38 protein-coding genes are annotated in these 41321 nt (G+C 27.8%); 31 read left to right on the forward strand and 7 right to left on the reverse strand.

What is annotated here, in order from left to right; translation table 11 throughout:
• Positions 1-64 precede the first annotated feature (64 nt).
• The 6 genes from QX51_RS05070 to QX51_RS05095 all read left to right on the forward strand — a co-directional run bounded on the left by QX51_RS05070 (position 65) and on the right by QX51_RS05095 (position 6749).
• Positions 65-547 (forward strand): deoxycytidylate deaminase, encoded by a 483-nt coding sequence (locus QX51_RS05070; protein WP_039678819.1) that lies wholly within the window; start codon positions 65-67, stop codon positions 545-547.
• A gap of 410 nt (positions 548-957) precedes the next feature.
• Complete coding sequence (gene nrdD, locus QX51_RS05075; RefSeq protein ID WP_039678820.1) at positions 958-3087, forward strand: anaerobic ribonucleoside-triphosphate reductase; 2130 nt, start codon at positions 958-960, stop codon at positions 3085-3087.
• Between the two features lie 62 nt (positions 3088-3149).
• Positions 3150-4001: a bifunctional 5,10-methylenetetrahydrofolate dehydrogenase/5,10-methenyltetrahydrofolate cyclohydrolase gene (locus QX51_RS05080; RefSeq protein ID WP_039678821.1), complete on the forward strand. Its 852-nt coding sequence runs from the start codon at positions 3150-3152 to the stop codon at positions 3999-4001.
• Positions 4001-4864, forward strand: coding sequence for an FAD-dependent thymidylate synthase (gene thyX / locus QX51_RS05085; protein WP_039678822.1), 864 nt, complete (start codon positions 4001-4003; stop codon positions 4862-4864). Before QX51_RS05080 ends, thyX begins: the two co-directional genes overlap by 1 nt.
• 50 nt (positions 4865-4914) lie before the next feature.
• Positions 4915-5424 (forward strand): anaerobic ribonucleoside-triphosphate reductase activating protein, encoded by a 510-nt coding sequence (gene nrdG, locus QX51_RS05090; protein WP_039678823.1) that lies wholly within the window; start codon positions 4915-4917, stop codon positions 5422-5424.
• 119 nt (positions 5425-5543) lie between these two features.
• Positions 5544-6749, forward strand: coding sequence for a patatin-like phospholipase family protein (locus tag QX51_RS05095; RefSeq protein WP_039678824.1), 1206 nt, complete (start codon positions 5544-5546; stop codon positions 6747-6749).
• Positions 6750-6786: 37 nt separating this feature from the next.
• Here the strand turns inward: QX51_RS05095 and QX51_RS05100 are convergent, their stop codons facing one another.
• Complete coding sequence (locus tag QX51_RS05100; RefSeq protein ID WP_039678825.1) at positions 6787-7761, reverse strand: tocopherol cyclase family protein; 975 nt, start codon at positions 7759-7761, stop codon at positions 6787-6789.
• 185 nt (positions 7762-7946) lie between these two features.
• On the opposite strand from QX51_RS05100, the gene QX51_RS05105 reads away from it, so the two are divergent.
• Together QX51_RS05105 and cls are read left to right on the forward strand one after the other, a co-directional pair.
• On the forward strand, positions 7947-9110 hold the full coding sequence (locus tag QX51_RS05105; protein WP_039678826.1) for a class I SAM-dependent methyltransferase: 1164 nt from the start codon (positions 7947-7949) through the stop codon (positions 9108-9110).
• 138 nt (positions 9111-9248) lie between these two features.
• Complete coding sequence (gene cls, locus QX51_RS05110) at positions 9249-10778, forward strand: cardiolipin synthase (protein ID WP_039678827.1); 1530 nt, start codon at positions 9249-9251, stop codon at positions 10776-10778.
• 158 nt (positions 10779-10936) lie between these two features.
• Here cls and QX51_RS05115 read toward each other — a convergent pair whose 3' ends face one another.
• Positions 10937-11308, reverse strand: coding sequence for a hypothetical protein (locus QX51_RS05115; protein WP_039678828.1), 372 nt, complete (start codon positions 11306-11308; stop codon positions 10937-10939).
• Positions 11309-11463: 155 nt separating this feature from the next.
• Here QX51_RS05115 and QX51_RS05120 point away from each other — a divergent pair, with 155 nt between their 5' ends.
• The 16 genes from QX51_RS05120 (at position 11464) to QX51_RS05185 (ending at position 27612) form a co-directional block, all read left to right on the forward strand.
• Entirely contained in the window at positions 11464-11679 is a 216-nt protein-coding gene (locus QX51_RS05120; protein ID WP_039678829.1) for an alpha/beta-type small acid-soluble spore protein, read from the forward strand.
• Positions 11680-11919: 240 nt separating this feature from the next.
• On the forward strand, positions 11920-12402 hold the full coding sequence (locus tag QX51_RS05125) for a hypothetical protein (RefSeq protein ID WP_039678830.1): 483 nt from the start codon (positions 11920-11922) through the stop codon (positions 12400-12402).
• Positions 12395-13045, forward strand: a complete 651-nt coding sequence (locus tag QX51_RS05130) for an accessory gene regulator ArgB-like protein (protein WP_039678831.1) — start codon at positions 12395-12397, stop codon at positions 13043-13045. The genes QX51_RS05125 and QX51_RS05130 overlap by 8 nt, the downstream gene beginning before the upstream one ends.
• A 56-nt stretch (positions 13046-13101) precedes the next feature.
• Positions 13102-13209 carry a cyclic lactone autoinducer peptide gene (locus QX51_RS19870; protein ID WP_074079429.1) on the forward strand — a complete coding sequence of 36 codons (108 nt, stop codon included), beginning with the start codon at positions 13102-13104 and terminating at the stop codon, positions 13207-13209.
• An 86-nt stretch (positions 13210-13295) separates the two neighbouring features.
• The gene (locus QX51_RS05135) at positions 13296-15017 is read left to right on the forward strand and encodes a bifunctional diguanylate cyclase/phosphohydrolase (protein ID WP_052232888.1); all 1722 of its coding nucleotides are present in this window, start codon (positions 13296-13298) and stop codon (positions 15015-15017) included.
• A gap of 130 nt (positions 15018-15147) precedes the next feature.
• On the forward strand, positions 15148-15909 hold the full coding sequence (locus tag QX51_RS05140) for a hypothetical protein (RefSeq protein ID WP_039678832.1): 762 nt from the start codon (positions 15148-15150) through the stop codon (positions 15907-15909).
• Between the two features lie 246 nt (positions 15910-16155).
• A complete protein-coding gene (locus QX51_RS05145; RefSeq protein ID WP_039678833.1) occupies positions 16156-18261 on the forward strand; it encodes a PTS sugar transporter subunit IIABC in 2106 nt (701 codons plus the stop codon).
• Positions 18262-18591: 330 nt separating this feature from the next.
• The gene (locus tag QX51_RS05150) at positions 18592-20268 is read left to right on the forward strand and encodes a formate--tetrahydrofolate ligase (RefSeq protein ID WP_039678834.1); all 1677 of its coding nucleotides are present in this window, start codon (positions 18592-18594) and stop codon (positions 20266-20268) included.
• A gap of 232 nt (positions 20269-20500) precedes the next feature.
• Entirely contained in the window at positions 20501-21970 is a 1470-nt protein-coding gene (locus tag QX51_RS05155; RefSeq protein WP_039678835.1) for a CapA family protein, read from the forward strand.
• Positions 21971-22195: 225 nt separating this feature from the next.
• The gene (locus tag QX51_RS05160; protein ID WP_039678836.1) at positions 22196-22441 is read left to right on the forward strand and encodes a hypothetical protein; all 246 of its coding nucleotides are present in this window, start codon (positions 22196-22198) and stop codon (positions 22439-22441) included.
• 105 nt (positions 22442-22546) lie between these two features.
• The gene (locus QX51_RS05165; protein ID WP_039678837.1) at positions 22547-22798 is read left to right on the forward strand and encodes a hypothetical protein; all 252 of its coding nucleotides are present in this window, start codon (positions 22547-22549) and stop codon (positions 22796-22798) included.
• A gap of 449 nt (positions 22799-23247) precedes the next feature.
• A complete protein-coding gene (locus QX51_RS19875; protein WP_082007796.1) occupies positions 23248-23370 on the forward strand; it encodes an LPXTG cell wall anchor domain-containing protein in 123 nt (40 codons plus the stop codon).
• A 172-nt stretch (positions 23371-23542) separates the two neighbouring features.
• Complete coding sequence (locus tag QX51_RS05170; RefSeq protein WP_039678838.1) at positions 23543-24232, forward strand: PspA/IM30 family protein; 690 nt, start codon at positions 23543-23545, stop codon at positions 24230-24232.
• A 74-nt stretch (positions 24233-24306) separates the two neighbouring features.
• A complete protein-coding gene (locus tag QX51_RS05175; protein ID WP_052232889.1) occupies positions 24307-25416 on the forward strand; it encodes a hypothetical protein in 1110 nt (369 codons plus the stop codon).
• 12 nt (positions 25417-25428) lie between these two features.
• Positions 25429-26394, forward strand: coding sequence for an SPFH domain-containing protein (locus QX51_RS05180; RefSeq protein WP_039678839.1), 966 nt, complete (start codon positions 25429-25431; stop codon positions 26392-26394).
• 249 nt (positions 26395-26643) lie between these two features.
• The gene (locus QX51_RS05185; protein WP_039678840.1) at positions 26644-27612 is read left to right on the forward strand and encodes a replication-relaxation family protein; all 969 of its coding nucleotides are present in this window, start codon (positions 26644-26646) and stop codon (positions 27610-27612) included.
• Between the two features lie 44 nt (positions 27613-27656).
• Here the strand turns inward: QX51_RS05185 and QX51_RS05190 are convergent, their stop codons facing one another.
• On the reverse strand, positions 27657-28556 hold the full coding sequence (locus QX51_RS05190) for a LysR substrate-binding domain-containing protein (protein WP_039678841.1): 900 nt from the start codon (positions 28554-28556) through the stop codon (positions 27657-27659).
• 313 nt (positions 28557-28869) lie between these two features.
• Complete coding sequence (locus QX51_RS05195) at positions 28870-29295, reverse strand: putative ABC transporter permease (protein ID WP_039678842.1); 426 nt, start codon at positions 29293-29295, stop codon at positions 28870-28872.
• A 151-nt stretch (positions 29296-29446) separates the two neighbouring features.
• Between QX51_RS05195 and QX51_RS05200 the strand changes: the two genes are divergently transcribed.
• From QX51_RS05200 to ilvA, 3 genes are all read left to right on the forward strand, one after another.
• Positions 29447-29617 (forward strand): (2Fe-2S)-binding protein, encoded by a 171-nt coding sequence (locus QX51_RS05200; RefSeq protein WP_039678843.1) that lies wholly within the window; start codon positions 29447-29449, stop codon positions 29615-29617.
• Positions 29618-29762: 145 nt separating this feature from the next.
• On the forward strand, positions 29763-30518 hold the full coding sequence (locus QX51_RS05205; protein ID WP_039678844.1) for a MerR family transcriptional regulator: 756 nt from the start codon (positions 29763-29765) through the stop codon (positions 30516-30518).
• A 332-nt stretch (positions 30519-30850) separates the two neighbouring features.
• Positions 30851-32068: a threonine ammonia-lyase gene (gene ilvA / locus QX51_RS05210; RefSeq protein WP_039678845.1), complete on the forward strand. Its 1218-nt coding sequence runs from the start codon at positions 30851-30853 to the stop codon at positions 32066-32068.
• Positions 32069-32144: 76 nt separating this feature from the next.
• Here ilvA and QX51_RS05215 read toward each other — a convergent pair whose 3' ends face one another.
• Positions 32145-32645, reverse strand: coding sequence for a thioredoxin family protein (locus QX51_RS05215; RefSeq protein ID WP_039678846.1), 501 nt, complete (start codon positions 32643-32645; stop codon positions 32145-32147).
• A 15-nt stretch (positions 32646-32660) separates the two neighbouring features.
• Complete coding sequence (locus QX51_RS05220) at positions 32661-33992, reverse strand: CoA-disulfide reductase (protein WP_039678848.1); 1332 nt, start codon at positions 33990-33992, stop codon at positions 32661-32663.
• 144 nt (positions 33993-34136) lie between these two features.
• On the opposite strand from QX51_RS05220, the gene QX51_RS05225 reads away from it, so the two are divergent.
• A complete protein-coding gene (locus tag QX51_RS05225; RefSeq protein WP_039678849.1) occupies positions 34137-35477 on the forward strand; it encodes a LysM peptidoglycan-binding domain-containing protein in 1341 nt (446 codons plus the stop codon).
• A gap of 67 nt (positions 35478-35544) precedes the next feature.
• On the opposite strand, the gene QX51_RS05230 is transcribed toward QX51_RS05225, so the two are convergent.
• Complete coding sequence (locus tag QX51_RS05230; RefSeq protein ID WP_039678850.1) at positions 35545-36270, reverse strand: hypothetical protein; 726 nt, start codon at positions 36268-36270, stop codon at positions 35545-35547.
• A gap of 228 nt (positions 36271-36498) precedes the next feature.
• On the opposite strand from QX51_RS05230, the gene QX51_RS19365 reads away from it, so the two are divergent.
• Genes QX51_RS19365 through QX51_RS05245 form a run of 3 tightly spaced genes read left to right on the forward strand, consistent with a single transcriptional unit; the run spans position 36499 to position 41151 of the window.
• Entirely contained in the window at positions 36499-36966 is a 468-nt protein-coding gene (locus QX51_RS19365; protein WP_052232890.1) for a MarR family winged helix-turn-helix transcriptional regulator, read from the forward strand.
• 29 nt (positions 36967-36995) lie between these two features.
• On the forward strand, positions 36996-39299 hold the full coding sequence (locus QX51_RS05240) for an ABC transporter ATP-binding protein (protein ID WP_039678851.1): 2304 nt from the start codon (positions 36996-36998) through the stop codon (positions 39297-39299).
• Positions 39292-41151: an ABC transporter ATP-binding protein gene (locus QX51_RS05245; RefSeq protein WP_039678852.1), complete on the forward strand. Its 1860-nt coding sequence runs from the start codon at positions 39292-39294 to the stop codon at positions 41149-41151. The genes QX51_RS05240 and QX51_RS05245 overlap by 8 nt, the downstream gene beginning before the upstream one ends.
• The last annotated feature ends 170 nt before the right edge of the window (positions 41152-41321 follow it).

Here is a 41321-nt window from a genome sequence, read left to right on the forward strand (position 1 = left end):
ATTTTATATTACAAAAAATATATAATACAAAATTAAGCGGATAATTATATAAAAGGAGAAAATAATGAAGAGAACAGATTACATATCATGGGATGAATATTTTATGGGGATATCTTTATTATCAGGAATGAGAAGTAAAGATCCATCAACACAAGTTGGTGCTTGCATAGTAGATAAAAATAATAGAATAGTATCGATTGGTTATAATGGTTTTGTTAATGGATGTAGTGATGAAGATTTTCCATGGGAAAGAGAAGGGGATTTTCTTCAAACTAAATACCCATATGTAGTTCATGCAGAACAAAATGCAATTTTAAATGCGAGAGGAAAGTCTTTAGAGGGGTGCAGTATTTATGTTAATTTATTCCCTTGTCATGATTGTGCTAGAAATATAATTCAATCTGGTATAAAAAAGGTATATTATTTAGATGATAAATATGCACAAACAGATTCAACAAAAGCATCTAAATATATGTTTGAAAAAGCAAAAGTGCAATGCATAAAATTAGAACCAAGTATAGAAAAAATAGAAATCGTATTTAAATAAAATTAATTAAAAGAAATATATTATGATGAATTTCATTTTATATTTCTTTTTTTGTGTGAAAATACAGTTAGAATTATTTGATTTTTAATTAATATGAAATAATGAATTTTTGTAAAATTATGTAAAAAATTATAAAAAAATTTCAATGTATTTGTACACCTTAATCTTAGGTTGGTGGCTAAAAATTTAAAAAGTATTGACAAAAATAAAGTTGGAAAATTAAAAATAAATCACTTGATTAAACACCATATGTAGTATAGAATATACAAGGTGATTACTATATATAGTGTTTTATTAAAAGGATAATGGGTATGAAACTTCTATAAAAGTCAATAGGTTTACATAAAAAGATTAAAAAATTAATTTATATAGATAAGAATAGATATCATTCTGATCAAAAGGAGATGCTTATGAAAACAGAGTTAAATATAATCAAAAGAGATGGAAAAGTTGTAAAATTCGATAAAAATAAGATTGAATATGCTATATTAAAAGCGATGAAATATGGTAGTGGAGTGTATATACCAGAAATAGCCAAAGAAATAGCTGAAGATATAGAAGCTATTTGTATGGAACGTGATACGAGTGCAACAGTTTATAAAGTAGAAGAAATGGTGTATACAAAGTTAATTGATTATAAGCAAAAACTGACAGCTAAAGCATATGAAGGATATAGAGCAGTACAATCATTTAAGAGAACGATAAATACAACAGACGATAGCATCCTAGGCTTGTTAGATAAAAGTAATGAAGATGTTTTAAATGAAAATTCAAATAAAAATGGTGTATTAGCTTCTACTCAAAGGGATTTAGTAGCAGGAGAGGTATCTAAAGATATGTCCAGAAGAAAGCTAATACCTGCCCATATAGTTCACGCACATGACGAAGGTGTTCTTCATTATCATGATATGGACTATGCAATGCAGCCGATACATAACTGTATGTTAATTAACTTAGAAGATATGTTAACTAATGGAACAGTTATTAATAATAAATTAGTAGAGTCTCCAAAATCTTTTGGAACAGCATGCACTATAGTTACTCAAATTATAGCCCAAATAGCAAGTGCTCAATACGGTGGAAATACAATAACAATAAAACATATAGCACCATTTTTAAGGGTATCGTACAATAAATATTTAAATAAATACAAACAAAAATACTCTCTTGAGATGGCTGAAGAACTAGCTGAAGAGAGGATGATGGAAGAATTAAAATCAGGTATACAAACTGTTAGATATCAGTTGTCAACTCTTCATACGAGTAATGGTCAGTCACCATTCTGTACTATATATTTAGAAATAGAAGAAGGTCATGAATATGAAAGAGAAATGGCATTAATTTGTGAAGAAATGATAGTACAAAGATTAGAGGGAATGAAAAACTATAAAGGTCAAGTAATAGGTGAAGAGTTCCCTAAATTAGTTTACTTATTAGATGAACACAACTGTTTAGAAGGTGGGAAATACGATTATATAACAAAACTTGCTGCAAAATGTAACACAAAACGATTAGTACCTGATTATCAAAGTGCAAAAATGATGAGAAAAAATTATGATGGAGAAACATTCCCTCCAATGGGTTGCAGATCACACTTAAGTAACTGGAAAGATGAAAATGGAAATTATAAATGGTACGGAAGATTCAATCAGGGGGTTATCTCTTTAAACTTAGTACAAGTTGCATTAACAGCAGAAAAAGATATGAATAAATTCTGGAATATATTAGATGAAAGATTAGATCTTTGTAAAGAAGCATTAATGGTTAGACATAATTTATTAAAAGGGACAACATCTGATATATCACCAATTCACTGGCAACATGGTGGAATAGCTAGGCTTGAAAAAGGTGAGAAAATTGATTCTTTACTAGATGGCGGGTATTCAACGCTTTCTCTAGGATATGTTGGTATATATGAAATGACTCAAGCAATGCTTGGGGTATCTCATACAACAAAAGAAGGTGAAAAGTTTGCCCTTCAAGTAATGAATTATTTAAGTGATAAATGTAGCGAGTGGAAAAAAGAAACTGGACTTGGATTTGGTCTTTATGGAACTCCAGGAGAAAGTTTAACTTCAAGATTCTGCAGAATAGATAAGCAAAAGTTTGGAGAAATAAAAAATGTAACAGATAGAATGTACTATACAAACTCATATCATGTTCATGTTTCTGAAGAAATAGATGCTTTCTCTAAATTAAAGTTTGAGAGCAAATTCCATGATATAAGTTTAGGCGGATGCATAAGTTATGTAGAGGTTCCAGATATGAGTAAAAACTTGCCAGCTGTTGAACAAATCATAAACTATATTTATCATAATATACAATACGCTGAAATAAATACTAAGCCAGATGTTTGCTTCGCATGTGATTATACTGGAGAAATAAAGTTAGATGATAATTTAGAATGGTATTGTCCAAACTGTGGAAATAAAGATAAAGATGAAATGCAAGTTATGAGAAGAACTTGTGGTTATATAGGATCAAATATGTGGGGTAAAGGTCGTACACAAGAAATTGGAGAAAGAGTATTACATTTATAGAGGAAAAGGTGCTTGTGCGCCTTTTCTATTGTACATAAAGATATTAAAAGGAAGGTAAGTAAATGACATTACTAGATGCTAGACAATTAGTAACAAAAAAAATAGCTGAATTAAAATACAGAGTAAATAAATTAAGTAAAAAACCTTCTCTAGTAATAATTAGAGTAGGAGAAGATTTTGCAAGTGGAAAATATGTATCAAATAAAATTAAAAAGTGTGAAGAAGTTGGAATAGATTCCAAAATAATTCATTTAGATGAAAATGTTAGTCAAGATGAAGTAGAAAAAATTATTATAGATTTAAATAAAGATAAAGGTGTAACAGGCGTTCTATTACAACTACCGATACCGAAGCATTTAGATGAAGATTACCTTACAAATCTTATTAAAGATGAAAAAGATGTGGATGGATTTACTGTAGGAAATATGGGTAAATTAGCACTTAATTTAGATGGAAATGTAGCATGTACTCCTAGGGGGATAATGACATTATTAAAAGAATTCGAAATAGATATTGAAGGTAAGGACATTCTTATAATAAATCGTTCTAGTATAGTTGGAAAGCCGTTGGCACAATTATTTTTGAGAGAAAATGCCACAGTGACTATAGCACATAGTAAAACTAAAAATTTAAAGGATAAGATTGCATCAGCGGATATAGTTGTCACAGCAGTAGGAAAAGCTAATTTCCTAAGAACAGAAGATTTTTCTAATAATACTACAATCATAGATGTATCAATTAACTTTAATGAAGAAGGAAAAATGTGTGGTGATGTGTGTAAAGAAGATTATCATGCTATAGTAAATGAAAAACAATGTAACTTGACTCCTGTACCAAATGGGGTAGGTCAAATGACTGTAATAGAATTAATTGAACAAACAATAGAAATTGCTGAAAAAGAGGAGAGTAAATAATGGAAACAAAATTAAGAGTAAAACTTATATCACACACAATGAATCCAGAGCTTGTTATAGCTACAGCAGGTAAGCTTTGTTATTCACCATCAAATATTGATGATTTAATGGAAAAGCAAACACCAGAAAGTATTGAAAGATTTGTAAATATGATTACTTCTATTGGTCATGGAAGCGTGCTAGAACATACTAGCTTTACTTTTGCTATAGAAGGAGTATCTAGAAGCTTAACACATCAATTAGTTAGACATAGAATAGCATCTTATAGCCAACAATCTCAAAGATATGTTAAAGAAACTCAGTTTGAATACGTAATTCCACAAGATATAAAAAATAATCCTATATTAGAGCAGAGCTACAAAAATCATATGGAAGATAGTCAAAGATTATATGACGATATAGTTGATAAATTAATATATGATTATGTTTATAATGAGGAAATGTACGGTAAATTAATAGATATTCAACTGAAAAAATGTAGTATAGATAAAGATGAATTTGAAGTATGGAAAGAAGAACATAAATCGTGTGAAAATTTCGTAGAATCATTAAGAACATCATATAAAAAGCTATGTTCAACTTTAGAAAAGAAAGCAATTGAAAATGCTAGATATATATTCCCAAATGCTTGTGAAACAAAAATAATATGTACAATGAATTTAAGAAGTTTAATAAACTTCTGTCATCATAGATGTTGTAGAAGAGCACAGGAAGAAATCAATAAATTAGCATGGGCCATGGTAGACGAAGTTGAAAAAGTAAGTACATTATTTGCTAAAACTCTTGGGGCAAGTTGTCAATTTGGACCATGTCCAGAAGGTACTATGTGCTGTATGATGCCTTATGAAAAAAAGAATAAATAAGGTTAAATTTTAGTTTTAAAAATTCCAAATACTAAAAGGAGCATAATAATATGAGAATAAATAGAATTAAAGATAATGATATAGCAAATGGATTTGGGATTACTATGTCTCTTTGGACCCAAGGTTGTCCTCACCATTGTAAAGGATGCTTTAATGGAGAGACTTGGAGCTTTACAGATGGAGAAGAGTTTACTGAAGATAAACTAAATTATATTATAGATAATATTGATAAACACAATATAAAAAGAGATTTATCCATATTAGGAGGAGAACCTCTTTGTCCCGAAAATATTGAGGGAGTTATTTATGTATGTAAGACATTTAAAGATAAATATCCAGATAAAAAAATATATTTGTGGACAGGTTATACTGTTGAAAACTTTAATGAAGCTCAAAAAGAAATTTTTAAATATGCAGATATTTTAGTAGATGGCAAGTTTGAAGAAGATAAAAAAAATATATCTCTTATATTAAGAGGATCATCAAATCAAAGGGTTATAAATACTAAAGAAACAATAAAAGAAAATCAAGTAATATTATTTGAGTTAGATAATAAATAATATAAAAAGGAGCTATTAAATAGCTTCTTTTTTTGAAATTAAATTACTTATAAATCTAACAAGTTGCTATAATATAAATTAAAGAAGAAAATTACTCTTAATGGGGGAGATGATAGCTTATGTTAGGGGTAGCTTTAGAAGGTGGTGGAGCAAGAGGCGCATTTCATATTGGAGCAATTAAAGCTTTATTAGAAGAAGGGTATGAAATAGATGGAATAGTGGGAACATCTATAGGTGCTTTTAATGCAGCTATGGTTGCTCAGGGCGACTTTGAAAAATGTTTTGATATGTGGAGTAATATTACACCACAACAACTATTTGATATAGAAGATAGGCATATGGCAAATGTAATAAATAGAAACCTTGATATAAAAACAATATCCTATTTTTCCGGCGAAGCAAAGAAGATAATTGCTAATAGAGGAATCGATACAGAAAATTTACGAAAAGTTGTAGATGAACTAGTTGATGAGGAAAAATTAAGAAATAGTAATATAGATTTTGGACTCGTTACTGTTGAATTAGGGCCTTTAAGTCCCATAGAAGTATTTAAAGAAGATATTCCAGAGGGAAAAATAAAAGACTATATAATGGCAAGTGCTAGATATCCAGGATTAAAAATGGAACCACTAGATGGCAAGGCGTATTTAGATGGAGGGCTTTATGATAATTGTCCAGTTAGTCTTTTAGCAAAAAAAAATTATGATAAGATAATAGCTATAAGATTAAACTCTAGTAGAAAATTGAAACATGTTGATGAAAATACTAATGTTGTTGAAATTCAACCCTCTATGGATTTGGGAGGAACATTTATTTTCACAAAAGATTTAGCTCACAGAAATATTAAACTTGGTTATTATGATGCAATTAAGGCTATAAGAAAGTTAAGGGGAAGAGAGTATTATATAGAACCAGTAGATGATGACCTAATTTTTAATAAGCTTTTAGAATTACCTGATGACTTAATTTTAGATATAGGAAGAAGTATGGGACTAGAAGATATTCCTGTCAAAAGAATGTTGTTTGAATTTATATTACCTAATATATCTAAGTATTTAACTTTAAATAAAGAAGATAATTATCAAGATATCATTATTGCCCTTTTGGAAAATATGGCAAAGGAAAGACAAATAGAGAAGTTTAAAATATATTCTTTGTTAGATTTTTTAAATCTAATAAAAGATAATGAAAAAGAAGGGAATTTTCATAATAAAATACAACTTAGTTTGAGAGGATTAAAAAGAAAAGCAATTGAAAATTTTACTCAAGTAAATGTTGATATTATAAATGAAAAATTATTATGTTTGTTAGATGAAGAAGAATAAAAAACAGATAAGTTTGTTTTTCAAACTTATCTGTTTTTTACTTGAAAAGTTCGGAAAAATTTCCTCCATATTCAATTCCAGCACTAAGACCAATATCTTCAAATATTTTTTTATTTAATTTAGTATCTTCTAGAAGAATATAAACTTGACCATTTATGGTTTCTTTTACAGTGGATTTCATTGAGCCTTTATTAGGAGCTTTTAAGACTAAGAAATCTTTTTGATTTGTAAAAGTCTTTAGGGTTAATTTTAGATTCTTTTTAGTTACAGTTAAGGAGATATCATCACCAAAATGCTGTATATTAATTTTACTATGATTAATTGTAGTAAAACTGTAGAAATCATTTTCTAAGGTAACACCTATAAGAAAACCAGTGAAGTTCTTTATTGGAAAAGGTATAGTTCCTATAGAACAACTTACAGAAGCTTTTCTACTTTTAAAAGAGTTACTTTGAATCCATAACCAAGATTTTGGGAAACTCTTGCCCCAATTTTTTTCGATATATATTTTTCCACCTGTAAAATCTATATTTACACCATTAATATTTAAATCTCCTACAATAGATCCGTTTAGAACACAGACTTGTGAATAGCATTCCATAAATTTTAAATAATTATAAAATCCCATACTACCAGGATTAATAATACTATCAGGCCATTTAACTAAGTTTTTAAATATTAGATTACCGTGGATATTTAAATTATTGTAAGCTATGGATAGATTCATACTTCTCAAAGTAAATATATTAGAATTAATACATACCCTAAATTTACTATTATTATATTTAAAATCATTTATATTATAAGATAGATAATTAAAATTAGACTCCTTTCCATTTATAACTTGTATAAAACAGTGATGATCAGATTTGTCATTACCATAAGAGACACCAGGAATTATAGCAAGTTTATAATCATTTTTTTTATCAACTATTTTGAAGTACCATCCTTCGAAGAAGTTTTTACTCTTATGTTTTCCATGATATAAATTGGGATTAAAATTTTCTTTCATAAAAAGTACCTCCTGCTTATATCATTATTAATATCAAAAATAAGAGAAAATATAACAAGAATAAGAAATATCATTACTATTTATATTAAAAAGTATTATAAGTATATAAAAAATTTAGTTATATAATAATACTTAATGGTATAATAAGTAATACAATTAAGAAAAATGAAAAATAGGTGATATGAATGGACGATACAATTAAAATAATAAATGAAATATGTAAAGATAATATAATAAAAGTAGTTATAAGTAATAAAAAAAATAAAGACATAAAATACAACAAGATAGTTTTTCAACTAAAAGAAAAAAATGATAAAGAATACTATCAAGTTGAAAAGTTTACAGATAAGCAAGTGTTTCATGAAAATATAGAGAAAAAAGATCTAAATGATAGAGTACTTGAATATATGAAAGAAAATTTCAAACAATTAAATGCTTGGTCAGGTAATACTAATTATGATGTTAAAATATCTAAAAAAGGAAAAGTATTTTTAAGTAAAAAGAAAAGTAATAACGAAAATATGGTTATCAAAGGACACAACAAAGAAAAGAATTACATTCTTAAAGAAGGCATGATTATTCAACCACTTATTGATTTAGGTATTTTCACAAAAGAAGGTAAAGTTGTAAACTCAAAATATGACAAGTACAAACAAATAAATAGATTTATAGAGATAATTGATGATGAAATTAAGAAAAATAATTATGAAGAACTTACTATATTAGATTTTGGATGTGGAAAATCATATTTAACTTTTGTTCTTTATTATTACTTTGTAGAAATTAAAAAAATAAATGTAAAAATGATAGGCTTGGATTTAAAAGAAGATGTAATAAAAAAATGTAATGAAATAGCTAAAAAATATAAGTTTGATAATTTACATTTTGAACTTGGGGACATAAACGGGTTCAAATATAATAATAAGGTAGATATGGTTATTACCTTACATGCATGTGATACGGCAACTGATTATGCATTATACAATGCAATAAAATGGAATGCAAAAATGATATTCTCAGTACCTTGTTGTCAACATGAATTCAACCATCAAATGAAGGCTGAAAACCTAGACATTTTAAATAAATATGGAATTATACAAGAAAGAGTAGCAGCTCTTATGACTGATTCGGTTAGAGGGAATTTATTAGAATGTGTTGGATACAAGACTCAACTATTAGAATTTATCGATATATCGCATTCTCCTAAAAATATATTAATAAGAGCATCGAAGTCTAATTTATCAAAAATTAAAAAAGAAAAATCTCTTCAACAAGTAAAAGCATTAATGAAAGAATTTAATTTTAATCCGACTTTATATAATTTATTAAAAAATGACAACTTAATTTAGGTATAAAAAACTCAAGGGCTAATGGTTCTTGAGTTTTATAAATACAATAGAAAGTAAATAGTTTGCTTAAAAACTTACTTATGCTATAATTTAAAAAATTATATTTTACTAATATATAATTTTGAAGGGAGAGAGTTAATGAAAATATTAAGGTTTTTATTTAGCAGAATGGTAGTTGTTGGGTTAATGATTGCTATTCAACTTGGTATATTTTTATTTTTATTGATAAAATTTAGCCACTATTCAGCAATTGCATCAATTATATGTACTATAATAAGTGCACTAGCAGTACTTTGGATTATAAATAAAAATGATAATCCAGCCTATAAACTAGCTTGGATTATACCTATACTAATATTTAATATTACAGGAGGATTATTATATCTTTTAATAGGAAATAAAAAACCATCTAAAGATATGAGACTTCGCTTAGAGAAAGTTCAAGAAATAACTAGTAAATACCTAAAACAAAATCAAAAAGTATTAGAAGAAGTTGAGAAAGAAAATAAAACAGTATTTGGACATGTAAACTATATAAATTGTGCATCAGGATTCCCTATGTATAAAAACACAGAAGTTAAATATTATAGTGTGGGAGAAGATAATTACGAGGATTTAATTAAAGAATTAAAAAAGGCAAAAAGATATATATTTATGGAATATTTCATAATAGAAGAAGGCAAGATGTGGAATGGTATTTTAGAAATATTAGAACAAAAAGCTAAAGAAGGACTAGATGTAAGGCTAATGTATGATGATATGGGGTGTATATCACTTCTTCCTTATGGATATGATAAGGTTTTAGAGAAAAAAGGTATAAAATGTATTGCTTTTAATCCTTTTAAACCTTTATTATCCCTTGTAATGAATAATAGAGACCATCGTAAGATTACAGTTATAGATGGACATACAGGATTTACAGGAGGGATAAATTTAGCTGATGAATATATTAATGAAAAAATAAGATTTGGACATTGGAAGGATACAGGGGTCATGTTAAAGGGAGAAGGTGTATGGAACTTAACCATGATGTTTTTAGAAATGTGGAATTCTAATAGACAAACTGACGAAGAATTTTCTATTTATAAGCCAGAAGTTCATCAATTAGAAACTACAATAAGTGATGGATTTGTACAACCTTATGGAGACTCACCGTTAGATGAAGAAGTAGTAGGAGAGAATGTGTATTTAAATATTATAAATAGTGCAAAAAACTATGTATATATTTTTACACCGTATTTGATTATTGACAATGAAATTATGACAGCTCTTTGTTTAGCAGCTAAAAAGGGAGTAGATGTAAAGATAGTAACTCCAGGAATACCGGATAAAAAGACGGTATTTAAACTTACAAGGTCTTATTATCCTCAATTAATAAGAGCTGGTGTGAAAATATATGAATATACTCCAGGGTTTATTCATGCTAAAGTATTTATCTGTGATGATGAGATTGCAACAGTGGGAACAATAAACATGGATTATAGAAGTTTATACTTACATTTTGAGTGTGGAGTGTATTTATATAAATGTAAATGTTTAAGTGATATTAAAAAAGATGCATTAGATACAATTTCAAAAAGTAGGGAATTTTCTGATCAAGATATAAAAGATGGTAGAAGATATGCCTTATGGCAGGCGATACTTAGAGTATTTGCACCACTTATGTAGCGGTATCAATTGACAAATAAAGTGAATTTATATTAAAGATAAGAAATTTATAAAAAGTTTTATCTAAATAAAAGGGGAATTATTAAACTAAAGTATAACTAATAAAATACTCTCAGTAATAAATAAAAATTTATTACTGAGAGTATTAATTTTTTACTCTAATTAGATACTGGTAAAGTGATTTTTCCATTTTTGATTAAAGTTAATAAGTAAATTGCTTCCTCGCGAGCATAAATATCGTAAATGGTATCAGTATCGTAATCAACAACCATTTTTAAAGCATCGAGAACTCTATTACCTTTAATTATTTTCAATAATGATTCAACCCTATTATAAATATCTAAGATATTTTCATCAATTAATATAGGATCATATCTATGTATATCATATGTAAATTCATTTTTAGCTTGTCGATTAGATAAAAAACTTAAATTATTTAGGAATGTTTCCATATATAAACCAACAAACCAAGGACTGGCACTTTCAAAATTTTCAACCAATTCATCATCACTAAGATGTAGATTATTCATATTAGCACCTCCATTATGTTATTAATTATAGGATTTGCTATAAATTAATATTTGCATACATGTAAATCATGGTAAAAACAAAGAACCATAATTTTCAAAATAATAGAGTTATGAATTGAGAAAAATAATACTAAAAAGTATAATTGGAGGTTTTTATGGCTAATAAAATTGTAAATCCAAATGCAAGAGAAGCTTTAAATCAAATGAAAATGGAAATTGCAAATGAATTAGGTATGGAAGTTAATACATCAGGAGGCAATAAAACCTCTTATGCTAATGGTAAACAAGGTGGAAATTTGGGTGGACTAATGAGTAAAACCCTAGTAAACATGGGAAAAGAGGAATTGATTAGACAGTATTATAACAAATAGGTTAAAAAGACTGCATAAGCAGTCTTTTTTTTATTGTAAATTAACTTATTTACAGCAATATACATGTTAATTATTGACTATTCAACATATTTCCCATAGAATAACAATATGTTGATAGAAGTCAAGATATAAAACTATATATGATAAATACAACATAAAAAAATTGAGAAAATTATGTAGAAATAAATTGTATTTGTGTTACAATTTTATTGTAATGTACTTAAAAGGAAGGAGAAATATATGTTACGTACATCATTAGGCTATACTTTAGTCAGAACATTTCCAGAATGTGCGATAGTTTTAGTTGTTGGATGTTACTTTTTAAATTTAAAAATTTCAAAAATAACCTTATTAAAAAAGACATTAATGCTAGGGGTAATTCAAACATGTATTAGGATGTTACCAATTAGCTTTGGAATACATACGATTATAGGAATGGCTCTTGTTTTATTTGTATTAGTAGATATGTCAAAAAATACTTTTATTAATTGTATAATGGCTTTGTGTAAAATATTTTTATGTTTAATACTTAGTGAAGTTATTTATATATCTTTAATTACAAATATATTGTCAATTCCTAGAGGTATTTTAGTAGATAATTACAGTGTAATGAGTGCAATTTATACATTGCCATCTCTTATTATATTTGCTATATTAGCGTTTATAATGGAGTTTATTAACAGAAGATTTCAAGAAGGGAATAGGGTTAACCATAATGAATAATATAACTGAAAATATTTCTGAAAAAATTGCTTTTAGTTTATGTGAATCCAAAGATAAATCAACTGATGAATTTGAAGTATTAAGATATGGTGTTTTTGCATTTTTACATGTACTTATTGCAATGATACTAACTATTATATTTGGTATTATAACTAACACTTTATTTCAAATAGCAATAATATCGTTAATGGCTGGATTAATGAAAAGGAATTCAGGAGGAATACACTGTTCAAGTCCAAATAGATGCGTAGTAACAGGAATAATAATATCTTATATATTTGCATTAATAGGTAAATTTTCAATAAATATTAAATTAGAAATATTATGTTTATTAATTATTATTATGTTAATTCATTCTTTTATAATAATATATACCAAATGTCCTGTACCTTCAGAAAATAAACCATTAAAAAAAGAATCCACAAGAAAAAAATTAAGGAAAAATTCATTTTGTATATATTCAATATGTTTGATACTATTTATAATTAATATTTTATTAAACTTATTGAATTATAAATATAATTTAAATTCATTGGTATTATGTATGATACTAGGTATATACATGCAGGCATTATCATTAACAGCGTTAGGAAGTAATTTTATATTATTTATAGATAAAATTTTATTAAAGTGTAAGATTTAATGTATGGTATTAACTAATTATGCGTTAATATAAAAACTCATAAAGGAGATGTGAAAATGGGAGCATTAGCAAATTTCTTTACTAAAGTTGCAAAGAATGCAAGTACATATTGTTTTGTAATATTCTTTGAACCTGAAGTTCCAAAATCTTTAAGAGAAGAGTAAAAGGTTAAAGGACCATAGGAGATTTTCTTATGGTTCTTTTGATGTGTTATATACATAATAATTTATTGAAATATGGGTGAAGATGCATGAATAAATTTGATTATGAAAGAAGATTGAAAATATTAGAAATTTTAATAGGATTAAAATTTTTATACATTATATTAGCAACTTTAAATATTATAAGTTATTACAATGTGGTTTTAGATATTAATGGAATCGTTATTATGATTGCTTCGGCTTGTTGCATAGCACCGTTTATGATATTTTGCTCAAAAATGATGTATGGAAACACAGAAAAAAGTTTCTTTAATATGCCCACAATTTATAATATAATAGAAACCCTTATATTATTAGTTCTATTTATTATTTTAATGTCAAAAACAGGTGGTTCGGGTAGCTCTTTTAAATATATTAGTACAATCATTGTTTTAATATCTTCTATACAATATAGAAAAGAAATTAGCTTTGCTATAACTATTGCAGTATCGCTTATAATACTGTCATTCAACTTTGTGAATTTTAATGGTACACAAATTTTTAGTTATATGGATACAGCTAAGCATTTTGAAGGCGATATAATATTAATAAGTTCTTTATTAATAACATCTTTTATTATTTCTTTATATATTAATATTGAAAATGATTATAATTTAAAATTAAAAGAACTAGCAGTAAAAGATGGGCTTACAGGTTTATTTAATCATAGAAGCTTTCAAGATATGCTAGACTCATATATAACTAATTCTCAAAAAGAAGATAAAGAAGTTTCTTTATTATTTATGGATATAGATAATTTTAAGAATTATAATGATGTAAATGGTCACCAAAAGGGAGATTGGCTTCTTACAAAATTAGGTGAAATTTTGAGAAATACAGTTGGTGAACTTGGAGTGGTAGCTCGTTATGGTGGAGAGGAATTTGCTATAATTTTATATGATCAGACTGAAGAAGCAGCACTAAATTTAGGGGAATTGATTCGTCAAAATATACAGCAAACATATTTTACAGGTCAAGATTATCAGCCCAACAATCACATAACAGTTTCTATTGGTGTAGCAACCTATCCTAAAGTTGCTAAAAATAAAAAACAATTAATTGAACTTGCAGATAATGCTCTATACAGAGCAAAGTCTTTTGATAAAAACAGAGTTGAAAGATATTATAATATACTAGATGAAATAGATAAGAGTATTGATAAAAAGGCATTAGAATCAATTGCCAGTATGTTAAATAAAATAAATAAAAAAGATAAATATACTTATGGTCACTCTGAAAGGGTAGTTATTTATGCTAAAAAGTTTGCGACATATTTGAATTTAGATGAGCAAGCTAAAAAAGATTTGCTTCTAGCAGCGTATTTACATGATATTGGTAAGTTAGAAATATCAAAAGAATTATTAAACAAAAGAGAAAAATTATCTCAAAGTGAGTTTAATATTTTAAGACAGCATCCAACTCTTGGAGCTGACTTGGTAAGTAATATAAAAGATTTTAATGCGGTTGAACCTATAATAAAATACCATCATGAAAAATATGATGGAACGGGGTATCCATGTAATTTAAAGGGTGACGAAATTCCATATTTAGCTAGGATTTTAACTATAGTAGATAGCTTTGATGCCATGACATCAAAAAGGCCGTATAATATAAGAAAAGATTATAATCAGGCAATTGTTGAATTAAAAAAATGTGCTGGAATTCATTTTGATGCAGATTTAACATGTAAATTTATAGATATGCTTCAAAGTGATATGTTGAATAAGAAAATCTCTAGAGAGTTAAAAGACATATTACCATTAATGAACTAAATAAAAGTGCTTAATAATAAAAGTCTTTCTGAGAATTATATAATTTTTAGAAGGCTTTTTATATTGCTTTGTTTTTGCTACAATTAAATTAAATTTAGGTTGATAAAATATATTCAAAGGGGATAGAAAAATGGGAGATTTAGGAGTTAAGTATATATTTGAATCGCAGGATCAATTAGCCAGCAATATAAGGAGTATATTAAAGTCATTACAGCATAAAGATTATAATAATTATATAGAAAAACTATATGAAGGTTTTATAAATGACATATATGAAAATACATATACATTTAAAGAAAGTAAAAAAATATTAACTACCTTGTATTATTCGCTAGAGATGATAAAGGAGAATTTAGATAAAAATAACTTGCTTAGAAAAGGTGATTTTTTCGAGGGAAACGTAAATAGTCAATGTTTAGCTGAAGAAATAATAAATGGCATTGTTATATCTTCTAGAAATGAACATGAAGAAGGTAAATTGAAATATTATGGATATTTACTTGGAAACATAATGTTTAAAGATAATCTAGATAGAGACGAATGCAATAGATTAATAAAATTATCTAGACAATTAACTTATTGTCAGATTAAATTAATTAATATGTATGTAATTTCTCAAACTATTCAAATTCCGATATTACAAAGAGAAGATTACACAAAAATAGGTATAGGAGACTATAAGCTATTAGGAATACTGCAGGATACATTGGATATGATACAAAAATCAATATTAAATGGAAGTGGAAAATTAGTTTTAGATATGGTTCAAATAAATCCATCTAAGATAAAAGTACAGGGAATTGGAACATTATTATACAACTATATGTCTTTAAATAAAATGCCTTACGATGAATTGGAGGATATATTAGATTTATTATCTAAGCATAAATAATATTATAAAAATAAGTGTTCTATATAGAGCGCTTATTTTTATTTTAGATTAAAAATTTGATGATTTAATTGTAAAAAAAAATAAATATAAATATAAAAAATAATAGTGCAAACGGTTGCATAAAAATATTGACACCGATATTTAAGCTATGGTAGTATCATTATATAAATTAAGGTAAATTATATATAATTGTAAAGAGCAATTATAAAATTATTAAATACTAAATGAGGGAGAGGACCAGAATTAATGAAAGATAAAATATTTGGTGTTTTACAACGTGTGGGTAGATCATTTATGCTACCGATAGCTATTTTACCAGTAGCAGGTTTATTTTTAGGAATAGGTGGATCATTCACCAATGAAACAATGTTAAATGCTTACGGGTTAATGGGAATTATGGGACCGGGGACACCTATAAATGCATTTTTAACAGTTTTAAGTAATGCCGGGGACATAGTATTTGCAAACTTACCATTATTATTTGCAATGGGTGTTGCAATAGGTATGGCGAAGAAGGAAAAAGAAGTTGCAGCTTTATCTGGAGCTATTGCATTCTTAATTATGCACGCCTCAATAGGTGCTCTTATAAACATTAATGGTGGAACAGAAGCTATGCTTGCTGGTTCTACAGCAAGCGTACTAGGTATAACTTCACTTCAAATGGGTGTATTTGGAGGTATGTTAGTAGGTCTTGGTGTAGCAGCACTACATAATCGTTTTTATAAAATTGAATTACCACAAGTACTATCATTCTTTGGTGGAACTAGATTTGTTCCAATTATATCTGCTACAACTTATTTATTTGTTGGTATATTAATGTTCTATATATGGCCACATGTACAAAGTGCTATTTATTCAGTAGGTAATTTAGTTCAAAGTTCAGGATATGCAGGAACTTGGGTTTATGGGTTTATGGAAAGAGCTTTAATACCGTTTGGACTTCATCATGTATTCTACTTACCATTCTGGCAAACTGCTGTTGGTGGTACTGCAATGGTAGGAGGACAATTAATAGAAGGTGCTCAAAATATATTCTTTGCACAACTAGCAGATCCATCTACAACGCAATTTAGTGTAGAAGCTACTAGGTTTATGTCTGGTAAATTCCCGCTTATGATATTTGGTTTACCAGGTGCAGCACTTGCAATGTATAAATGTGCTAAGCCAGAAAAACGTAAAGTTGCCGGAGGATTATTATTATCAGCAGCATTAACAGCAATGTTAACAGGTATAACTGAGCCAATAGAATTTACATTCTTATTTGTTGCCCCAGTGTTATATGTTATACACTCAATATTTGCAGGAGCTGCTTATATGTTAATGCACATGTTAAATGTTGGAGTTGGTATGACTTTCTCAGGAGGATTAATAGATTTAACGCTATTTGGAATATTACAAGGAAATGCTAAAACTCATTGGATAAATATAGTTTGGATTGGTTTAATATACTTTGCAGTTTACTACTTCTTATTTACGTTCTTAATTAAGAAATTTAACTTTAAAACTCCAGGAAGAGACGATGAAGAAGAAGTTAAATTATATACAAGAGCAGATGTAAATGCTAAAAAAGAAGGACAAGCAGAAAGCCAAGATAACCAAGTATCAGCTATGATATTAAAAGGTTTAGGTGGAGAAGAAAATTTAAGTGATTTAGACTGTTGTGCTACAAGACTTCGTGTAACAGTAAAAGATGCTTCTAAAGTAAGTGAATCTTTACTAAGATCAAGTGGAGCAGCAGGTGTTATAATAAAAGGTAATGGAATACAAGTTATATATGGGCCAAGAGTTACAGTTATAAAATCAAATTTAGAAGATTTTATAGCAAGTGGTGTTAAAGTTGTTTTAGCTGAAGATGTAGCTGTAGAAACTAAAGAAGAAGTAAAAGAAGAAAAAGTTGAAAATGTTTGTATAATTGTAGCACCAATAGAAGGTAATGCAATATCTTTAGAAGAAGTAGGAGATGGAGTATTCTCTGAAGGTATGCTAGGTAAAGGTGTTGCTATAGAGCCAACTATTGGTAGGGCGGTATCTCCAGTAGATGGAACAGTTTCAACAGTATTTGAAACAAAACATGCTGTAGGATTAACATCAGACAATGGTGTGGAAGTATTAATACACATAGGTTTAGATACTGTTAAATTAAATGGTAAGCATTTCAGTACTCATGTTAAAGCAGGAGACAAAGTTAAGGCAGGAGATCTTTTAGTTGAGTTTGATATAGAAAAAATAAAAGAAGCTGGATATCCAATAGTTACTCCTATAATAATTACTAATACAGATAGTTATGAAGATGTTGAAGTAGTAGCTAAAGGTGCAGTAAAAGAAAAAGATAAATTAGTATCAGTTAGATAGATTGAAAAGATGTAGGAATTAAAACCTACATCTTTTTTTATTAAAGAAATTTATAATTTACTATAAATATTTACGAATTGAGCTTAATATTTATTATATGTATGATGATTGTTGAGTCTTACATATGAATTAAACTGGAGTTAAAGTAAGCATATATGGGTATAAACGATATTGAATATATAAAAATGAATAAAAAAGTTTGTAAAAATACGTACATAATTATTAAAATTAAATAAAAAGTTCATAAAAATTGCAGTATGTATATACTATTTTGACAAATTACTTTATAATAGAATTAAATAATTTTAAGATATTGGAGGAAAAATAATAATGACATTTAAATCAGATATAGAAATAGCACAGGAAGCAAAACCTCTACATATTAGAGAAATCGGTAAAAAATTAGGTCTAAACGAAGATGAACTTGAATTTTATGGTAAATACAAGGCTAAGATTGATTATAATTTATTAAAAATACATAAAAAAAATAAAAAAGCTAAGCTAATTTTAACTACAGCAATAAATCCAACTCCAGCAGGAGAAGGGAAAACTACAACTACAATAGGACTAGCAGATGGATTGCAAAAGATCGGTAAAAAATCAATAGTTGCACTTAGAGAACCATCTTTAGGACCTGTATTTGGAATAAAAGGTGGTGCTGCTGGTGGAGGGTATGCTCAAGTTATACCAATGGAGGATATAAATCTACACTTTACAGGAGATTTTCACGCCATAGGAGCTGCAAATAATTTATTAGCAGCTATGATAGATAACCATATACACCAAGGAAATAAATTAAATATTGATCCAAGAACTATAACTTGGAGAAGATGCGTAGATATGAATGATAGACAATTAAGAAATATAGTTTGTGGTATGGGGAGAAAAGTTGATGGTGTAGTTAGAGAAGACGGATTCGATATAACTGTAGCATCAGAAGTTATGGCAGCTTTCTGCTTAGCTAATGATATTGCTGAACTGAGAGAAAAGTTAGGAAATATCATTATTGGATATAATTATGAAAATCTACCTGTAATGGCTAAAGAATTAAATGCCAATGGAGCAATGGCAGCCTTATTAAAAGATGCATTAAAGCCTAATTTAGTTCAAACTCTAGAGGGAACACCTGCTTTTGTTCATGGAGGTCCATTTGCCAATATAGCTCATGGATGTAACTCTATAATAGCCACAAAAATGGCAATGAATTTTGCAGATTATGTTGTAACAGAAGGTGGATTTGGGGCAGATTTGGGAGCAGAAAAATTTTTAGATATAAAATGTAGAATGGCAGATATAAAACCAGATGCCGTTATTATAGTAGTCACTGTAAGAGCATTAAAATACAATGGTGGTGTAGATAAAGGTAACTTAAATGACACTAATTTGGAAGCTTTAGAAGCTGGTTTGCCCAATTTATTAAAACATGTGGAGAATATTACACAAGTATTTAAATTACCAGCAGTTGTGGCAATTAATGAATTCCCAACAGACAGCCAAGAAGAAATAAATTTAATAAAAGAAAAATGTAATTATTTAGGAGTAAACGTGATTTTATCACAAGTATGGGCAAAAGGTGGAGAAGGCGGAGTTGAGCTTGCTAAAGAAGTAGTAAAACTTTGTGAAGAAGAAAATAACTTTGAATACGCATACTCATTAGAAGGCTCAATCAAAGATAAAATTAATCAGATTGCTAGAAAAATATATGGTGCTGAAGGAGTAGATTTTACTAAAGAAGCAGATAAAGAAATAGCTAACTTAGAAAAATTAGGATTTGATAAATTACCGATTTGTATGGCGAAAACACAATACTCTTTAACAGATGAACCATCAAAGCTTGGAAGACCAGAAAACTTTAGAATAACAGTTAGAAAGATTAATATAAGTGCAGGTGCTGGATTTATAGTAGCTTTAACAGGAGATATTATGAAAATGCCAGGATTACCAAAGGTGCCATCAGCTGAAAGAATTGATATTGATGAAAATGGTGTAATAGTAGGATTATTCTAAAATAAATAGATAATGTAATCTAATCTAAGGTATTAATGAAAAACTAATCATAAATAAAATATTATTTAATTAAGATAAAAGTAGTGATAGTATAAACTTATTGCTACTTTTATTTTTGATACAAATAAGTTTCAAGGGGTATATGTGGTAATAAGTGATTATTGAAAAATATTAAATATATCTGATATAATCAGTAAGTATTTTAATTAGACAAAGATTAGGAGGAGATTAAGTGATTATTCACGGGCAGAAAAGAAAGAATAGATTTAAAAAATTAATATGTATTAGCTTTATTGCTTTTTTCATTTTAGGAACAAACTTGGTTGAAGCGGAAGGTAATAAGAGTATAAATGTTCAAAAAAAGATTGTATCCTTAAAATTAGGACAAGTTACAAATATAAATTACATTGAAAATCAAAACGATGATATAGAATACTATTCAAATAATAGAATGGTGGCTACTATAGACCAAAAAGGAAATATAATAGGAAACATGATAGGAAGTACAACTATCGTAGGAGAAGAAGCGGCAGATGGAGATAAATTAGAGACGGTAGTTATAGTGTATAGAGATTTACTAGAACCTTTAAGTGAAATATCAGAACCAAGATATACTTTAAAAAATGGAATATATACAAATGAGTTTGCAAAAAAGACAGATGATGCTTTACTAATGTTTACTGGAGACTTAATGAACCAAACAAGGCAACAAGAAGCAGCAAAAACAGAAGATGGTACTTATGTTTATAATGATAGTTTTAGTATGGTTAAGTCAATATTTTCTCAAGCTGATTTTGTAGCAGGAAATTTAGAAAGTTTGTTATCTAATACATCGCCTTATATGAGTGAAGAAAAAGCATTAGGTGGTCAACCACACTGTAATGGGCCATCAACTTATCTTGATGCTCTAAAATATGCAGGATTTGATGCTTTAGTTAACTCTAATAACCATATAACTGATAATGGAGAAAGAGGTATATTACAAACTCTTGATTTACTTAAGCAATATAAATTTGCATATACAGGAGCTTTTAGAAATAAAGAGGAGCAAAGATTTATTATTGTAGATGTAAATGGTATAAAAGTTGCTCTTATGTCTTATAGTGAAAAATTCAATGGGAAAGATATAACGTTGGATGAAGATGTAAGAGAAATTATGATTAATAGATACACTAAGGAAGCAGTAGAAAGAGATGTAAAAGATGCAAAAGCTATGGGAGCAGAATATATTATTGCTTATAATCACTGGGGTGTAGAATATACAAATGATTATAACGAAGCTCAAGCAAAAAGTGCTGAAGATATGGCTAATGCAGGAGTTGATTTTATAATAGGTTCTCATCCACATGCACTTCAGACATCTGAAGTTATAAATACAAAGGATAATAGACAGGTACCTGTTGTATATTCTTTAGGAAATTTTATATCACATCAATATAAACCTGTAACTAAAGATAATTTTATATTAACTTTAAATTTAAAAAGAGATAAAGATGGTAAGGTATATTTAGCTGATGAAGGATATATTCCTTGTTACGTTTTTGAAGAATATGATAACATTCCTTATTTAGTAACACCAATATCGAAAGACTTTAATGGTGGAATTGAGAATAGTGAACTAAATGAATCATATATGAGAATAAAAAATGTTGTAAATGGAAGCATACCTGAAATAACATCTTATAGTCAATTAAAAAAATAGACTTTACATTAAAATAAACCCTAATAAGGGTTTATTTTTTTACACATAATTATACATATTCTAATATGATAAATTTGAAGGATCGTAATATTAAAACTATGTATAAGGATAATAAATAAGTGTTAATAATCATAGTATTAAATAGAAATATATTTAGACCTGTTGTCTTTATTTCAACTCCACAGATATTAAATCAGCATTAGGTATTGGCAAAAGGAGGGGAAAATGAAAGAATTAAAAAATGTATTAGTATCATTAATATTAATTTTATGTATGTCATTTGTGACTTATCCATCTACAGTATTTGCACAGGATGAAGATGGTTTGGATAATATTGCAGAGGAATATATTGAGCAGTATGTAGAGCAACGAGAAGGAACTATAACAATACATTTTATTGATGAAACAGGAAAAAATGAAAATTGGCAGTATGATAATCAAGTAGATCCTAATAGTTCAGAATACTATTAAGATGAAAATATAAGCAAAAATGATCGAGAGCTAGCTAAACCTATAATAATTTCTGAATTTGAAGAAGGAGAAGAATTTAATCTAGAAAAACATGCTAAAGAAACTTTGGGACAATTAGAAATAAGAAATTATGTTTGTGTAAATGGAGACAATCCATTAAGAGGTACTTTTATCTTAGATAATGAAGATAATAATATGTACGTTGGATTATATTTTGAATATCAACCGTACACAGTAATCTTAAATTTCTTAGAAAAAGGAACTGACAAATCTATTGCAAATTCTGAAGTTTATACTTATAAAGGTGTAGAAAAGTTTAACTTCAAAGAAACTGACCCACAAGAGATGAACCAATAGAGCAAGAACAAGAGATATCTAATAAACACAGAGTTATAATAAATTATTTAGAGGAAGGTACTAATAAGGTTTTAGCACCTCTGTTTATATCTATAAAAGTAGAAGATAATTTCAGCTATAATGTTAAATGTTAAGAGTAAAGAAGTAAAAAAATACGTGACTATAAATATGTTAAAACAGTAGGAAATGTAAAAGGAGTAATAAAAGATAAAGATGTAGTTATAAATGTTTATTATAAAAAACTAAAAAATATATAGCTACAGTTAATTATCTAAATAAAGAAAACAAATCTATAATCAAACCATATGTATCAAGTCTAATGGATGAAGGTTCTAATTATGATGTTACAAATCACAATGATATAAAAATAAAAGGATATAATTATTATAAGACAAGTGGAGATTCATTAAAAGGCATACTAAAGTGATAAAATTATAAATGTTCATTATATGGAAGATGGTGAAGAAGCAGCAAAAACAGGAGATGATAATAATCTGATTTTATGGGTTGGGATAGGTATACTAGCAATAGTTATAATTTTTATACTAAACAAAAAATTAAGTAATAAATAAAAAATAATTTATAAAGTACTTTGTTGAACTCTTATAGATTTCAACTTTTTTGTTTAAACTTGAGTAATATGATATACTTTTTATATCAATATTATTTAAAAAATTAGGTATATTAAACTAAATTTTTTAATAATTATTACGTATTAAAGATTTGTAAACAGGAGGGTTTAAAATGGCAGGTATAATAGCGAGATTTAAAGATATAATGTCTTCAAATATTAATGCATTATTAGATAAGGCAGAAGATCCAGCAAAAATAATTAATCAATATTTAAGAAATTTAGAAAGTGATTTAGGAAACGTTAAAGCTGAAACTGCATCTGTTATGGCAGAAGAAAAAAGATCTAAAAGAGCGTTAGATGAATGTAATGAGCAAATAAATAAAATGCAAAGATATGCAGAAAAAGCTTTAATAGCAGGAAATGAATCTGATGCAAAAACATTCTTAGAAAAGAAAACTCAATTATCTAAAAATCAACAAAGTTTACAACAATCTTATGATATAGCAGCAGACAACGCAGTAAAAATGAGAAGTATGCATGACAAACTTGTTAAAGATATAGGTGAATTAAATGCAAGAAGAGAGCAATTAAAAGCTAAGCTAGCAGTTGCTAAAACACAAGAGAGATTGAATAAAATTGGTTCAAGCGTAGATGGTGCTAAAGGTAGTTTATCTGCTTTTGATAAAATGGAAGATAAAATAAACAGACAATTAGATGAAGCTAATGCAATGGCTGAATTAAATTCTTCAAATAAAGAAGATAGCATAGAAGATCTAATGAGCAAATATGATGATAATAAAGAAGCTAACTCTGGGGTTGATGATGAATTACAAGCTTTAAAAAATAAATTAGGATTATAAAATTTTAAAAGATTATGTTTTATGGGGGTGATCTTATAAGTAAATCTTATTATTGTGAGGGCTGCGGAGGAGTAATGGAATTTAATGCAACAGCTCAAGCCTTAAAATGTCCAAACTGTGGCATTGAAGTTGAAATAGAAAATAATCCAGAAGATGTTATAGAACATAATCTTGATATTCATGCAATGAAAAAAATAAAAGTAGAAGAAAAAACTTCTACAAGTATGGAATGTGAAGGATGTGGGGCTATGGTAGAAGTTGATGCAACTAGCACAGCAACTACTTGTCCCTACTGTGGATCACATTATGTTCTATCAAAAAAACAAATAGAGTCAATAATTCCTGATGGTGTAATACCTTTTAAAATAGATAAGTATGATGTAGAATCTATATTTAGGCAATGGATTAAAAAAAGATGGCTTGCGCCAAATGTTTTAAAGACACTATATCAAAAGGATAAGGTTCAAGGGATTTATATGCCTTATTGGACTTTTGACGCAGACACGAGTACTAGCTATACTGCAATGGGTGGAATCGACTATCAAGTGGAATATGAGGACAGTAAAGGTGAAAAACGTACAAGGATAGAAACTAATTGGTATCCAACTAGTGGTCATATAAATCATTTTTTTGATGATGTTTTAGTTAGGGCATCTAATAAATTAAGTGAACATCTTCTCGGATGGATTGAGCCATATAATACAAAAGATGTGGCATCATACTCACCAGACTATATGTCGGGTTATTGTTCAGAAATATATACGATAGATTTGAAGGACGCTCATAATGATGCTATGAATAAAATGAAAAATGATATTTATTTTATGGCTGAAAGAGATGTATTAAGACGATATGATAGGGTTCGCTCAATAAGCCTTCGTACTTATTACTCAGATGAAACATATAAACATATTTTTATACCTGTATATTCGACAGCTTATACATATAAAGATAAACACTATAATGTTTTAATAAATGGAGAAACTGGGAAAATTAAAGGTGAATATCCAAAGAGTCCTGTTAAAATTGCAGCTATAATTATAGTAATATTAGGTATATTATTTGGAATTTATCTGGCATCTTCAGATAAAGGTATAAGTTATAATGATGATTATAAAAAAATACAGTATAGTGATTTAATTAAAGATGAAACTATTTCTTCTTTTGAAGAAATAATGTTTTAGGAGGTTAGTATTATGGGACTATTTAGTAATCAATTTTCTAATGTAGTTGAATGGGAAGAGTTTAGAGATGATATGCTATTTTGGAAATGGGACAATAAAGAAATAAAAAAAGGTAGTAAATTGGTTGTAAGAATGGGTCAAGATGCTATATTTATGTATAATGGTAAAATCGAAGGAATTTTCAAAGACGAAGGAAGTTTTGATATGGAATCAGAAATAATTCCTTTTTTATCAACATTAAAAGGATTTAGATTTGGTTTTAATAGTGGAATTAGGGCTGAAGTTTTATTTGTTAATACAAAGGAGCTAACAGTGAAGTGGGGTACAAAAAATGCTATTAATATACCTGCACCAGGCCTTCCAGGGGGAATGCCAATAAAATCTTTTGGTACATTCTGTTGTAAAATATCTGATTATGAAGTATTAATTGATAAAATAGCAGGAGTTAAAAAGCAATTCACTATAGAAGATGTAAAATCACGTATTATGTCTATGTTAGATCAAGTTATTATGAAATGGATAGTAAAAGAAGGTAAAGATATTTTTAATCTTCAAGCAAATGCATTTGAAATATCTAATGGTATACAAGAAGACTTAGATATGGAAATGGAGAAGATAGGTATAGCTATTACTAACTTTGCTATATCAAGCGTATCTTATCCAAAGGAAGTTCAAGAGATGGCAACAAAAGCAGCGTCTCATAGTATGATTGGTGATATGAATAAATATACTCAAGTTTCTATGGCAGACTCTTTATCAAAGGGTGGTTCAGGTGGATCTATGGCTTCTGACATGGCAGGAATACAAGTTGGGATGATGATGGGACAGGAAATGATTAATAATATGAATAATAAGCCACAAAATAATGAGACTCAAGAAGGTACATCTAGTGGGAAAAAACCTAATTTTTGCCCAAACTGTGGTACAAAAAATGAAGGTGCAAACTTTTGCCCAAACTGTGGTACAAAGTTAATATAATTATAAAAAAGATATAAGTTATTACCTTATAACCTATATCTTTTTTAGTTCCATGAATTTAATCTCTATTTAACCTATGTAAATATGGGAAAATAATAATATATCTTACTAAATTTAATGAAAAATAAAAATTTTATTTAATTTTAAATAATTATAAATGTAAAATATGCCAAAAAATATTATAATATAAATGTGCTATTTAATGGAAGTATCAACTATGTTTCCTAGACACATCAGGGGGGGAGTATTATGAGGAACAAAAGAAAGAGTACAGACTTAGTTTCACCTATTGGAACGTACTGTACAGCAGTAGATTTAAAAAATCCAAATGAAGAATATGTTGAAACAAAGCTATCACCATTTGCATCTTATAAGGGGGACAATCATAAGATTAATAGGCCAAAAAGAACTACATCAAAGTCAGAAGTAGATTTCTTATTGGAAAAAGGTCACATTGGTGAAGTTGAAAAAATTATATTATTTGCTATTAATAATTTGGTTTTTGCAACGTCTTTACAAATCACTACATATTTAAACAAACATGGGGCAAATATAGAATCAAAATCTGTTGCAAGAAAATTAACAAGATTAAAGGAAAAAAGCTTTATAAAACAAATCGAGTTTGTATCAGAAAATAGTACAAGTTCGTATAAAGCGTATTACCTAGGCTATCATGGAATAGGACTTTTAAGAGCGTTAGATAAGAAAACATATTCACAAGGGTATGTAAGTGAAATTAAAACTGCTAAAATTAAGTGTTTATTAGCATCCAATCAGTTGTTGACACAAGTAATGGGGCCAGATACACAGTTTAAAGTATCTAAAATAATACTAAATGAAAATATAAGAAATTGCATAGTAAGGCCACAATCAATCTTAACTAGTAATGGAAAAACATATTTAGTTGAAGTAATTAGAAAAACGGATAATTGGAGAGAAGAATTTCTTAATAAGCTACATAGGTATGAAAATGTAATTGAGAATTATGATAACTTAAATATTAAGTTTGATGAAAAGCCAGAGTTATTAGTACAAGGGGAGTCTTATGATCATATGATAGAAATTATGAATATGATTAAAGATCGACAAGAGGAAGTAAAGATAGATATAATCTATACTTACGATAGAATATTACTATACAATTTAGAAGATGCATTTTTTGCATTGGAAGAAAAGCAAGGTAAAAAGAAATTATTTTCATTCTTATTTAAATGCTAAAAAAATACCGCTATGGATAAGGGATTTATTCATAGTGGTATTTTTTATTGCAAAGATTTCTTACTATTAAAGTATCTACATGTTTCAAAAAAATCATGATATAAAGAAGCAAATCTACTATTCTTTAGCCAAACAAAATTGAACTCTCTTTTTATAGGTAGGCCTTTTATATTTATAATAGAAATCTGATTTGAATTTACAGAAGACTGAGCAGCTCTTTTATACATGAAAGATATACCGCAATTACTTGAAACAATGGATAAAATTGCAGGTAAGCTTCCTATTTCACAAACAGATTTAAAGCTATTGATACAAAGATTTTGTTCATACAGTAATTGTTCAAAAACATCTCGTGTTCCAGAACCTTTTTCTCTTAAGATTAAAGTTTCATTAAATAAATCATCTAAAGAATGTAATCCTTTTGAATATTTGGATTGAGGGTGACAAATACCAATGAAATCTTCCATAGAAAATAACTCATAGCTATATTCTGATTTATTAAAGTTGCCTTCGATAATAGCAAAGTCTATTTTACCTTCATTTAATAATTTTAGTAAAGCCGATGTATTATCAACAATCATAGACAAAGAAGTATGTTGGTTTTCTTTTAAAATATACTCGATAATGTCAGGCATAACATATTGACCGATAGTTAAAGTAGAGCCAAATTTGAAATAGGGATTTTGTGTATTATTAGATAATTGTTGAGTTATTTTTTCACAATCATTTACTAATGTAAGAGCAAAAGATTGAAGTTTCTTTCCAGCAGGCGTTAGTATAAGACTTTTACCTTCGTATTTAAATAGATTTACTCCATAATGTTTTTCTAAATATTTAATCTGTTGACTTACTGCAGGCTGAGTTATAAATAATTTTTTTGCAGTTTTAGTATAACTTTTAAGTTCACAAAGAGTGAGAAAAGTATTTAAACGGTGATCTATCATAATAAAATAGCACATCCTAACTATAAGTTAAATTTATTTATAATGAAGTATATATAATTAAATATTATAGTAATAAAGGGGAGTTTTCAATAGCATAAGAAAAAATAGAATAAAAAATTATAGATAATTAAAATTCTATTTTCATTCATAAAAAATTTACATTAAATTCACATTGATAATGTATTATTAAAGCATAGAAAGACTAGCTTAATAATTTACTTAAATACCCGTATAATGATAGATTCCCTCACACTCTTTTATCTATCATTATGAACCTTAAAGCCCTGTACCCTCGTAGCAGGGCTTTATTTTTTTATAGGAATTTATATTTTGGTTTTTCTTCTTTATAAATTATATATCTTAATAAATCATCAACATATATGGCAAGTAGAGATAAAAAGAACCAAGCAATAGAACTATTTAGTGATATTTGACCTAAAAAATTAAATCTTAGCCCAGAATAATCCCATACATTTAATAATAGTATTCTATTTATTATAATTCCTGAAATTAATTCTACAATATCAACAAGAAGTACTGAAATTAGCATTTGAAGTAATAAAGGTATATCTTTGTTTGAAAATTCATTTATAGATCCAATAAGTATAAAGCAAAGACCGCCTACTATTACCATTGAAACATGAGAATACCCTCTATAAGCGATTTCGATAAAATAATAAGTTATACCTCCTATGAGAAATAAGGTGAAATATTTAAGTGAAGTATTTAAAATTTTCATAGATTTTACTCCTTATAATTTCTTAATATTAGTAATTATTTTTTCTATCCAATTGATTAACATACATGGCAAAAAAAGTAACAAATTTTGTTTAGATAAAAATAATTGTGGGTAAATATATATTACAAAAGACAATCAGGAGGAAATTAGAATGTCAGATAGAATAGTATGCGATTGCATGGGAACTTCATTAGAAGATATAAAAAATGCTGTAGCTAACGGAGCTAAAACAGTAGAAGATATAAAAGAAACTACTGAAGCAGGAACAATCTGTTGTGGATGTGACTGCGAAATTGAAGAAGCACTTAATGAAGTATTATAATAATGAATAAAAAAATAAAGGGACTACAATGTCCCTTTATTTTTTTTAAGTAAATTAAAAAATATAATTGACATTAACGTTACGTAAAACCTTATACTTTAGTTAAACATTAAGATATTAATAAGTTAAATAGAAGGTGATATGAATGGAATACTCTATTAATGAATTAAGTAAAATTGCTAAAATTAGTACAAGAACTTTAAGATACTATCATGAGGTAGACCTATTGAAGCCTAAAAGAATTAATTCTTCTGGATATAGGATATATGGTGAAAATGAAGTTGATAAGTTGCAACAAATTCTTTTTTATAAAGAGATGGGTTTTAAATTGGATGATATAAAAAATATAATCAATTCTCCATCTTTTGATATAATGTTGGCTTTAGACAGTCATAAGAAAGAGCTTCTTAAAAAAAGAAATGAAATAAATTTGTTAATTGAAAATGTTGAAAAAACTATTAGTTATAAAAAAGGAGAAATCAAAATGTCAGATAAGGAAAAATTTGAAGGATTTAAAAAAGACTTAGTTAAGCAAAATGAAGAAAAATATGGGAAAGAAATACGTGAAAAATATGGTGATAAACAAGTAAATCAATCCAATACAAAAATGTTAGGTTTAAATGAAGAGGAATATAAAGAGTTTGAACAATTGGGGAGAGATATAATTGAAAAACTAAAAGAAGCAATGGAAGAAAATGATCCATCATGTGAAAAAGCACAAGAAGCGTGTGAACTTCATAAAAAATGGCTAGGATATTCTTGGAATTTTTACACAAAAGAAGCACATAGAGGCTTAGGTCAAATGTATGTAGCAGATGAAAGATTTAAAAAATATTATGATGATAGTAAAATAGGTATGTCAGAATTTTTTAAAGATGCGCTAGATATTTATACAAAATAGTACCCAAAAACCAAAATATTATACTGGTAATTTTAGGTAAATATCTTGGTTTATTATGGTAAAAAAAGATATGTATTATAATAAAGAAATTTCTTCAATTAAGTATTAAAGCCAACTTTAAAAAATATGCTAAATATTCTAAATATAATAAAAAAATAATATAAATAATTTTTATTAGCAATACAAATTAAAGTTGTTTGATATTTTCAAATTATTATTGTATAATAAATTCGTACCAAACAATGGATTAGGAAAATGTTTTTACAAGATAGGAAAATGATTTTATGTAAAACATTTTTGAAATATATACAATTAGAGAGGGAATGATTAATATGTTAAAAGTTACTTTAAATGATGTAAAAAAAGCTCAAGAAACTATTAAAGGTGTAGTTAAAGAAACTCCTGTTTTAGAGAGTAAAACTTTAAGTGAGATGACAGGGGCTAACGTTTTTTATAAGTGTGAAAACTTACAAAAGACAGGTTCTTTCAAAGTAAGAGGAGCTGTTAATACAATAGCAAATTTAACTGATGAACAAAAAGCAAACGGTGTCATAGCTTCGAGTGCTGGAAACCATGCTCAAGGTGTTGCATTAGGAGCACAAATGACAGGAATAAAAGCTACAATAGTAATGCCTGCTACTGCGCCTCTTGCAAAGGTTTCTGCAACTAGGGGGTATGGAGCAGAAGTTGTATTAAACGGGGAAGTTTACGATGATGCTTATGCAAAAGCTGTAGAAATACAAAAAGAAACTGGTGCTACTTTCATACATCCATTCAACAACGAATATGTAATGGCTGGACAAGGAACAATTTCTTTAGAAATATTTAAACAATTAAATAATGAAGTAGACACTATACTTTGCCCAATTGGTGGTGGGGGAATAATAGCTGGTGTTGCAGTAGCTGCAAAAGCTTTAAACCCAAATGTAAAAGTTGTAGGTGTTCAAACTGCAAATATACCTTCAATGCAAGAATCAGTAAAAAATGGGAAAGTCACAACTGCTTTTCATGCTGCTACAATAGCTGATGGTATAGCTGTTAAGACTCCAGGAGATGCTACTTTTGAAATAATAAAAGAATTAGTTGATGAAGTAATAACTGTAACTGAAGAAGAAATAGCGCAAGGAATGTTATTCTTATTAGAACATCAAAAAATAGTTTCTGAAGGTGCTGGAGCAGTTTCAACAGCAGCTTTATTATCTAAAAAATATCAACCAGCTTCAGGGGAAAAAGTTGTTTGTATAGTTTCTGGTGGTAACGTAGATGTTAACATATTATACAGAGTTATAGGTGCAGGTTTAGCTAAAGAGGGAAGAAGATATTCATTCTCTACAATAATGACTGACAAACCAGGTGGATTCTTAGAATTAATAAAAATAATAAGCGAAAATAATGCAAACATACTAAATGCTAATCAAACTAGATTATCTTCTGGTGGAGCTATAGGGAAACAATCAGCAGAGTTCATACTTGAAACATTTGACCATGATCATATAGCTAAAATAAGAAGAGAAATAGAAGAAGCTGGATTTGAAGTAACTGAATTATAAAAATATATAGTTATTAGGGAATATAATATATAAAAAGACTATCAGTGATGATAGTCTTTTTTTAAAGAGTTTTTTATTAAATATTTTTTATTATATTCCAAATGTCATTTGCAGAATCTATTAAATATTTTCCTTTATAATAATCAAGTTTTATATCATCAAAACTTTCAGCCATTTTTACAGCATTGGGTCTTTCTTGAAAGTTTCCAATGATATTGAAATCTTTATCTAAAACTACAATTAAAGGATATTTAGCACTTTCTATATTTAGAATAGGTTCTAAATATTTTTTCCCTCTAGCCATAGTAATTACAGACATATCAAAATTAGTATTTAAGTCCATAAATTTTTTTAATATAGATCCGTTTAGTTGATAATCTGGACACCATATTTCTCCAGCAACCAAAAATTTTACTTCTTTGTTGAAGTTAATAATATTATTTGTTAATTCATCATTTAAAATAATTCTTGATGAGTTTTTGGGGATTCTAGCTCTTTCACTTTTTGTACCTGTTCCGACAGAAGCTTCAAAAGAGCAACCAACCTCATATAATTCCTTTAATGTCATTTGATTCATAATTTTCCTCCTGGATTATTTACTTACATTTCCTATAACATTTAAAACATCCCATGTAGTAGCAAAAGGAGGTGCATAGCATAAATCTAGCATACCAAGCTGATCTGTTGTCATCTTCGCTGTAATTGCAGTAGCTATTACATTAGCCCTTTGAACAGCATCTTTATATCCAGCTATCTGACCACCAAGTATAACTTTTGTTTTAGCATCGTAAATTAATTTAACGAATAACTTTTCGCGTCCTGGATAGTAATGTGTTTGGTTATAATTTGTAATAAATTTAGCTTTATAATCAAGATTAAGTGACTTAGCCTTTTCCTCTGTGATACCAGTAACAGCAGCTTCCATATCTAAAACCTTGATACAGCTAGAAGCTAAAGAACCAGGGAAAGTAGAGTTAATATCACCTAAATTCTCACCTACAATTCGACCTAATTTGTTTGCGCCAGTAGCTAGAGGAGCATACATATCTTCATTAGTAACTATATTTTTTATAGTTGCACAATCTCCAGCTGAATAAATATTTTCAACAGATGTTCTACCACACTCATCCACTATTATAGCACCATTAGGTAGCATTTTTATATCTGTATTTTTTAAGAAAGAAGTATTAGGTTTTACACCTATAGCTATAACTACTAAATCGCAATCTATTTCACATTTATTAGTAATGATTTTTTCGATTTTACTGTCTCCAATGTATTTTTCGACAGTTTCACCAAGGTGTAAATGAATATTATTTTTTCTTAATTCTTCTTCTAATAAATCTGTAATTTCTTTATCAAATACTTTACTTAAAATTCTATTGCTTCTTCCAATTAAATGAATATTCTTGTTTAATTTTTTAGCAGCTTCAATGGTTTCTATGCCTATAAATCCAGCACCAATAATAACTATATTACTATTTTCTTTTTTATTTATTAAATCTTTAAGCTTTATTCCGTCATTCATATCTTTTAGCGTAGTTAAATTTTCATACGACTTATCTAAAGATGGCATAATACTACTTGCTCCAGTGGCAATCATTAATCTGTCGTAATTATCTGTAAAAATTTCTTCAGTTACTGAATCTTTTATAGTAAGAGTTTTATTTACTGTATCAACATCAATAACTTCTTTAAGTGTTTTTAAATCAATTCCAGATTCAATAAACTTTGACTTTTCTCTGGCAATCATCATATTAGAATCATGGAAAAAATCTCCTACATAGTAAGGAAGACCGCAAGCCCCAAAGGATACTATATCTGTTTTTTCATATACTACAACTTCATAATCAGGTTTTATTCTTTTTAATTTGGCAGCAGCAGACATTCCTGCAGCTACTCCGCCTATTATAACAACTTTCATTTTTATCTCCTTAGATGTAAATTATTATATTTATTTTATCATTATGATAATACCCTGAAAAGAGAGGAAATAATCTAATCACAATATTTATATAAGAAAAATATAATAATCTAGAGAGCAAATATATTATACAGGAGGAAATATATGTCTAAATATAGAGGAATAGATGTAAGTAACTGGTCAGGAACAATTGATTGGGAAAGTGTGGCTAATAGTGGTGTTGAAGCTGTCATAATACAAGCATCAGAAGGGACTTTTTATAGAGATCCTTATTTACAAGAATTTTATGATGGTGCAAGAAGAAATAATTTAAAGATAGGGTTTTATCATTTTTTTAATCCTGGATCTTCACCAACACCAGTGGAACAAGCTAGATATTTTGTTGATACAATAAGTGGTCTTCATTCAGATATTAAATTGGTATTAGACTTAGAACAGACAGGAGGTCTTGGTAATTATGAATTAACAAAGCAGGCCATAGAATTCTTAGAAGAAGTTAAAAAATTAAGTGGACTTGATGTTGCTGTTTATACTTATACAAACTTTGCACAAAATAATTTATATAAGGGAATAGGGTTGGAGAATTATCCTTTATGGATTGCACAAATTGATATAGATGCACCTCAATCAAATCCAATATGGGGAGATAAATATGCAGCATGGCAGTATTCTGATACAGGTAGAGTATCTGGTATATATACAAATACAGATTTAGATATATTTTATGAGCATATATTTTTAGATGATAAAAAAGATGTTCCAGGTATTAGAAAAGAAGAATCAAAAGATAAAAAAGTGATTTACTATACTGTACAAGAAGGAGATACATTAAGTAGTATAGCTAAAAGATATGGTGTGTCAGTGAAAGAATTAGAAAAAATTAATGGCCTTGCAGATTCTAACTTAATATACCCTGGTGAAGTGTTGAAAATTTATCCTAAAGAAAAAAGAGAAGAAAGAAAAAAAGAAGGAAGCAAATTTTATAGCACTTATATTGTAATGAGTGGTGATACATTGTCAAGCATAGCAATTAAGTTTCATACAACAGTAGATGAATTAGTCAAATTGAATGATATATCAAATCCAAATCTAATATATCCAGGAGAAATTATTAAGGTGCCAAGCGTCAAAAGAGGAGCAAGTAAATCAATTTCAAGTAAAGAATATATAAAAACTTATATAGTTAGATCTGGAGATACTCTTTATGGAATAGCTAAAAGATTCCACACTACAGTTGATAAGTTAGTTGAATTAAATGGATTATCAAATCCTAATTTAATATATCCAGGGCAAGTATTAAAAATAGAATCTTCTGGAAGAGTAAAAGACGGAGAAGGATTTAGAGATTATTATGTGGTTCAAAAAGGGGATACTTTATCAAAAATAGCTAAAAAATTTAATAAAACAGAACAGGAATTACTAGATCATAATGATATATTAAATGATAAAGATTTAGATGAAGGTCATGTAATTAAATTGAATTAATTTTAAAAAGCTATATCAGAACAATAAATTTGTTTTGGTATAGCTTTTTTTATTTATGAAATTATATTTATTTATATTTATTTATTGAACTTACTAAATGCTCTAGCTTAAATTTAGGATAAATAGGCTTTCTATTATATATTAAAGAGTTTTTTCTATATTCGTTATACTGTTCAGTCTCTTCTTCAAAATACTTATTAATTCCAATTTCCAACATATCTTCTTCATTATCAAAGTGCATATAATTTAAGTAGTCATCAATTAATGTAGGATTTTCATCTATTAAAGTTATGAACTTTTCTTGTATTACTTTTAATTGCTTTAATAGACCTTTTGTTGCTCTACTAATCTCATCATTAAGATATTTTACATCTATCACTGAATTAGTAAGATCATTCATTACACTATATTGAGCATCTCTTATTCTTCTTGTATAAACTTCTGACAAGAAAAATAATTCACCTAAAATTTTTTCTTTCTCGAAGAAGCCAGGAACTAAAAGTCTTATAGATGATAAATCAGATTTTTTATCCACAGTTAATTGAGTTCCATGATTAAATATGATTTTTAGTGGAAACTTAAGATCATCTATATTTGCTTCTTCTTTTAGAATCTCATTCTCAACAATAAATAACTTACTATTTTGAAAAATAACAAAGCTAGAATTATAGTTGTAATATAAAGTTTTTGTAGGAACTTTATCTCCGAAATTAAAACTACGAATTCCATCATTACATCGAACTACACATTCATCATTACTTAAAACAGGATAATAAAAACAATCAAACTTCATAACACATCAACCCACCCTTATAAAAAATATATAATAAATAAAAAATATTAAATATAAATAGTAAATGTAAATAATAATGAAATAATAGTAAATTTTAACAGAGGAAGTGTTACTCAATTAACAATTTAAAATTTAACTTGACTAAAGAAAAAAAGTTTCCTACAATAATAGTTGCCTTAGTTAACTATTTTCTTTGGAAACTAAAATGAACTGAAAGGGATGAAAGAAATGAGTATGCTACAAAAAAAATCTAAAGAGTTTTTAGATTCTATAACAAAAATAAAAAAGCTAGCTCATAAATATAAAAAATCACAAGAGTTTCACCCAGGAATGCTTATGACAATGAAGATTATTTATAGTAATTGTTTAAGCAATAAAGAAGATGAAAATTATTATGGGATGAAGACTTCTGAATTAACAAAATATTTGTGTATTACAAAGCCAGCCACATCGAAAATGTTGAATGTTATGGAGGAAAAAGGATATATTTATAGGACTTCTAACAAAAGTGACAGAAGAGTCGTGTATGTGAAATTAACGGAGGAAGGTGAAGAGTTTTTAAAAGATCAAAATAGAAAATTTGAAAACTTTACTTGCAGGGTAGTTGAAAAAATGGGTGAAGAAGATACAGATAACTTGATACGTCTATTTGGAAAACTTTATGATGTTATAGAAGAATTACAATCTGAGAAATAAAATCACAAAAATGAAGAAAGGGAGAAAAGATGTTAAAAATATTTAAGCATTTAAAAAATTCGAGTTTTATAATTTTTATAATTATATTACTTTTAGCAGGCCAAGCAACATGTGAACTATCTTTACCTACTTATACTTCAAATATTATTAATATAGGTATACAACAAGGCGGAATAGAGAATTCTGTTCCTGAGGTAATAAGAAAAACTGAAATGGATAAACTTTTTATTTTTATGAATGATAAAAATAAAGATGTAGTATTAGATAATTATAAATTATTAAATAAAGAGTCTTTGAGTAGCTATGAATTTAATAAATATAAAGAATCTTATCCAGCATTAGATAAAGAAGATATATATTTATTAAACACAAATAAAGAAGAGACTATATTAAAACTTGATAAAATACTTGGAAAACCAGAATTAATTGTATATGGATTAGACAGTGATGATGAATCAAGTAAAATAATTCAAGAACAAATGAAAAAGAACATGACTGAAAATATGAGATCACAAAATATGTCACAAGGAAATATGACAAATCCTTCAATGAATATAGATTTAGAAAATATGGATATGTTTACAATATTAGAGTCAATGTCAAAAGATCAAAGAGATGGCATAATTAAAGAAATTGATAAGCAGTTAGTTGATTTACCAGATGCAATGATTAGTCAAGGGGCTGTATCTTTTGTTAAGAATGAGTACAATGAAATTGGTATAGACACTGACAATATGCAAACAACATATATACTTACTACAGGAGCAAAAATGATTGGAATAACTGTACTAAGTATGATAGCAGCTATTACAGTAGGATTTTTAGCATCAAGAGTAGGGGCATCTTTAGGTCGTACGTTAAGATCTAAAACTTTTGAAAAAGTAATGAGATTTTCAAGCAAAGAGATGACGGAGTTTTCTACAGCATCGCTTATAACACGTAGCACAAACGATATACAACAAATTCAACAAATGACTGTAATGATGCTAAGGATGGTATTCTTTGCACCATTTATGGCACTTGGTGGTATATACAAAGCATTGAGTACAAATACATCAATGACATGGATTATAGGTGTAGCTGTTTTAGGTGTTGTAGTAATTGTAGGTATATTATTTACAACAGTAATGCCTAGATTTAAGCTATTACAAAATTTAGTAGATAAATTAAACTTAGTAACAAGAGAAATTTTAACAGGACTTCCTGTTATACGTGCATTTAGTACACAAAGATTTGAAGAAAATAGATTTGACGGAGTTAATAAAGATTTAACTAAAGTAAATATGTTTGTTAACAGAATGATGTCTTGTATGATGCCAGCTATGATGCTTGTTATGAATGTTATATCGGTATTAATAGTTTGGGTAGGTGCAAAAAACATTGATACTGGAGCAATGCAAGTTGGAGATATGATGGCATTTATTCAATATACAATGCAAATAGTAATGTCATTCTTAATGATATCAATGATTTCAGTTATGATACCAAGAGCAGCAGTATCAGCTAATCGTATAAATGAAGTGCTAGAAAAGGATATAGTAATTAAAGAAGATAAAAATCCTAAATCTTTTGATAATAATAAAAAAGGTTTAGTTGAATTTAATAATGTTTCATTTAAGTATCCAGATGCAGATGAAGATATACTACATGATATTAACTTTACTGCTGAACCAGGAAAAACTACAGCATTCATTGGAAGTACAGGAAGTGGAAAATCTACACTTATTAATTTAATACCAAGATTCCACGATGTAACGGAAGGTGAAATTAAGGTAAATGGTATTAATATCAAAAATGTTTCACTTCATGATTTAAGAGAAAAAATTGGTTATGTTCCGCAAAAGGGAGTGTTATTCTCTGGAACTATAGATTCTAACTTAAGATATGGTAAAAAGGATGCTACAGAAGAAGATATAATAAAAGCAGCAAAAATAGCTCAATCAATAGACTTCATAAATGATAAAGAAGATAAGTTTGATTCTGAAATATCACAAGGAGGTTCAAATGTATCAGGTGGTCAGAAACAAAGACTATCTATTGCCAGAGCAATAGCAAAAGAACCAGAAATATTTATATTTGATGATAGTTTCTCTGCTCTAGATTTTAAAACAGATGCGAAACTTCGTAAAGCATTAAAAACAGAAACTAAAGAAAGTACAGTATTAATAGTAGCCCAAAGAATTAGTACTATTTTGGATGCAGATCAAATCGTAGTATTAGATGAAGGAAAAGTGGTTGGAATAGGTAAACATAAAGAACTTCTAAAAAATTGTGAAATCTATAAAGAAATAGCATTGTCACAACTTTCAAAGGAGGAGTTAGAAAATGAGTAGAGAAGGAAATAGACCAAGAAGAGCGAGAGGACCTATGGGTGGAGGCCATGGAATGAGAGGCCCTGCAGAAAAAGCAAAAGATTTTAAAGGAACAATGAGAACACTAATCTCTTATTTAGCTAAATATAAATTATCTATAATAATAGTATTTATATTTGCCATAGGTAGTGTTACATTCTCTGTAATAGGTCCTAAAATATTAGGTAAAGCTACAACAGAAATATTTAATGGATTAGTAAGCAAAGTATCTGGAGAAGGTACTGGCATAGATTTTGAAGTTATAAAAAGAATATTAATAACTTTAGTTATATTATATGTTGTAAGTGCGATATTCTCATTTATACAGGGATATGTAATGAGTGGTATTTCTCAAAAGGTAGCGTATAATCTTAGAGATGAATTAGTTAAAAAAATAAATAGATTACCTATGAAATATTTTGACAAAAAAACTCATGGAGAAGTATTATCAAGATTCACAAATGATATAGATACATTGTCGATGAGTTTAAATCAAAGTTTAACACAAATAATAACATCTATTACCACTTTAGTAGGTGTATTAATAATGATGTTATCTATAAGTGTACTTATGACAATTAGTGCATTAGTAGTTATACCAATATCATTATTTATAATTTCCTTTGTTATTAAAAGATCTCAAAAATACTTTAAAAGTCAACAAGAGTATTTAGGTCAAGTTAATGGGCAGGTAGAAGAATTATATGGTGGTCATACAGTAGTTCAAGCTTTCAATGGAGAAGAAGAATCTATAAAAGAATTTAATAAAGTTAATAATAAATTATATGACTCAGCATGGAAATCTCAATTTTTATCAAGTACAATGCAACCTATAATGATGTTTGTTGGGAACTTAAGTTATGTAGTTGTTTCAATACTTGGCGGATATTTAGTTATAAAAAATAAAATTGAAGTAGGTGATATACAATCATTTATTCAATATGTAAGAAGTTTTAATCAACCAATATCACAAATGGCTCAAATATCAAATCAATTACAATCTACTGCAGCTGCAGCTGAGAGAGTATTCGAATTCCTAAATGAAGAGGAAGAAGATGTAACAGTAGAAAATCCTGTAAGTATAAAGGGATTAGAAGGCAAAATTGATTTTGAAAATGTTAAGTTTGGATATGATAAAGATAGAACAATAATTAAAGACTTTACAGCTCATGTAAAACCAGGACAAAAAGTTGCACTAGTTGGACCTACAGGTGCAGGTAAATCAACTATGATAAAATTATTAATGAGATTCTACGATGTAAACTCTGGAGCTATTCTTGTGGATGGTCACAATGTTAAAGATTTCAATAGAGGAGAACTTAGAGAATTATTTGGAATGGTTCTTCAAGATACTTGGTTATTTAGTGGTTCAATAAAAGAAAATATTAGATATGGTAGATTAAATGCTAGTGATGATGAAGTAATAAATGCAGCGAAAGCAGCTCATGTTCATCATTTTATAAAAACTTTACCAGATGGATATAATATGTTATTGAATGAAGAATCAAGTAATATATCACAAGGCCAAAAACAATTATTAACTATAGCTCGTGCAATATTAGCAGATCCTAAGATATTAATATTAGATGAAGCTACAAGTTCTGTTGATACAAGAACTGAACTTTTAATTCAAAAAGCTATGGATAATTTAATGGAAGGAAGAACTAGTTTTGTAATTGCTCATAGATTATCTACAATAAAAAATGCTGATTTAATACTAGTTATTAATGATGGTGATATTATAGAACAAGGAAACCATGAAGAATTATTAGCAAAAGATGGATTCTACGCAAATTTATATAATTCACAATTTGCAGATAAAGAAGCTATGTAAAAAATAATTATAGAATGAAAATTAAAACACCTTGAATATATTATTTGAAGTGAACCCTTTACACGGGAATAAATAAAACAACCTCTTTTGAAACATACTATATGTATGATTTTAAAGGAGGTTATTTTATTATGAGTACAAGAGTACACTACTCACCAGAAATAAAATGG

The organism is Terrisporobacter othiniensis, assembly GCF_000808015.1.
Classification (GTDB): domain Bacteria; phylum Bacillota; class Clostridia; order Peptostreptococcales; family Peptostreptococcaceae; genus Terrisporobacter; species Terrisporobacter muris.

Excerpts from the sequence above, each read along its gene's own strand:
- QX51_RS05070 (WP_039678819.1), top strand. The coding sequence starts at position 65 with ATGAAGAGAACAGATTACATATCATGGGATGAATATTTTATGGGGATA.
- nrdD (WP_039678820.1), top strand. The coding sequence starts at position 958 with ATGAAAACAGAGTTAAATATAATCAAAAGAGATGGAAAAGTTGTAAAA.
- QX51_RS05080 (WP_039678821.1), top strand. The coding sequence starts at position 3,150 with ATGACATTACTAGATGCTAGACAATTAGTAACAAAAAAAATAGCTGAA.
- thyX (WP_039678822.1), top strand. The coding sequence starts at position 4,001 with ATGGAAACAAAATTAAGAGTAAAACTTATATCACACACAATGAATCCA.
- nrdG (WP_039678823.1), top strand. The coding sequence starts at position 4,915 with ATGAGAATAAATAGAATTAAAGATAATGATATAGCAAATGGATTTGGG.
- QX51_RS05095 (WP_039678824.1), top strand. The coding sequence starts at position 5,544 with ATGTTAGGGGTAGCTTTAGAAGGTGGTGGAGCAAGAGGCGCATTTCAT.
- QX51_RS05100 (WP_039678825.1), bottom strand. The coding sequence starts at position 7,761 with ATGAAAGAAAATTTTAATCCCAATTTATATCATGGAAAACATAAGAGT.
- QX51_RS05105 (WP_039678826.1), top strand. The coding sequence starts at position 7,947 with ATGGACGATACAATTAAAATAATAAATGAAATATGTAAAGATAATATA.
- cls (WP_039678827.1), top strand. The coding sequence starts at position 9,249 with ATGAAAATATTAAGGTTTTTATTTAGCAGAATGGTAGTTGTTGGGTTA.
- QX51_RS05115 (WP_039678828.1), bottom strand. The coding sequence starts at position 11,308 with ATGAATAATCTACATCTTAGTGATGATGAATTGGTTGAAAATTTTGAA.
- QX51_RS05120 (WP_039678829.1), top strand. The coding sequence starts at position 11,464 with ATGGCTAATAAAATTGTAAATCCAAATGCAAGAGAAGCTTTAAATCAA.
- QX51_RS05125 (WP_039678830.1), top strand. The coding sequence starts at position 11,920 with ATGTTACGTACATCATTAGGCTATACTTTAGTCAGAACATTTCCAGAA.
- QX51_RS05130 (WP_039678831.1), top strand. The coding sequence starts at position 12,395 with ATGAATAATATAACTGAAAATATTTCTGAAAAAATTGCTTTTAGTTTA.
- QX51_RS19870 (WP_074079429.1), top strand. The coding sequence starts at position 13,102 with ATGGGAGCATTAGCAAATTTCTTTACTAAAGTTGCAAAGAATGCAAGT.
- QX51_RS05135 (WP_052232888.1), top strand. The coding sequence starts at position 13,296 with ATGAATAAATTTGATTATGAAAGAAGATTGAAAATATTAGAAATTTTA.
- QX51_RS05140 (WP_039678832.1), top strand. The coding sequence starts at position 15,148 with ATGGGAGATTTAGGAGTTAAGTATATATTTGAATCGCAGGATCAATTA.
- QX51_RS05145 (WP_039678833.1), top strand. The coding sequence starts at position 16,156 with ATGAAAGATAAAATATTTGGTGTTTTACAACGTGTGGGTAGATCATTT.
- QX51_RS05150 (WP_039678834.1), top strand. The coding sequence starts at position 18,592 with ATGACATTTAAATCAGATATAGAAATAGCACAGGAAGCAAAACCTCTA.
- QX51_RS05160 (WP_039678836.1), top strand. The coding sequence starts at position 22,196 with ATGAAAGAATTAAAAAATGTATTAGTATCATTAATATTAATTTTATGT.
- QX51_RS19875 (WP_082007796.1), top strand. The coding sequence starts at position 23,248 with ATGGAAGATGGTGAAGAAGCAGCAAAAACAGGAGATGATAATAATCTG.
- QX51_RS05170 (WP_039678838.1), top strand. The coding sequence starts at position 23,543 with ATGGCAGGTATAATAGCGAGATTTAAAGATATAATGTCTTCAAATATT.
- QX51_RS05175 (WP_052232889.1), top strand. The coding sequence starts at position 24,307 with ATGGAATTTAATGCAACAGCTCAAGCCTTAAAATGTCCAAACTGTGGC.
- QX51_RS05180 (WP_039678839.1), top strand. The coding sequence starts at position 25,429 with ATGGGACTATTTAGTAATCAATTTTCTAATGTAGTTGAATGGGAAGAG.
- QX51_RS05185 (WP_039678840.1), top strand. The coding sequence starts at position 26,644 with ATGAGGAACAAAAGAAAGAGTACAGACTTAGTTTCACCTATTGGAACG.
- QX51_RS05190 (WP_039678841.1), bottom strand. The coding sequence starts at position 28,556 with ATGATAGATCACCGTTTAAATACTTTTCTCACTCTTTGTGAACTTAAA.
- QX51_RS05195 (WP_039678842.1), bottom strand. The coding sequence starts at position 29,295 with ATGAAAATTTTAAATACTTCACTTAAATATTTCACCTTATTTCTCATA.
- QX51_RS05200 (WP_039678843.1), top strand. The coding sequence starts at position 29,447 with ATGTCAGATAGAATAGTATGCGATTGCATGGGAACTTCATTAGAAGAT.
- QX51_RS05205 (WP_039678844.1), top strand. The coding sequence starts at position 29,763 with ATGGAATACTCTATTAATGAATTAAGTAAAATTGCTAAAATTAGTACA.
- ilvA (WP_039678845.1), top strand. The coding sequence starts at position 30,851 with ATGTTAAAAGTTACTTTAAATGATGTAAAAAAAGCTCAAGAAACTATT.
- QX51_RS05215 (WP_039678846.1), bottom strand. The coding sequence starts at position 32,645 with ATGAATCAAATGACATTAAAGGAATTATATGAGGTTGGTTGCTCTTTT.
- QX51_RS05220 (WP_039678848.1), bottom strand. The coding sequence starts at position 33,992 with ATGAAAGTTGTTATAATAGGCGGAGTAGCTGCAGGAATGTCTGCTGCT.
- QX51_RS05225 (WP_039678849.1), top strand. The coding sequence starts at position 34,137 with ATGTCTAAATATAGAGGAATAGATGTAAGTAACTGGTCAGGAACAATT.
- QX51_RS05230 (WP_039678850.1), bottom strand. The coding sequence starts at position 36,270 with ATGAAGTTTGATTGTTTTTATTATCCTGTTTTAAGTAATGATGAATGT.
- QX51_RS19365 (WP_052232890.1), top strand. The coding sequence starts at position 36,499 with ATGAGTATGCTACAAAAAAAATCTAAAGAGTTTTTAGATTCTATAACA.
- QX51_RS05240 (WP_039678851.1), top strand. The coding sequence starts at position 36,996 with ATGTTAAAAATATTTAAGCATTTAAAAAATTCGAGTTTTATAATTTTT.
- QX51_RS05245 (WP_039678852.1), top strand. The coding sequence starts at position 39,292 with ATGAGTAGAGAAGGAAATAGACCAAGAAGAGCGAGAGGACCTATGGGT.